Source organism: Sphingomonas sp. SL1004, from assembly GCF_057815015.1.
On sequence record NZ_JBYMUX010000001.1, the window covers coordinates 489,024 to 546,411 of the forward strand.

Below are 57,388 nucleotides of genomic sequence, written 5' to 3' on the forward strand. Positions count from 1 at the left end.
CATCGCCGACGCTCATAACCACATCGACGTCGCCTACTTCGATCGGCGTCACCCCGTGCAGCGCCACCGCAGCGCTGGAAATGACCCACCATGGAGCCTGCGCATCCCGCATCGCCTCTGCCACCATGACCAGCGTTTCGCGAAGATCGGGAGTCAGCATCACCGCAACCTAGCCGATCCTCACCCTGCCGCAATCGCGCCGACTCGGACCCTTATCGGCCCTCACGCATTCGTTATCCAAGTGGAACGAGGGAGCATGCATGACGATCGAAGTGGCCGACCGACCGACCGAACACGTGGTAGAAACAATGCCGGACCGCATGGCCCTTCCGATCTGGACGCTGATCGCCCCGGTTCTCGGCCTCGTCGCGGTCCTCGTCGGGCTCGCCAAGATGGGCACGCTCGGTACCGCAACCGCGGTGATCGTGCTGATCGGCAGCGTGCTCGCCGCCGTGCATCATGCCGAAGTGATCGCGCACAAGGTCGGTGAGCCGTTTGGCACGCTCGTCCTCGCGATCGCGGTCACCGTGATCGAGGTGTCGCTGATCGTCTCGCTGATGCTCTCCAACGCGGGCGACGCGACCACGCTCGCGCGCGACACGGTGTTCGCGGCGATCATGATCATCCTCAATTTCATCATCGGCATTTGCCTGCTCGCGGGCGCGGTGCGGCATCACGAGCAGCGGTTTACGCTCAAGGGCATGACCGCGGCGCTCGGCGTGCTCGCGGCGATGGCGGTGCTGTCGCTGATCCTGCCGAACTATACCTCGTCGACATCGGGTCCGACCTATGCGGCGTCGCAGTTGATGTTCGTCGCGGTGGTGTCGCTGATCCTCTACGGGACGTTCGTACTGGTGCAGACGGTGCGGCACCGCGATTATTTCCTGCCCTCGACCGACGACAAGGACGATCATGCCGCGCCGCCATCTGGTCGCGCGACTGGGATCGCGTTTGCCGCGCTGTTGGTCGCGCTGGTGTCGGTGGTGTTGCTCGCCAAGACGCTGTCGCCGATGATCGAGGCGGCGGTGATCGGCGCCGGCCTGCCGCTGACCGTGGTCGGCGTCGTGATCGCCGCGCTCGTGCTCGCGCCCGAAAGTCTGGCTGCCTATAAGTCGGCACGACGCAATCGGTTGCAGACCAGCCTCAATCTTGCGCTTGGCTCGGCGTTGGCGACGATCGGACTGACGATCCCGAGCGTGGCGATCGTGTCGCTGGTGCTCGACCTGCCGCTTGCGCTCGGCATCGATGCGAAGAGCATGACGCTGTTGGCTCTATCGCTGTTCGTGGCGACGCTGTCGCTTGGCACCGGGCGGACGACGGTGTTGCAGGGTGTCGTCCACCTCGTGATCTTCGCCGCCTATCTGTTCACGACTGTGGTGCCGTAAGTTCAGGGGCCCTGCGTCGACAAATAGGCGATGACGTCGGCGCGGTCCTTCGGATCGGGGAGGCCCGCAAACGCCATCGTCGTGCCGGGCACCATCTTGCGCGGGTTGGTGAGCCAGGCGTCCATGCGCTTGGCATCCCAGTTGCCGCCGAGTGCTTTCAGCCCGGCGGTGTAGGAGAAGCGTGGGCGTCGCTCGCCGATCGGGTTGCCCATGACCGCGTAGAGGTTCGGCCCATCGGTATCGCCCGCATATTGCCCGATCGTGTGGCACGCGGTGCAGCGACGGAAGACGCGTTCGCCGCTGGCGATCTGGCTGGTGGTGCCGGCGTCGGGGCTCGAACCGCAGCCGGCTAGCGCCAGTGCAAGCAAGGGCCACCGCGGCAGGGTCATTGCTTCTGGCGCGCGGCCAAGGCGAGACCGGCGGCGATCTGCACGACGGCGTAGAGGCGACGGCGGCCGGGCCGGTCGACGAAGGGCTTCACGAGTTTCTCGGTCCCGAGCGCTTCGTCTTTCCAGAGGTCGACGTGGCGGCGGGGTTGGAGGAGGCCGATCAACCCGTCCCCAACCATGAAGATCGCTGCCATCTCAGCCGCGCGAGAGGCCCAGATGTTCTCCTGCGCACGCAGGAGTCCAGGAGCCACGGGCGTCGTCTCTTGGGACCCTGGGCCCCCGTTTCCGCGGGGGAACGGTGGAGAGGTCATTGGGGCTTGGCCTTCGCAGCTTGCGCGGCTTTCCAGGCGGCGACGTCTTCCAGCGCGATACTCCGACGCAGGACCAGCGCATCCGGATCGATCACGACATGCGCGCCCGCCGGGACCGACAAGCTCGCCTTCCCCCCAGTCATCGGCAAAGTCCGCGTCTTGCCGTCGATCTGCACCTGCACCGGAAGCGGGAAGGGGCCGTTGCCCGGCACTTTCCAAGCCAAACCCAGCGTATTTCCCGTCCGCGTCTCGACCAGTTCGGGCAAAGCCGCCTGACGAAGATACACGTCGAAGAACCAGGCATAGTCCTTCCCCGTCACCTTCCGGACGAGCCCCTCATATTCCTTCGTCGACCCGAACCGCGGCGCGAAATTGCCCGGCTTCGGATCCGCGCGGCCATACACCGCGAGCCGGGTGACATCGAAGAACGCCTTGTCGCCGATCAGGCTCCGCAGCGTGTGAAGCATCCACGAGCCCTTGTAGTAGATGTCCTGCCCCGCACCGCCCTTGTCGAGTTCGTACACCTCCTCCTCGGTGGTGATGCGCTGCTGCGTGATCGGCTTGAGGTTCATGATCGAGGTGCGTTCGCCCTGCATCATAGCCGCATACCGAGCACGCCCCTCGCGCCACTGGCCATAAAGCGGCTGCATGTACGTGCCATAGCCCTCGTGCAGCCAGTAATCGTCCCAATTGGCGGCGGTCAGCTGGTTGCCGAACCACTCATGCGCGAACTCGTGCTGGAACAGCCAGTCGAACCCCTCCGGCGCCTTCGCGTACTCGTTGCCGTAGGCGTTGATCGTCTGGTGCTCCATGCCCTTGTGCGGCGTCTCGACCACGCCGAGCTTCTCGTCGCCGAACGGGTAGGGGCCGATCATGCTCTCGAAGAAATCGAGCGTCGGCGCGAACTCTGCGAACAGCTTTTCCGCCTGCGGCTTCTCGCCCGGCAGATACCAGTAATACATCGGGATGCTGTTGCCGAAGCGGCTCTTGTACGTGCCGCTGATCTCCTCATACGGCCCGACGTTCAGCGCGATCCCGTAGGTGTTGGGATGCTTGGCGCGCCAGTTCCAGGTCGTCCGGCCGTCCGCGAGCGTATCGACGCCGAGCAGGACGCCGTTCGAGGGCGCCTTCAATCCCTTCGGCACGGTGATGTGCAGCGTCACCAGCGCGGGCTCGCCGGTCGGGAAGTCGAGGCACGGCCAGAACAGGTCGCAGCCATAGCCTTCCGCGGTGGTCGCGAACCAGGTGCGGCCGTCAGGCGTCTTCGACCAGACCATCCCGTCGTCCCACGGCGCCTTCACCGCGACGTGCGGGGTGCCGCCATAGGTGATCTTTGCGGTAACCTTCCCGCCGGCTGGGACGGGCTTTGGAAGCGTGATCGTCAACCGCCCTTCGGGATTGCTCCAGGCGGAGGGTGCGAGCGGAACCCCGTCGATCGCGATCGCGCTGACTGGTAGATTGCGGTCCAGGTCGATCGGCAGTCGGGTGAAGGCGGCCTTCGCGGTGAAGACTAAGGTCGCGATCCCGTTCAGGCTCTCGGTCTCGGGCAAGACCTCGAACGCGAGGTCCGCGCTGTCGAATCGCAGCGCGGTCTGCTCCGGGCTCAGCACGCCCCCGGAGCGCTGCGTCTGCGCGGTGATCGCCGGCTCGCCTTTCTTCGGCAACGGGGCGGCGGCCAGAAGCGCGGTGGCGCTGGCGGCGAGCATGAGACGTAAAACCATGGCCCGCGTTCTTGCTTGCCCGCTCTTATGATACAAGTCCGATCAGGCGGTTGTGCCGCAACCGATTGATGGACGCGGCATCCTCACCATATAAGACCCGATAGATGCCCCCCATGCAGGCACCCACCGGAGCGTTCATGACCCAGTACCCCGTCCTTCCCCTTCGCGACATCGTCGTCTTCCCGCACATGATCGTGCCGCTGTTCGTCGGCCGCGATAAGTCCGTTGCCGCGCTCGAAGCGGCGATGGCGGCGGACAAGGAGATCTATCTCGTCGCGCAGGTCGATCCCGCAGAGGACGATCCCGCGCGCGACGACCTGTATTCGATGGGCGTGACGGCGACCGTCTTGCAGTTGTTGAAGCTCCCGGACGGCACCGTCCGCGTGCTCGTCGAGGGCAAGCAGCGCGCGACGCTGGAGACGCTAGACGAGAGCGGCGAGTTCCTGACCGCAACGGTCGAGACGGTCGCCGATGCCGAGGTCGAGGGCGCCGAAGTCACCGCGCTGATGCGCTCGGTCGTCGACCAGTTCGAGAATTACGCCAAGCTCAACCGCAAGCTCGCCTCCGAGACCGCGGTCCAGATGTCGGAGATCGAGGACGCGTCGAAGTTGTCCGACGCGGTCGTCGCCAACATCGCGATCAAGGTCGCCGAGAAGCAGGCGATGCTGATCGAGACCAACCCGTCGAAGCGTCTCGAAATGGCGATGGTCGCGATGGAGGGCGAGCTGGGCGTCCTGCAGGTCGAGAAGAAGATCAAGAGCCGCGTCAAGCGCCAGATGGAGAAGACGCAGCGCGAATATTACCTCAACGAGCAGTTGAAGGCGATCCAGCGCGAGCTCGGCAACGAGGGCGATGAAGGCGAAGGCGACGAGATCGCCGAGCTGACGCAGAAGATCGCGACGCTCAAGATGAGCAAGGAAGCGCGCTCCAAGGCGACCGGCGAGCTCAAGAAGCTCAAGACGATGGCGCCGATGAGCGCCGAGGCGACCGTCGTGCGCAATTATCTCGACGTCCTGCTCGGGCTCCCCTGGGGCAAGAAGTCGAAGATCAAGAAGGACATCGCCGCCGCACAGGTGACGCTGGACGAGGATCATTATGCGCTCGAGAAGGTCAAGGACCGGATCGTCGAGTATCTCGCCGTGCAGGCGCGCACCAACAAGCTGAAGGGGCCGATCCTGTGCCTCGTCGGGCCCCCGGGGGTCGGCAAGACCTCGCTCGGCAAGTCGATCGCCAAGGCGACCGGACGCGAGTTCATCCGCCAGTCGCTCGGCGGCGTGCGTGACGAAGCCGAGATCCGGGGGCATCGCCGGACGTATATCGGCTCGCTGCCGGGCAAGATCGTGACGAACCTCAAAAAGGCCGGCACGTCGAACCCGCTGTTCCTGCTGGACGAGATCGACAAGCTCGGACAGGATTTCCGCGGTGACCCTGCGTCGGCGCTGCTCGAGGTGCTCGACCCGGAACAGAACGGCAAGTTCCAGGATCATTATCTGGAGGTCGACATCGACCTGTCGGACGTGATGTTCGTCTGCACGGCGAATACGCTGAACCTGCCGCAGGCTTTGCTCGATCGCATGGAGATCATCCGTCTGGAGGGGTACACCGAGGACGAGAAGGTCGAGATCGCCGAGCGGCATCTCGTCGAGAAGCAGATCGAGGCACACGGCCTGAAGCCAGGCGAATTTACGCTGACGCAGGAGGGGCTTCGTACGCTCATCCAGCAGTACACGCGTGAGGCCGGCGTGCGTACGCTCGAGCGCGAGATCGCGAAGCTGTGCCGCAAGGCGTTGCGTCAGATTCTCGAGAACAAGACGACCAGCGTCACGATTACGCCCGAGAACATCGGCGAATATGCCGGCGTGCAGAAATATCGTCATGGCCTGGGTGAGACCGAAAACCAGATCGGTGCGGTTACGGGGCTCGCGTGGACCGAGGTCGGCGGCGAATTGCTGACGATCGAGAGCGTCACTGTGTCCGGCAAGGGCGCTGCCAAGCTCACGGGTACGCTCGGCGACGTGATGAAGGAGTCGATCGAAACCGCGTTCAGCTATGTGAAGGCGCGCGCGCCCAGCTACGGGATCAAGCCGTCGCTGTTCAACCGCAAGGACATCCACATCCATCTGCCCGAGGGGGCGACTCCGAAGGATGGCCCGTCGGCCGGCGTTGGGATCGTGACGTCGATCGTGTCGACGATGACTGGGGTGCCGGTGCGGCGCGAGGTGGCGATGACCGGCGAAGTGACGCTGCGTGGTCGCGTGCTGCCGATCGGCGGGCTCAAGGAAAAGCTGCTGGCAGCGCTGCGTGGCGGGATCGAGACGGTGCTGATCCCGGCGGAGAACGAGAAGGACCTCGCGGAGATCCCGGCGAACATCAAGGCGGGGCTGAAGATCATCCCCGTTTCGCATGTCGACGAAGTGCTACGTCTGGCGCTGACCGAGCCGCTGGTGGCCATCGAGTGGACCGACGCGGACGAGCTGGCCGCGCTGCCTCCGGCACCGATCGCGCCGGTCGGGGGTGGCCTTCACCACTGATCCATGTTTGCATTACAGGCAATGATGCGGCGGTTTCGTTTGACACCAGACGGGGCCGCCGCATTATTGTCGGCTGACTGCGGCCGTGATTCTATCGCGGCCGAATTGAGACTTTCCCGGGGGACTATATGAACAAGCAGGAACTGATCGCGACGGTTGCCGACACGTCCGGGCTCGTAAAGGCCGACGCGACCAAGGCCGTCGAGGCAGTATTCGACGCGATCGAAGCGTCGCTGAAGAAAGGCGACGAGGTTCGCCTGGTCGGTTTCGGCACGTTTTCGATCTCCAAGCGCAAGGCATCGACTGGCCGCAACCCGCGCACCGGCGAGCCGATGACGATCAAGGCGTCGACCCAGCCGAAGTTCAAGGCCGGCAAGGGCCTGAAGGACGCGGTGAACTAACAAGCCCTCGATCCTCCCCCGCCAGGGGGAGGTGGCTGGCGCTTGCCAGACGGAGGGGGAGGTTAGAGACGACCTCTACTCCGTGTCCTCCCCCTCCGTCGCCTTCGGCGCCACCTCCCCCTTGCGGGGCAGGATCGATGGGATCGTCGTCAAAAGGGCTGGACAGGCAGGCGCGGCCTGCCTAAAGGCCCGCTTCCGAACGAGTTTCGGGCGCGTAGCTCAGCGGTAGAGCACACCCTTCACACGGGTGGGGTCACAGGTTCAATCCCTGTCGCGCCCACCAGATTTACGCCGGTCTTCTCCTTGAGAAGGCTGGCGTTTCTGTGTCTGGCGTGCTGCCTTCTTCTCCTCCCTTCCCACGAAGGGCGGGGAGGAACGTCCGATCGAGCCCAGCCAACCCTGTCCCAAATGACGGATTGTTCATTAGGATCATTCGTTCGATCGAATTATCCGCACAGCGAATGGTTCAGTCCCGACTCTTGGACATCGCGATCAGCGAATTCGGCACCAAGGGGCTGGAGGGGGCGAGCACGCGCGGGATCGCGGCGGCGGCGGGCACGGCGATGTCCTCGATCACCTATCACTACGGTGGCAAGGAAGGCCTCTACCTCGCGGCGGCCGACCGGATCGCCGAGCGCATGTCCACCGTGATGGGCGGTCCGACCGAACTGGCGGCATATCTCTCGACGTCCGACGTCGACGAAGCGCGGTTCCAGATCCACCGCATCCTTGGCCGGCTCGCCGACAAGATGGCGAGTAGCGAGAGCGCCGACTGGACGCTGTTCGTGCTGCGCGAGCAGATGAACCCGGGCGAGGCGTTCGACCGTATCTATGGCGGCGTGATGGGGCAGATGGTTCGCAGACTCAGCGACCTCGTCTGCATCGCCACCGGGTGTCGCGAGATACGCACCGGGCGGATCGCGACGATCACCTTGATGGGGCAGGTGATCGCGTTGCGCGCGAGCCGCGCCACCTGTCTCAAGTTGCTCGAGCGCGAGACGCTGGAGCCTGCCGATATCGTCGAGATCAAGGCGCGGATCGACGCCAATATCGACGCCATCCTCGATTCGATGCGTGCTGCAGAACAGGGCCAGGCATGACCGACCAGAACACTCATTCCGACACCGACCACGACGACGAGGATCGCAAGCCCGATCCGCACAGCGAGGACCAGCAGTCGGACACGGAACAGCAGGACGAGTCTCAAGAGGACGAATCTGAAGAGGACGAGGCTGACAAGAAGCCGTCGGTGTTCAAGAAGCCGCTGTTCTGGATCATCCTCGTCATCGTCGTCGGCGGGCTGATCATCGGCGGGGTGCTCTACTGGCTGCACGCACGGCAGTTCGAATCGACCGACGATGCGTTCGTCGACACGCACATCGTCCGCCTTGCGCCACAAGTCGCGGGGACGCTGGTGCAGGTCGCCGACATCGACAACCGCCACGTTGAGGCAGGGCGCCTGCTCGCGGTGATCAAGGCGTCGGGTCGCGATGCGCAGGTCGCCGAGGCGCAGGCAAACGAATCGCAGGCCCGCGCACAGTTCGCGCAGGCGCAGGCGCAGGTCACCGCCGCCGAGGCGCAACGCCAGCAGGCCGCCGCCCAGGCGCGCGTGCCGATGGCGGCTGCGATCAAGGCGCAGCAAGATCTGGCACGGTACGAGGCGTTGCTCCGGCTCGACCCCAACGCGGTCGCAGGGCAGCAGCTCGATCAGGCCCGCTCGACCGCCCGCCAGACCGCCGCCGATGCCGCCGCCGCGCGCGAGCAGATCGACACCGCCGCGGCGCAGATCGCGGTCGCACGGAAGCAGGTCGGTGCCGCCAGGTCGGTGATCGACGCCAAGCGTGCACTGGTCGATCAGGCCAATGTCAGCATCAGCGATCTCCGCCTGACCGCGCCGGTCGCGGGGCAGGTGGTCAACCGCTCGGTCAATATCGGCTCGTACGTCGCGCCCGGCACGCAGCTCATGGCGATCGTCCCCGACCAGATGTGGGTCACGGCGAACTTCAAGGAAACGCAGCTCACGCTGATGAAGATCGGCCAGCCCGTCGACATCCATGTCGACGCGTATCCCGGCGTCGACTTCAAGGGTCATGTCGACTCGATCCAGCGCGGCGCCGGCCAGGCGTTCGCCTTGCTGCCGCCGCAGAACGCGACCGGCAATTACGTGAAGGTCGTCCAGCGCGTTCCCGTGCGGATCGTGTTCGATGCGAAGAACGGCCCCGATCCTAAACGCTATCCGATCGGCCCCGGCATGTCGGTGGTGCCGACCGTCAAGGTCCGCTGAGGTGGCGAAAGCTCCTGCGAAAGTCGATGCGGGAGGCGGTCACACATGGTCGCCGAGCCGGTCGGCGGCGGGCAAGTACAGCCCGTGGCTGATCGTCGCGATCATCTCGATCCCGACTTTCATGGAGGTGCTCGACACCTCGATCGCCAACGTCGCGCTCGATCATATCTCGGGCGGGCTGTCGATCACCACCGATCAGGCGACGTGGGTGCTCACCAGCTACCTGGTCGCCAATGCGATCGTCATCCCGATCTCAGGCTGGCTGTCTGACGCGATCGGGCGGAAGCGCTATTTCCTGCTCTCGATCGCGCTGTTCACGCTCGCATCGCTGCTCTGCGGCCTCGCGCCGAACATCGGTACGCTGGTTGTCGCGCGCGTGCTGCAAGGTATTGGCGGCGGCGGATTGGCGCCGGTCGAGCAGTCGATCCTCGCCGACACCTTCCCGCCGAAACAACGCGGGATGGCGTTCGCCGCCTTCGCGATCGTCGTCGTCGTCGGCCCCGTGCTCGGGCCGACGCTCGGCGGCTACATCGTCGAATATTCGAGTTGGCACTGGGTGTTCCTGATCAACGTCCCGGTCGGCATCGCCGCGTGGTTCCTGGTAGAGACGTTCGTCGATGAACCGGACCAGGTGAAGAAGGACCGCGACGAGCGGTTCAAGAACGGCCTGACGATCGATTACGTCGGCGTCGCACTGGTGGCGCTCGGGCTCGGCTTCCTCGAACTCACCTTCGATCGCGGCGAGCGCGAGGACTGGTTCGCGAGCGGCTTCATCGTCATGTCGGCGATCATCGCCGCGGTGTCGCTGGTGACCCTCGTCATCTGGGAGCTGAATCACAAGGACCCGGTGATCGACCTCAAGCTGATGAAGAACCGCAACTTCGCGCTGACGATCGGCGTGATGGGCGTCACCGGCATGATCCTGTTCGGCACCACGCAGCTTATTCCGCAGATGCTGCAACAGGTGCTCGGCTACAGCTCGCTCGACGCCGGGCTCGCGCTGACCGCCGGCGGTCTGGCGACGCTTGTCATGGTGCCGTTCGCGGGCCGGCTGAGCGGGCTGGTCGACGTCCGCTTCCTGCTGTTCCCGGCGTTGCTGGTGCAGGCGTTCGCGCTGTGGAACATGAGCCACCTGACCGCCGACATCGCGTTCTCCGATGCGGCGTTCGCGCGGCTGTTCCAGGCGATGGCGCTGCCGTTCCTGTTCGTGCCGATCAACGCAATCGCCTATGTCGGTCTCAAGCAGACGCAGACCGCGCAGGCGTCGAGCCTGCTCAACGTCTCGCGCAACCTGGGCGGCACGATCGGCATCTGTTTCGCGCAGACCCAGCTCGCAGGTGGCTTGCAGCGGCATCAGTTGGAACTGACGCAGACGCTCAACCCGCTCGATCCGAACTATAACGACTGGATTCAGAAGGCGGCGAGCGTGTTCGGCGGGCAGGGCGATGCGACGACGCCTCTGGCCGTTCTCTACAGCCAGATGCAGCGGCAGGCGACGATGCTCGCGTTCCTCGACGTGTTCCGCGCGATGATGGTGGTCGTGCTGTGCGTCGCGCCACTGGTTCTATTCATGCGCTCCGGCAAGACCGGCGGCGCGCCCTCGGGAGGGATGCATTGATGCGTGCGCGGTTCATGGTGGTTGCGGTTGCAGCCCTGCTCGCGGGGTGCACCGTCGGCCCGAACTACACCCCGCCGGAGATGGCGGTGCCGCCGGCATTCGTGGGTCCGCAGGCCACAGTTGGGACGACGGTCGATCCGGCCCGCTGGTGGTCGGCATTCGGCGATCCGCAGCTGGACGGCCTCGTCGAGCGCGCGCTGAAGGGCAACCCCGACATCGCCATCGCAGCCTCGCGCGTGCGACAGGCACGGTTGCAGGAAATCGTCGCACGCTCGCAAGGGTTGCCGAGCGTCAACGCCAGCGCCAGCCCGAGCCATATCGAGTTCAGCAAGAACGCCGGCCTCTCGTCGATCGCGCGCGCGTTCAGCGGCGGTACGGGGGCGGGCGGCACCGGCTCGACCGGCGGCATCGCTCTCCCCGGCAGCGGGATCACGACCTACTCGGTCGGCTTCGACGCAAGCTGGGAGCTCGATCTGTTCGGTGGCGTCCGCCGCAGCACCGAAGGCGCTCGGGCGCGGACCGAAGCGGCGGTCTGGTCGAAGCGCGACGCGGCTGTGACGCTCGCCGCCGAAGTCGCGCAGGCGTATTTCGCGCTCCGGCTCGACCAGGCACAGCTCGCGACGATCGAGGGCGAGATCGCCAACCAGCAACGCGCGCTGACGATCGCGGGTAACATCGCCAAGGTCGGCCTCGTCCCGCCGATCGACGTGACCCGTCAGCGTGCCTCGATCACCGCGACGCAGGCGCGCGCCGAGCCGGTCCGTGCCGATATTGACGTCCGCATGCACGCGCTGGCGATCCTGCTTGGCGAGCCGCCCGCGACGTTGATGACCGAACTGGCGGCGCCGTCGGTCGCGCCGCTCGGTGTGCCGTCGATCCCGGCCGGGTTGCCTTCGGAGCTGCTGCGGCGTCGTCCCGACATCCGCGCGGCCGAGCGCGATCTCGCGGCGTCGACCGCGGATATCGGTGTCGCGGTCGCGGATATGTATCCGAAGTTCAGCCTTACCGGCATGAGCCAGTTGATATCGACCGCGCTCGGCAACCTGTTCTCGGGCGACAGCCTCCAGCTGACGGCGAGCGGTGCCGCACAGTTCCCGCTGCTCGACTGGGGCCGACGCAAGTCGACCGTGAAGTCTCGCGAGGAAGATCGTGAGCAGGCGTATCTCCGCTATCGCTCGACCGTGTTGCAGGCGTTGCGCGACGTCGAGGATCCGCTCGCACAGATCGCTGCCGAGCGGCGCCGGAACACCGCGTTGCAACGCGCCGTGGTGGATGCGCAGAGCAGCGCCAAGGCGGCGGAGTCGCAGTACCGCACCGGCTTCGTTGCGCAAGATACGCTGCTGAATGCGGAAACCGACGTGCTGTCGGCGCGCGAGCAGCTGGTGACGAGCGACGCGCAGTTGCGGCAGCTGACGGTGGCGCTGTTCAAGGCGCTGGGGGGCGGTTGGGAGCAGGCGGAATAGGCGATGCCGCCCTCCCGGCGCTCGGACCCCTGGCGGCGTTCTCCTGCGATCGATACCGTGGCATCCCATGATGTCGGAGGCAGGCGACTTAAGAGCGTTTCACCCGTTGAGCGGTGCAGAGGAGAGCGTTTCATGTCCCGCCATATCCTGATTACCGGCGCCAGCGTTGCCGGAAATACCGCGGCGTGGTGGCTGGGTCGTGCCGGCTTCGATGTGACCGTGGTCGAAAGCGCGCCCGCATTCCGCGAAGGCGGCCAGAATGTCGACGTTCGTGGACCGGGGCGGGAGGTGTTGCGGCGCATGGGGCTCGATCAGGCTGCGCTCGACTATGGCACCGGGGAAGAGGGTACCGCGTGGGTGGACGCGGATAACCGGATCGCCGCGCAGTTCCTGGTCGCCGATTCCGACACCGATGGCATGACCGCCGAAATGGAAATTCTTCGGGGCGATCTGGCGCGGTTGCTCTACGAACCCGCGGCGGAGCACGCTACATACCGTTTCGGCGATAGCGTGACGGCGATCGAGCAGACCGAACACGCGGCATCGGTCACCTTCGCCAGCGGCCGCACGGAGCGCTACGACGCGGTGATCGTGGCCGAGGGCGTGGGTTCGGCAACGCGGAACCTCGTCTTTGCGAACGAGAACGAACCGCGATGGATGGATCTGACGATCGCCTATTTCACGATCCCGCGTATTTCGAAGGATGATCGGTTGTGGCGGTGGTACAATGCGACCGGGGGCCGCAGCGTATCGCTGCGACCCGATCGTCACGGCACGACCCGCGCGATGCTGTCGGTCCGGCAGCCACCGAAGGGCGAGCAGGACTGGAGCACCGATCGGCAAAAGGCATGGCTCCGCGATCGGTTCGCCGACGCCGGGTGGCAATCCCGGCGCGTGCTCGAGGGTATGGACGAGACTGACGACTTCTATTTCGACGTGTTGCGACAGGTGCGGATGAAGCGCTGGTCGAAGGGCAGGGTGGTGCTGACGGGCGACGCGGCCTGGTGCGCGACGCCGATCGCCGGCATCGGGACCACGCTAGCTATCACCGGTGCCTATGTGCTGGCCGCGGAGATGGCGCGGACCGGAGACGTCGTCGGCGCATTCGCTGCTTATGAGCGGGCGATGCGGCCCATGGTGCAGGACGCGCAGGGTGTACCCAAGATCGCGCCGAAGATGATGAATCCGCACAGTCGGATTGGCATCCGCCTTCTGCACACGGCGTTGAGCGCCGCAAGCCGGCCGGCCGTTCGCGGCGTGGTAGGCAAGATGTTCGGTGGTGGCGCGAAGACGCCCGATCTCTCCCGGTATCCGGAAGGCGCTTTGGCTGAGCAGACCGATGTCGCGTGCGCGGACACTCCGCTTTCAGCCAAGACGCCGCCGTCGATCGGGCTGTCACCGCTGACGGCGCTGGGTGCAGTCGGTATCGTGCTTGGCGCGAGTGCGCTGATTGGCCGGCGCAATGCACCCGACCCGTCGCATCCACGCATCCGGCGCTGGTATCGCAGGCTCGAAAAACCGGGGTTCACACCGCCTGACGCAGCGTTCGGGGCCGTGTGGCCAGTGCTGGAGGCGGGGCTTGCGGTTGGTGGCTATCGGCTGTTGCGGCAGCCATCGGGCCCGGCGCGCAATGCAGCCGTCGGACTATGGTTGCTGAATACCGCAATGGTCGGCGGTTGGACCCAGCTGTTCTTCCGCGAAAAGAAACTGGGCGCGAGCGCGGTGGCATCGGCGGCTATGGTCGCGTCCAGCGCCGCCTATGTCGCGACTGCCGCCGAGGTGGACAAGCCGGCTGCCGCGACCGGTGTGCCGTTCGTGGCGTGGCTCGGCTTCGCGACCTTTCTCGCCGAACGCATCTGGCGCGATAATCCTGCCGCCGAAGCCGAGACGTGAGCCGCGTGATCGTCTGGCATGACGGCAACTGTCCCCTGTGCCGACGCGAGATCGCGGTCATGCGTCGACTGGACCGACGGGGCAGGATCGATTTCGTCGACGCGACTGGCGCGGAAGCTTGTCCGATCGATCGCGCCGAGCTGCTGGCTCGCTTTCACGCGATGGAAGACGGGCGTCTCCTGTCCGGCGCCGCGGCGTTTGCGGCGATGTGGCGCGCGATCCCGGTCTTGCGCCCAGTGGGATTGCTCGCGCGAAACCCAACCGTGCTCGGACTGATGGAACGCGCGTATCTGCGTTTCCTGAAAGTGCGTCCACGCCTGCAGCGCTGGCTCGGCAGGCGGGAGGCGCGAGCATGACGCCGCGGCCGAATACTGTGGCGCCCGGGCAGGAGAGCGTCTGGCAATATCCACGGCCCGCCGTCGCTCAGCAGAGCGATCGGCACATTCGCATCGAGCATGCCGCCATCGTCGTTGCCGACACGCGCGCTGCCGTACGGACGATCGAGACGAGCCATCCGCCGAGCTGGTACATCCCCCCCGACGCGATCGCGCCCGGCCTGCTTCGCCCTTCGCAACGACGTTCGTTCTGCGAATGGAAGGGGGAAGCGCGCTATTGGGATATCGAGATTGGTGGACAGATGTTCCGCGACGTCGGGTGGAGCTATCCCGATCCCGCGCCGGCGTTCGCAATGCTGCGCGATCACGTCGCATTTTATGCAGGTCCGTTCGAGCTGTGCGCCGTCGACGGCGAGCGCGTCCGGCCGCAACCGGGCGGCTTTTACGGCGGGTGGATCACGTCGGATCTCGCCGGTCCGTTCAAGGGCATACCGGGCAGCATGGGATGGTGACCGCCCAGCTGCCGTCGCAGCCACTTCCGCGAGGTCTTGTCGATTGGCGCGAGGCACCCCGCGTTCGTGCGATGAACGCACGCCCCGACGTCTCGCATGGACGGTACGTTCTGTGCTGGCTCCAGCAGGCATTGCGCGCGCAGGACAATCCGGTGATCGACGCCGCCGTCCGGCTCGGCAAAGCGCTTGGCGTGCCGGTGCTCGTGTATCACGGCGTACGGGAGGATTACCCCTACGCGTCGGACAGGCTGCACCATTTCATATTGGGCGCTAGTCGTGATCTTGCCGCCGGCTGTCGTACGCGCGGGCTCGCCTGCGTCCAGCATGTCGATCGCGCGGACCACCGCGAGAAGGGCCTCGTCTACCGGCTCGGTGCCGACGCAGCCGCACTGGTGGTGGAGGATCAACCAACCTTCGTCGCACGCTGGCAGACCGACCGCGTCGCGTCGCGGATCGCAGTGCCCGTCTATGCGGTCAATGCGGCGTGCCTGGTCCCGCCTGCCGTGCTGGGCTCCGACGTCGGTAGCCGGTCGACGTTCCTCCGGCGCCATGAACCGGAGCGAACGAACTGGCTCGACTCGATCGACGAGACAGCCGAGATCGCGCCGTTCGACGGTCCGCTGCCATTCACGCCGGACCGACTAGACGACCTCGATCTCGCCGCACTGGTAGCCAGGTTGGACATCGATCACAGCCTTCCGATCAGCCCGGCTTTTCCTGCCGGTCGTATCGCCGCCGAGGAACGGTTGCGGCGCCTGACGCGAGACGTGCTGCCCGGCTATGCCACCGCGCGCAACGACGCTACGCAGCCAGAGGGCGCGAGCGGCTTGTCGGCCTATCTGCATTTTGGCGTGCTCGGCCCCCGTGAGGTTATGCGGACGGTAGCGAGCGCTTCCGCCGGCACGAGGCACAAGGCCAAGTTTGCGGACGAATTGCTCGGCTGGCGTGAGTGGTTCCACTACCAGGCGCATGGGCTGAAGACCCCCGAGACCTATGATCGTATCGCAGTATGGGCGCGCAGCACTTTGGCGGAGCACGCGAATGATCCGAGACCGGACGTGGAGAGCCTGACCGCGTTGCTTCGCGGCGAGACGCGTGACGAAACCTGGAATGCGTGTCAGCGGCAGTTCGTTCGGTTCGGCTGGATGCACAATAATTTGCGGATGTACTGGGCGAAGCGGCTGATCGCCATGACACCCGATCCCGAGACGGCATGGGCGACGGCCTGCTATCTCAACGATCGGCTGAGTCTCGACGGTCGTGATCCCTCGACCTACGGCAATATCGCCGCGATGTTTGGCGGCGCGCCGGGCGATCGGGAGCGTCCCGTATATGGTCGTGTCGCTACTCGTGGTGACGGATCCACGCGAGGCCGCGACGGCGGTTCCGCCTGGCTCGCCAAGGCGGCGTCACGACCGACTCCGGACGTCACCGTCCCGGACGATCTGCCTCGCGACCGGTATTTGAACAACGCGAGCTAACGCGGCTGTCGGCGAACCTCGTTCCGCGGTCGTCGCGATACCCGAGTGCTTCCATAAGCAAACCGCGCGCGCAGCGTTTCTCCTCTGCCACCCCGACGACCATCGTAAGGGTATCGGGGTACTGACGCGCCAGTGGCGAGGCCTGGATCGAACAGGTTTCGCGCCGTCCAGTCATAGGCTCATCCCGTTTTCACCGGCTAATCGGAACGCCGCGCCGTTATCCCAGCTCTCGCAGGGATGACGGATCCTACCGAAAGCTCAGCCCGCGATCTTCGCGTAATGCTCGCAAACGCATACTGGGACGGAGTGGCGTCGAAGTATCGGCTGTGGGGCTCGGCTGCATGGGGCTCAGCGTCGGCTATGGCCCGGCAACCGACCGCAACGACGCGATCTCGCTGATCCGCGACGAGGTGGTGATCGTGACCAAGCTCGGATTCAAGAACAGCGTTCCAAGCGAAGGACTGGACAGCCGTCCCGGCTACCGCCTGCTCGATACCGCTGCGCCCTATGGAACGAAGCGGCAGGCGGCGCCGCGATCAGGAGCCACGGAGTCGACCGCAGCGCCCTGCTCGTGACGACCAAGCTCTGGATCGAAGATGCGAGTTACGAAGAGTGGCACCGAAGAGGTGCACGCATCGTCGTTGAACGGCACCGGCAATGGGTCGCTTGGTCAGCATAGCCTTGCACAGGCACAGGCAGGAAAGAGCGCGGCATCCTCTTTTCCGGGAGCATCAGGCCGGCGGTAGGGTCCTCACCAGTTCCAGAACGCGCGGGGCGAGTTCGAGTCGACAGATCAGCAGGTCGGGCAAATACGGATCGGCGCAGTTGTAGACGAGCGGGGAGCCGTCCACGCGGCTGACGTGCAGCCCGGCCGCCTGCGCCACCGCGATCGGCGCGCAATTGTCCCACTCATATTGCCCGCCGGTATGCAGGTAGATCTCGGCCTGGCCGCGGACCACCGCCATCGCCTTCGCGCCCGCCGAGCCCATCGGCACCAGGGTCGCCCCCATCGCTTCGGCGACGGCGATCGCCTCGCGCGCCGGACGGCTGCGGCTGACCAGCATGCGCAACGGATCGCTCGCTGGCTCCAGCGGCTTCGGCGCGCCGGAGGTCAGCGTCAGTCCCAGTCCCGGCAACGCCACCGCACCGACGGTTGCGACGCCGTCGATGGCGAGCGCGACGTGCACTGCCCAGTCGGTCCGCCCCTCGCCATATTCGCGCGTGCCGTCGAGCGGGTCGATGATCCACGCGCGCCGCACCGAACAGCGATCGCCGGTGTCCTTTTCCTCTTCGGACAGGATCGCGTCGTCGGGCCGCGCCGCGCGCAGCTTGCGCATCAGATAGGTGTTGGCCTGCTCGTCGCCAGCCTTGCCGAGCTCCTTGCCGGTCAGCCCGCCGTTTGCCTGCAACCCGAGCAGGATCGCGCCTGCTTCGGTGGCGAGGCGTTCGGCGAGACGGACGTCGCTTTCGATGACCGTCATTTAAGCGGCATGATCTGGCGGACGATGAATTCGGCGGCCTCGACCGGCGTCATCGCCACCGTGTTGACGCGAATCTCGGCGTTCAGCGGCGCCTCGTACGGGCTATCGATCCCGGTAAAGTTCTTCAAATCCCCCGCACGCGCCTTTTTATAAAGCCCCTTCACGTCGCGACCTTCCGCCACATCGAGTGGCGTGTCGACGAAGATCTCGATGAACTCGCCTTCGGGAAGCATCGACCGGACCATATCGCGTTCGGCACGGAACGGCGAGATGAACGCGGTGAGGACGATCAGCCCGGCGTCCGCCATCAGCTTCGCCACCTCGCCGACCCGCCGGATATTCTCGATCCGGTCGGCCTCGGTGAAGCCCAGGTCCTTGTTCAGCCCGTGGCGGATATTGTCGCCGTCCAGCAGGAAGGTGTGGCGATTCATCAGGTTGAGCTGCTTCTCGACCTCGTTGGCGATCGTCGACTTGCCCGCACCCGACAGCCCGGTGAACCAGAGCACGGCGGGCTTCTGGTTCTTGAGCCCGGCATGCGCGTCGCGGCCGATGTCGGTCGCCTGCCAGTGGACGTTCTGCGACCGGCGCAGGCTGAAATGAACCATTCCCGCTGCGACCGTCGCATTGGTGATCTTGTCGATCAGGATGAACCCGCCGAGCACCTTGTTCGGGGCGGCACCCTCTTGAGCATAGGCTTCGAACACGATCGCGCGGTCCGTCGTGATCTCCGCGACGCCGATCGCGTTCAATTCGAGCGTCTTGGTTGCGAGCCGCTCCATCGTGTTGACGTTGACCTGGTATTTCGGTTCGCGGACCGTCGCCGACACCATCTGCGTGCCGAGCTTCAGCCAGTAGGAGCGGCCGACGATCAGCGGTTCGTCGTCCATCCAGACGATCGTCGTCTCGAACTGGTCGGCGGTCTCGGGCGGCGAGTCCGAGGCAGCGATGACGTTACCGCGCGAGCAATCGATCTCGTCGGCGAACGACAGCGTGACCGACTGGCCGGCAACCGCCTCGTCGAGATCGCCGTCCAGCGTCGTGATCCGGCTGATCGTCGAGGTCTTGCCGCCGGGCAGGACGCGGATCGCGTCGCCGGGCTTGACCGTGCCCGCAGCGATCTGGCCGGAGAAGCCGCGGAAATCGAGGTTGGGGCGGTTGACCCACTGCACGCTCATCCGGAACGGCTTGGCCTGGTCGTCGTCAAGGTCGACGTCGACCGCTTCGAGATGCTCCATCAGCGTCGGGCCGGTGTACCAGGGCATGGTTTCGGAGGCGATCGAGATGTTGTCGCCTTTGAAGCCCGAGATCGGCATCGGCGTGAACGCAGTGATGCCTATGCTCTTGGCGAACACCGAATACTCCGCGACGATCTCGTCGTACCGCGCTTGATCGTAGCCGATCAGGTCCATCTTGTTGACCGCCAGCACCAGGTTCCGGATGCCGATCAGGTGCGCGAGATAGCTGTGGCGCTTGGTCTGCGTCAGCACGCCCTTGCGCGCGTCGATCAGGATCACGGCCAGGTCGGCGGTCGACGCGCCGGTCACCATGTTGCGAGTATATTGCTCGTGACCCGGCGTATCCGCGACGATGAACTTGCGCTTTTCGGTCGAGAAGAAGCGATAGGCGACGTCGATCGTGATGCCCTGTTCGCGCTCGGCGGCGAGCCCGTCGACCAGCAGCGCGAAGTCGATTTCCTGCCCCTGCGTACCGACCCGCTTGCTGTCCGCTTCGAGGGCTGTGAGCTGATCCTCGAAGATCATCTTCGAATCGTACAGCAAGCGGCCGATCAGCGTCGACTTGCCGTCATCCACCGACCCACAGGTGATGAAACGCAGCATCGTCTTGTTGCGGTGCTGGTCGAGATACGCGTCGATATCCTCGGCGATCAGCGCTTCGGTCTGGTAGGCCGAGGTTTGCGGGATTGTAACGGCGTCGGACATCAGAGAACTCCGTCATTCCAGCGAAAGCTGGAATCTCTTGCGGTCGTGAGCGTGCCCTCGCGGCACGAGATTCCAGCGTTCGCTGGGATGACGGGTGGGGGACTGATGGCTGAGGGCGTATGCGGCTCCATCAGAAATACCCCTCCTGTTTCTTCTTCTCCATGCCCGCGCCGCCGGCATCCTTGTCGATCGCGCGGCCTTGGCGTTCGCTCGTCGTGGTCAGCAGCGTTTCCTGGATGATCTCTGACAGCGTCGACGCCGTGCTCTCGACCGCGCCGGTCAGCGGGTAGCAGCCAAGCGTGCGGAAGCGGATCGAGCGATCGACCGGGACTTCGCCGGGCCGCAACGGGAAACGGTCGTCGTCGACCATCAGCAGCATGCCGTCGCGCTCGACCGTGGGACGTACGCCGGCGAAGTAGAGCGGGACGATCGGCACGTCGTTCAGCTGGATATATTGCCAGACGTCGAGTTCGGTCCAGTTCGAGATCGGGAACACGCGGATGCTCTCGCCCTTCGCCTTCCGCGCATTGTAGAGGTTCCACAGCTCGGGCCGCTGGTTCTTCGGATCCCAGCCATGCGTCGCGGTGCGGAACGAGATGATGCGTTCCTTGGCGCGCGACTTCTCCTCGTCGCGCCGCGCGCCGCCGAACGCAGCGTCGAAGCCGTGCAGGTTCAGCGCCTGTTTCAGCCCCTCGGTCTTCCACATGTCGGTGTGCAGCGCGCCATGATCGAACGGGTTGATCCCGCGCGCGATCGCCTCCGGGTTCTTGTAGACGAGCAACTCCATGCCGCTCTCGGCCGCCATCCGATCGCGCAGCTTATACATCTCCTGGAATTTCCAGGTCGTGTCGACGTGCAGCAGCGGAAAGGGCGGGGGCGACGGGTAGAAAGCCTTGCGCGCAAGATGCAGCATCACGGCCGAATCCTTGCCGACCGAATACAGCATCACCGGCTTGTCGGCCTCGGCGACGACTTCGCGCAGGATGTGGATCGCCTCGGCTTCGAGCCGTTCCAGATGGGTGAGTGAATGCGCCATGATGTGTCTCCGCTGCGCCGTTTGCCCGGCAGCGGGCGGTTCGGGCAATCAATGCATTCTTCGGCAGGGGAACGCTTCGCTATCGCATGGTGCCTGCCTATCACGCGCGTAGGCATCGCCCAAATGCCCGCGGAGTTGCCCGGCGATGGCCAAGGCCGTACGCAGTTGCCCTGTTTCGAGCCTGTAGGAACGCCGAGAATGTCCGATCCATCGTCGTTGAAAATGCGGTCCTGGCTGTTCGCGCCGGGCGACAGCGACAGGAAGATGACCAAGGCGATCGAGGGCGGTGCCGACATCGTCCTCCTCGACCTCGAAGATGCAGTCGCGACCGAGAACAAGCCACTCGCTCGCCGGCTGGTGCATGACGCCTTGAACGCGAACGCGCCGCAGCGGTCGCGCCTGTGGGTGCGGATCAATCCGCTCGATGGGCCGCATACGCTGGCAGACCTTGCCGCGATCATGCCCGCGCAGCCCGGCGGGATCATGCTTCCCAAGGTCTATGGCCGGCAGGACGTCGATCGGCTCGACCATTATCTGTCCGCGTTCGAGGCTGCGCACGGCATCGTGATCGGCGCGACGCCGGTCATCGTGCTGGTCACCGAGACCGCGGAATCAATGTTCCATACCGGCGATTACAAGGGCGCGCCTCGCGTCGTTGCGCTCACCTGGGGTGCGGAGGACCTTGCCGATTCGATCGGGGCGAGCGCGAACCGCAATACCGACGGCAGTTACGGCTTTACCTACGAACTGGCGCGCTCGATGTGCCTGCTGGGTGCGGCGACCGCGGGCGTGACGGCGATCGAGACGATCCAGGGCGACTTCCGTGACCTTGAGGGGTTGCGGACGCGTGCCGAAAAGGCCCGTCGTGACGGTTATCGTGGGATGCTGGCGATCCACCCGGCACAGGTCGACGTGATCAACGCCGCTTTCACGCCAACGGAGGCGGAAATCGCCGAGGCGCAGGCGATCGTCGATCTGTTCGCGGCCAATCCCGGCGTCGGCACGATCGGCCACAAGGGCGGCATGCTCGACCGGCCGCATCTGTCGCGCGCACAGCATCTGCTGCGGCAGGTCATGCGCGACTAGGCGACGCCCCAGTCCGCTAGTCGCGCCGCGCCGTCCGTCGTCGGTGCGATCCGGCCCGGCGTGCGCGACAGGCGCGGGGCGGGGGCGGCTTGCCATATGCCGTCGACCACCGCGCCGCGAGCCGCCATGTGGCCGTGCGCCGATACCTCGTCGAGTTCGAGCACAGGCGCAAAACAGGTGTCGGTGCCTTCCAGCACCGCGCACCATTGATCGCGCGATTTCGTTACGAACACCGCCGCGAACCGCCGCGCGGTCTCGGGCCAGCGCTCCACGACCATCTGTTCCGCCGCCAGTTCGGGGGGCAGCCCGAGCCGATCGAGCAGTTCGGCGTAGAATTTCGGCTCGATCGCACCGACCGAGACGAAGCGGCCGTCGGCGCAGGTGTAGCAGCGATAAAAGGGCGCCGCGCCGCCGAGCATGTTGCGGTCCCGGTCCATCGACATGTGTCCGGCCGCGGTCAGCCCCGCGAACATCGTCATCATCGACGCGACGCCGTCGACGATCGCCGCATCGACGATCTGGCCACGCCCCGAGCGTCCACGTTCGAGCAACGCCGCAAGGATCCCGGCGACTAGGTACAGCGATCCGCCGCCGAAATCCCCGATCAGGTTCAGCGGGGGCGGGGGCGGATCGCCGGGCGTGCCGATCGCCGCCAGCGCGCCGGTCAGCGCGATGTAGTTGAGATCGTGCCCCGCGACCTGCGCGAGCGGACCGGTCTGTCCCCAGCCGGTCATCCGCCCGTAGACGAGCCGCGGATTGCGTTCGAGCATCAGGTCCGGCCCGAGCCCGAGCCGCTCCATCACGCCCGGCCGCAACCCTTCGATCACGACGTCGGCACGATCGACGATCGCCAGCGCCCGGTCGCGCCCTTCCGGCGTCCGTATGTCGAGCGGAAGCACCGCGCGGCCGCGATCCATGACCGGGTTGCGCCAGCCGCCACTACCGACCCGCTCGATCCTCAGCACCTCGGCTCCCAGGTCGGAGAGCAGCATCGCGGCGTGCGGACCCGGCCCGATACTGGCGAACTCGACGACGCGGAGGCCCGCGAGCGCGGTCACCGGTTCAGCATTTCGACGATCGTGACGTTCGCCATGCCGCCGCCCTCGCACATCGTCTGCAGACCATAGCGGCCGCCGCGCGCCTTCAGCGCATGGAGCAAGGTCGCCATCAGCTTCGTGCCGCTCGCGCCGAGCGGATGGCCGAGCGCGATCGCGCCGCCATTGACGTTGAGCCGCGCAGAATCGACTCCGGTCGCTTTGAGCCACGCCAGCGGGATCGCGGCGAACGCTTCGTTGACTTCGAACAGGTCGATGTCGTCGATCGACAGTCCGGAGCGCTTCAGGGCCTTGAAGGTCGCCGGGATCGGCTCCTCCAGCATGATGACCGGATCGCCCGCCGACACCGTCAGCGTATGGACACGGGCGAGCGGCGTCAGCCCGTATGTCTTCAGCGCAGCCTCGCTGACGATCAACGTCGCGGAGGCACCATCGGTGATCTGGCTGGCGTTGGCAGCGGTGATCGTGCCGCCCTCGGCGATCGGCTTGACCCCGGCAATGCCCTCCATCGACGCGTCGGCGCGGATGCCTTCGTCATGCGACAGCGCGTCGACCGGGACGATCTCATCGTCGAAAGCGCCGCTGGCGGTCGCGGCTGCGGCGCGCTGGTGGCTTTGCAGGGCGTAGGCGTCCATCGCCTCGCGGGTCAGGCCGTATTTGTCGGCGACCATCTGCGCGCCCTTGAACTGGCTGAATTCGGCGACCTCGAACCGGTCGAGGATCGCCTGGCTCCACGGACCTTTGCCCAGGCCCGCCTCGGCATAGAGGCGGACGTTCGAGCCCATCGGCACCCGCGTCATGCTCTCGGCACCCGCCGCGATCACGACGTCCTGGGTACCCGACATGATCGCCTGCGCGGCGAAGTGCAGCGCCTGTTGCGACGATCCGCACTGGCGGTCGATCGTGACCGCGGGGACGCTGTCGGGCAGCGACGAGGCGAGCACCATGTTGCGCCCGAACGCGAAAGCCTGCTCGCCCACCTGGCTGACGCAGCCGACGATCACGTCCTCGATCACCGCCGGATCAAGCCCCGTCCGGGTCACCAGCGCATCGAGCACGATCGCCCCCAGATCCGCCGCATGAATCCCTGCGAGCGCCCCCTTGCGACGACCGCCCGGCGTGCGCAACGCGTCGACGATATAAGCATGGGCCATCGGACTGCTCCTGGGAAACGGGGCTTGGGATATCGGGTCTTGCGTCGACGGCCTCGAATTTCAGCAGATCGTGGATGCGGCATGTCCGGCGCCGTCACGCCCAACTTGCCGCACCGGTCGTCAGTCGATCAGTTCGACCGCGACGGCGGTTGCCTCGCCGCCGCCGATGCAGAGCGCAGCGACACCCTTCTTCAGCCCGCGCAGTTTCAGCGCAGCGACCAACGTCGCGATGATCCGCGCGCCGCTCGCGCCGATCGGGTGGCCGAGTGCGGTCGCACCGCCGTTGACGTTCAGCTTGTCGCGCGGGATGCCGAGTTCGCGCATCGCGATCATCGCGACCGTTGCAAAGGCCTCGTTGACCTCGAACAGGTCGACGTCCTCTACACTCCAGCCGGCACGGTCGAGAACCTTCCGGATCGCCGAAACGGGCGCGGTCGTGAACAGCGCCGGGGCATGCGCATGTGCAGCGGTGGCGACGATCCGTGCTTCCTGGCTCAGCCCAAGCTTCTCGGCGACGCTCGCGCGGGTCAGCACGAGCGCGGCGGCGCCGTCCGAGATCGAGGCCGAGGTGGCGGCGGTGATCGTGCCGGCCTTGGCGAACGCAGGGCGCAGGCCGGGGATCTTCTCGGGCTTGGCCTTGCCAGGCTGTTCGTCCTCACTGACGATCACGTCGCCGCCGCGCGTCTTGACCGTGACCGGCACGACCTCGTCCGCGAAGCCGCCGCTGGTGATCGCGGCGCTGGCGCGCGTCAGGCTCTCGATCGCGAACGCGTCCTGATCCTCGCGCGTGAACTGGTATTCGCCCGCGGTATCCTCGGCGAAGGCGCCCATCGGCTTGCCCTTCTCATACGCGTCCTCGAGCCCGTCCATCATCATCGAATCCGAGACGACGTCGTGACCGATCCGCGCCCCCGAACGGTGCTTGGCGAGCAGGAACGGCGCGTTGGTCATGCTCTCCATGCCGCCTGCGATCACGACGTCGACGGTCCCCGCCATCAGCGCCTCGGTCGCCATGATCGTCGCCTGCATGCCCGATCCGCACATCTTGTTGACCGTTGTCGCCTCGACCGAATTGGGCAGGCCGGCGCCCAGTGCTGCCTGCCGCGCAGGTGCCTGGCCGAGCCCGGCTGGCAGCACGCAGCCCATGTAGATGCGGTCGATGATCGCCGGGTCGACTTTCGACCGCTCGACGGCGGCACGGACCGCAGTGGCGCCGAGTTCGACCGCGGTGACGCCGGATAGCGCACCCTGGAAGCCGCCCATCGGTGTACGGGCATAGCTGGCGATGATGATGGGATCGGTCGTCATGAATCTTCTTTCGTAGAGGCTGGTATGCGCCGGCGTCGTGCCTGCGCTGAAATTGTCAGGGGGCGGCGCAATTCAGCCGAACGCTGTCGTCACAATGGATCTCGGCATGTCCGCAGCCCTCACAATATGTGTCGGTGAGCCTGTCGCGATACGGCTCGGTAGACAGTCTACTGGCGAGTAGTTGCGCCGTGCGGTGGCCCTGTGTCAAGAAGGGCGATGTCCGTTCAACCTGCTGCCCGATCTTCCTCCGCCTCTCCGTTCCAGACTGGGGCGGCGCGCGAGGCGTTGCGCCTGGAGAAGCGTGACGCGCTGCTGCGTGCGGCCGTGAGCATGTTCAACGCCCGCGGTTTCCATGCGACTTCGCTCGACGATGTCGCGGCAAGCCTCGGCGTGACCAAACCGGTGATCTATCACCATCTCGGCAACAAGGATCAGGTGCTGTTCGAATGCGTCCGGATCGGGCTGGTACAATTGCGCGAGGCTGCCGAACGGTCGCGACACATCGACGGGGATGGACTGGATCGGTTGAAGGCGTTCCTGCGACTGTATGCACAGGTGACGATGGATGATTTCGGCCGCTGCGTGATCCGGACACCCGACGAAGTGCTGTCACCCGGCGCGAGGGCCGAATTTCGCGCGCTGAAGACCGAGATCGATGCGACGATGCGGGGGATGATCGAGGACGCCGTCGCGGATGGCTCGGCGGCGGTGAAGGATGTGCGGCTGGCCGCATTTACGCTGGCAGGGGCGTTGAACTGGCCGGCGCGCTGGTTCCGGGCGGATGGGCCGATGTCCGCGGAGCAGATCGCGCACGACATCGTCGAGCTCCTGTGTTCCGGGTTGCGGCCGGATCCTCGCGCTGCGTCTTAGGGCCGTTGATAGAAGATGTGCGCGTTCACCTGCCCGATCTTCTCGAGCGACGACCGCCAATAGGGGACCATCCAGTCGGTATGGTAATGCGTCGCGCGACCGACCGCGGCGTAGACATGGCCGTCGAGCGCGCGGCGGGCGGCGCGTCTCGCCTGGTCCCATCCGGCATGTTCCGGGCGGCGCAGGAGCGATCCGTCGCAGGTGAACGAGAACTGGCACCCGGTGGTCCGGCCCGAGCCCTGGTAGACCACGCCGCACACCGTCTTGGGAAAGCCGCGCGCGCGGACCCGGTTGAGCACGACCTGGATCACCGCGCGCTGGCCATCGCGGTCGGTGCCCGCTTCGTAGAGCGCGACGGTGGCGAGGCATTCGACCGCCTGTTCACGGGCCGCTTCACCGCCGCGGAAGACGAAGCGGTCGGCAGCTTTGCGATCGCGGCTGATGATCGGCACCAGCGCATTCGACGCGCGCGCCTCGGCCATCGTCAGTATGCGCGGCGAAGATCTGGGCTGCGATCTGGACGGCCACGGGAGGCGCGTGATCGAGCCGCAAGTTACCGCCACCACGACCGCGGTTCCCAGGATCAGCAGCCAATGTTCGTGCGACAGCCCGCCCCGCGATCGGCGGCCGCGACGTCGGCGTGCAGGGGAGGGACGGGCGGTCGCCATGGGCCCAGCATTTAGCGCAAATCGCGTACCGGGCCAGTCGGCAAAGCGGTCCCCGCCGACGCAGCCGGAACGGCACGTCCGGCGTTGGGCGGTCATGAGCCGTATGAAACCTGCCGGGGAAACCCATCCCGTGACTCCCGACGGTCGTTATTTCGTGGTGCGCGGACGATTGTGGCGGACGTCCGATCCCGCTTTGCCGCCGGAACGCCGCGCGACGCTCGTGCATGACCTGATGCAGGCCCGCCGCGACGTCGGTACCGCCGGGCGCAGTGCGGACTCCGCGGCGGAAGCCGATGCGCGTGCGCGGGTCGACGCGGCGAAACGCGGGCTCGGCGAGCGCGGGCCGGTCTGGTGGTCCGACGGCGCGCCCGACCTCAATCGCCACATGGTCGCCAATACCGATTATGCCGCGTGGTATGCGACGGTGGACGCGTCGCGCACAACTGATCGGTCAGTCGAGACCGGCGTTACGACGCACCGCTAGCCCAACGCCCGCCCAGTCGATGTCTTCGCCACCCTGCGCGATCGCCCCGCGCAGATGGTCGCGAACGATTCCGAGCAGCGGCATCGGCGTCCGCGACGCCCCGGCGGCGGCATCGACCAGGTTCATGTCCTTGAGCCCCAGCGGCGCGGCGAACCCGGCCGGCTTGAACCGGTCCTCGACCAGCATCGCGCCGTAATTCTTGTAGACGGGCGCATCGAACAGCGTGCCGGTCAGCACCTCAAGCAGCAGGCCGCGATCGACGCCGCCTTTCTCCGCGAGCGTCATCGCCTCGGCCATCGCCTCGACCGCGGCCATGATCATGAAGTTGCCGCTGAGCTTGACGAGGTTGGCCGCCGACGGCGTCTCGCCGATCCGGAACAGCTTCTGGCCGATCGCGTCGAACAGCGGTTCGCAGCGATCGATCAACGCCGATGCGCCCGCCGCGACCACGAAGAGCGCACCGGCTTCGGCGGCGGGTGGCCGACCGAACACCGGGGCGGCAATGTAGTTGCCCTCGGCAGCGAGACGGTCCGACAGAGTCAGGCTGATCGTCGAATGCGAGACGTGCAGCGCCGGACAGCCGCTGATGCCGCCCGCGCCGTACACGACCGCTTCGAGCGCGCTATCGTCGGCGAGCATCGACATCACGACCTCGCCGCGGGCGACGTCCGCCGGTGTTCTCGCGAGCGTGGCACCGGCTGCGACCAGCGCGTCTGCCTTATCCGGCGACCGGTTCCAGACGGTGACGTCGTGCCCCGCCTTGACCAGGTTCGCCGCCATGGCACTGCCCATCTGGCCGAGCCCGATAAATCCGATCTTCATGCGACGTCTCCTTTCATATGGGCGGCGAATGCCTGGGCATAGTCGGGGTGCCAGCGCGACAGGGCGGGTCGGTTCTCGATGATGTCGCCTGCGGACCATGCGATCCGTCGCTCGTCGACCGCGCGACTGACGTCGTTGTCCGGGCACAGGATGTAGAAATCGCCAGCGGCCATGCGGGCGATCAGGAAGTCGGCGACCTGGTCCGCGGTCCAGGCGGCGTCGGGTTTCTCGACGATGCCGCGGCGCTCGCTGAAGCCGGTATAGGTGAAGCCAGGGATCAGCAGGTGTGCTGTGATCCGCCCCTCGGTCGCGATCAGGTCGTGCGCCAGCGATTCGGTCAGCGCCTTCAGCCCCGCCTTGCTGACGTTGTACGCGGTATCGCCGGGGGGCAGCGTGATGCCCTGCTTCGAACCGGTGTTGACGATCGCACACGGCCAGTCGGCAGCGAGCATGTCGGGCAGAAACCGCTGGATCCCGTACAGCGGCCCCATCAGGTTCGTGGCCAGCGTCCTCTCCCAGATGCCGTCGCCGGCAAGGATCCCGCCGCCGCCCTCGCGCCCGGCATTGTTCAGGAGCAGCGCGACCGATCCTGCCGCCGATGCGACTTGGTGGAGGGTCGCGATCCGGGCGGGGTCGCCGACATCGACCGGGACGGTTCGGACGTCGATCCCATCGTCGCGCAGGCGCTCGGCGGCGGCGTCGAGCGCGACACCGGGAAGGTCGGCGAGGACGACGATCATCCCCGCTTGGCCAAGCCGGCGGCCGACCGCGAGGCCGATCCCGCTAGCCCCGCCGGTGACGACCGCGACCTTGCCCGCCGTGATGGCGGGATGATGGAGTGGTTCGGATAGGGGCACGCATTTCTCCTGGCCGCCCTGACCGCACGCGGCGTGGTCAGGGGGACAGGCTCAACCGGTCGCGTAGGCCTTGCGTTCCCCGGCATACGACATTGGCGCGGATGATCGCGTCATCGTCGGGTCCTGCGACTGGGGCGGGGGGCTGGCGGAAGAGGTGGGATTCGAACCCACGGATGAGTTACCCCATCGCTGGTTTTCAAGACCAGTTCCTTAAACCACTCGGACACTCTCCCTCGCCGGCGCTCGGAAGCGTCGGAGGACGGCGTCTAAGCGGAGAGCGTGCCGATCGCAACCGTTGCGATACGCGGATCGCAGGCATGCGCGCGATTGCGCGGGAGGCGGGCGCTCGGCTAGGCGCCGTGCATGGACCTCGACGCGATCTCGCAGCATTTCTTCGGTACGACCGACATCGATACGCTTAGCCCCGAGGCTTTGGAAGCGGGACGCGAGCGCGTGTCGATCACGTTCGGGACCGAGCGTGAACCGGGGCGGCGGTTTGCGCTGTGGGCGGTACTTCGCGCGACCGGGCAGGCGCCGGCACCGCACGTCGCTTTCAAGGACGCGCGGGAAATCCGGGCGGCCGAGGCCTATGCGGCGGCGATAGGCTTCGCCGAACGGTCCGACGAGCACGACTAGCCGTCAGGCGGCGCGGCGCTCGGTCAGCGCGCGGTCGATCCGGCGGATCAGATCGGCGATCTGCGGTCGGTCATAGCTCGCGGTCAGATCCTGGTGCCTTGGCGACGCGCACATCCGCTTGCCGACCAGCGCGAAGATATCCTGTTTGTGTGCCATCGATCCGTTCCTTCCGTTCGGGCCACTATGCCGGCCAAGCGTTAACCAAAGGTTCGGGGCGGATTCGGATCCGGTTAACCGTTGTCGGGGACGATCGACGCAACGCTCTCGACGGTTTGGCGTTCTAGTCGCAGAGCGGCCGTATCGAATGGTTCGCCGGGCGCGGGGATTGATCCACTGACCAGACTATCGCCGGCACAATCGCCCATTCATCCAAAGGGTTGGACGACCTTGGAATCGGTCCGCGCGCTAGCGGCGGACTGGGATCGCAGCAACGGGGACGAGGTTTTTCCTGCCGACCGCGTCAGGGCGCTACACGCGGCGGGTGCACTCGCGGAGTTCGTCGATGTCTCGGCTCCGGAGCAGACCGACGCACTCGTCGATGTCCTGCGCGCGATCGGGGGCGCCGACCTCAGTCTCGGCCGCGTATTCGAGGGTCACGTCAACGCCGCCCAGCTCGTCTCGGCCTATGGCGACGATGTGCAGCGACGGGCGTTGGCCAGCGATCTGGAAGCCGGGCGGGTGTTCGGGGTCTGGAACACCGAGCCGACACCCGGCCTGTCGATCCGGCAGGACGGGACCGATCGCTGGGTACTCGATGGCCGCAAGAGCTTCGCGACCGGGGCAGGGCATCTCGACGGTATCCTGGTCACCGCGCGCGATGCCGATGGTGGCAAGCAGCTCGTCCTCGTTCCGATCGCCGGCGAAACCGCTCGTGCCGACAACAGCGGCTGGCAGGTGCGCGGCATGCGGGGCACCTGCAGCGGGCTGTTCGATTTCTCCGGCATGGCGATCGGTCCCGAGGGAATCATCGGCGCGCCCGACGTGTACGAGACCGAACCGCGGTTCAGCGCCGGCGCGTGGCGGTTCACCGCGGTACAGCTCGGCGCGATCGAAGCGCTGGTGCGGCATCTGCGCGATCACCTCGTCCAGACCGGCAAGGGCGCCGACCCGATCCAGCGCGCCCGGTTCGCGACCTGCCTCACCGAGACGCGCAGCGCCGGGCTATGGGTGCGCCGCGCCGCGCACCTCGCCGAGACGCAGGCGGCGGAGGCGATCCCGTTCGTGCTGATGACCCGCGGCGTCGTCGAGGAGGCAGGCCTGAAGACGATGGAGGCGGCGGCACGATCGGTCGGCACCGCGTCGTTCTTCGCGGGCAGCCGGATCGACCGGATCACCCGCGATCTCGGCCTGTATCTGCGTCAGCCAGTGCCCGATCAGGCACGCGACCGGGCGGCGGCGGCGTGGCTCGAGGATGATTGCTGGGGCGATGATCGGTGGTGGTAGCGCCGGGCCACCGCGCCTGGAGCGACCTTTTCCGTCGATCGCGCCCGATGTCGGCAGGCAGGGCGGCGGCGCAAGGGCCGTGGTTGATCCTGGCGCCGCATCCCGATGACGAGACGCTCGGCTGCGGCGCGCTGATCGCGGCGATCTCTGCTGCGGGGGGACGCGCCTATACCGCGTTCGTCACCGATGGCGCAGGTTCGCATCCGGATGCACCGGGCTGGAGCGGCAAGCGCATTGCGGCTTTGCGTCGGACCGAAGCCGCCGCAGCCTTGCACATCCTGCGCGGCGCGCCTGCGCTCCATCTCGACTGGCCCGACGCAGCCCCTCCCAAGCCCGGCGACCCCGCCTTCGACCGTACCGCAGACCGGCTGGCAGCATGGTGTCGGGCACGCGGTATCCGCCAGATCGCGGTGACGTGGGTCGGCGAACCGCACTGCGATCACGAAGCCGCCGCCGCGCTCGCGCAAGCCGTCGCGGCGCGGACCGCGGTTCGCCTCTACCATTATCTTGTCTGGGGGTGGACCGTAGCGGACGTCGTGCAGCGCGTCCGCAATCGCCGCGTCGTCTCGATCGACACGAGCGCGAGGCGCCCGCAGCAACGCCGTGCGATGGCCTGCCACCGAAGCCAACGCGGCGGCCGTATCGTCGGCGCCGCCGAGAACTTCCGCCTGCCGGGCGCGATGCTCCGACTGCTCGACCGGCCCACAACCCTGCTCCTGGAGATTCCCCGTGCGGCGTGAACACTCGATCGAACCGGCGTATTTCGAGGCGCTCTACAAGGACAAGGGTGATCCCTGGGACTTCGAGACCAGCGCCTACGAAGCCGCCAAATACGCCGATACGCTCGCCGCACTGCCACAGCCGCGCTTTGGCAACGCCCTCGAAGTCGGGTGCGCGAATGGTGTGCTGACCGCGCAACTGGGCCCGCGTTGCGACGCCTTGCTCTCGGTCGACGTCTCGCAAACGGCGTTGGCCTCGGCGCGTGCGCGGTGCGCGGATCAGCAGAACGTGACGATCGAACAGCGCCGCCTGCCGGACGACGCGCCCGAGGGACCGTTCGATCTCGTGATGTTGTCGGAAGTCGTCTATTACTGGGACAGCGCCGACATCGTCCGGCTCGCCGCCTATCTGCGCAGCGCGGTAGCGTCAGGCGGGTACGTGATGCTGGTCCACTGGATCGGCGAGACCGACTATCCCAAAAGTGGGGATGACGCCGTTGCCGAACTCCATGCCGCGCTCGGTGATCGCGTATTGATCGTTCGCAGCGACCGGCACGAGGCTTATCGGCTCGATCTGTGGCGGCTGGAAGGTCCGGCTTAGGCGGATCAGCGACTGGGCTTCCCGGATCGCCGCGGGCAGCGTGGCGAAGGTCAACTGGTCGTCCGGTTTGGCGACGGTGGGGTCGAGCGCCGCCACCACGGCATAGGTTTCGTGCAACGGTGCGTCGATCGGCTGATCGATCCACCGCGCCACTGCATCGGCCATGCCGCCCGGCGCGCGACCCGAGATCCGGCAGGACGTGAACACGCGCACGTTCAACGGGTGACGCACCTGGCCGCCATGCGCGCGGATGCGATCGAACAGGGCACGGTCCTCGGCTACCGACGGCGTGGGCGCCCCGCCGATCCGACGGTACATCGCGTGCGTGAGGGCTATGCTCGCGCCGCCTTCGTAGAAATGGCGAGGCCACGTGTCGTGCGCCTCTGTAACAGCGCGAGCGCGAAGGTAATCGAGTGCAGTGTAATACCGTCCGAGCTGATCCAGCCGTCGCCGCGCCGTGACACCCAGCGACGCTCGATCCGCCTTGAGCGTTAGCGCGCGACCGGCCACGGCATCATTGCCCGCATCGATATGCGCGACGATCCGCACGATCCAGTCGGCGGCAACGTTAGTGTCCGCATCGGTCGACAGCAGCAAATCCGTATGATGGGTAAGCAGGTCCGCGCCCGCGTCCAACGCCAGACGCCGCGCCCAACCAGCATGCCTCGCACCCGGCAAAAGCGAAACGGCCGACCATGCAAGTGTTGCATGGGTCGGCCGCCAGTTATTCAAAATCTCGACCGTGCCATCGGTACAATCGTTCGCCATTGCGACGATGACGACCTTGCCGCCGAAGCGGCCCGCCGCACGATCCAGTGCGTCCAGGCACTCGCCTAGATACTGGTCTTCGTTCTTGACCGGAATGGCCACCGCCACCGCACGCTGAGCGCACGGTGGCGATGAGCCGGGTCTGATCGAAGCGATCAAGCCGCCTCGGGGTCTTCGAACGCGGGGGCATCGAGATCGACGTTCAGTTCGCGATCCCAGATGCGCAGCTTGCCGAGCATCTTGAGGAACGTGTCGACGTCGCCCTTGCCGCCCAGCGCGATCACGCCGTCGTCCATGTCCTCGTCCTCGATGCCGGCCTTTTCCAGGAACGGCTTCGCCTCGGCGTTGAAGCCGATGAACTTGGCATGCCCGAACGCGTCGCTGACGAAGTCCTTGGCAGTCTTGTCCTTGCCGAGCTTCTTCGCCCCGTCCGCCGACACGACGATCGCGACGGCATCGTAGAGCACCGACGGCGCGCCATCGATCTTCTGCTTGCCTTCCGCGAGCGTCCCGTCGTCGAGCGTCGCGCCGGCAACCTTCGGTGCGATGATCTCGTACGTGGCCTTCGCCGCGACGACCCCGTCGACCAGGGCCTGCACGATCGCAGCCGGTGCCCCGTCGGTGACGAGGATGCCGAGCTTGCGCCCCTCGAAGCTGCCGCTGGTGTTCTTCAGGATGCTGAGGGCATCCGAAGCGGGCAGGTCGGTACGCGTCTCGACCGCAGCCTTGGCCTTGGGCGGCATCGTTTTGAGGCCGAGACCGGTCGCGACCGTCTTCGCGAGCTTCTCGTCGATGTTGAGCAGATGCCCGACCATCAGTTCGCGGATGTCGACGCGTTCGACCTTCGACAGCTCGAACGTCAACGCATCACCGATGTGCTTCTGCTCGATCTCGGTCTGGCTGATGAAGAACTGCCGCGCCTGGCTGTAGTGATCGGCGAACGTCGCCGAGCGCACCTGCGCCTTGCGCCCCGTCTCCTGCGACGGGAAGTGCTTGTAGCCCTTGGTCGGGCTCTCGCGCGGCGTGCCGGCCCAGCTGTTCGGCTCATAGTTCACGCGACCCTTGGGGTTGCGCATCGCCATGTGGCCGTCCTGCTGGTAATTGTTCACCGGGATCTTCGGCGCATTGATCGGGATATGCGTGAAGTTGGTGCTGCCGAGGCGCTTCAGCTGCGTATCGAGATACGAGAAGTTGCGGCCCTGCAGCAGCGGATCGTTGGTGAAGCCGATCCCCGGCACGACGTTCTGCGTGCAGAACGCGACCTGCTCGGTCTCGGCGAAGAAATTGTCGACGAGACGATCGAGCTTGAAGCTGCCGATGATGCGGACCGGGATCTGTTCCTCGGGGATGATCTTGGTCGCATCGAGCACGTCGAATTCGAAATTGTCGGCGAACTCGTCGTCGAACAACTGCACGCCCATGTCCCACTCGGGGAAATTGCCCTGGTCGATCGAATCCCACAGGTCGCGGCGGTGGAAGTCGGGATCGGCGCCGTTGATCTTGACCGCTTCGTTCCACGCAACCGACTGGAGGCCCAGCTTCGGCTTGAAGTGGAACTTGACGTAAGTACCCTTGCCCTCGGCATTGACCAACCGGAACGTGTGCACGCCAAAGCCCTCGACGAAGCGGAAGCCGCGCGGGATGGTGCGGTCGGACATGATCCACATGACCATGTGCATCGATTCCGGGGTCAGGCTGATGAAGTCCCAGAAATTGTCATGCGCCGTCTGCGCCTGCGGGAAGCCACGGTCGGGCTCCTGCTTGGCGGCATGGATCAGGTCGGGGAACTTGATCGCGTCCTGGATGAAGAACACCGGGATGTTGTTCCCGACGACGTCCCAATTGCCTTCCTTGGTGTAGAACTTCACCGCGAAGCCGCGCACGTCGCGCGCCAGATCGGCCGAGCCCTTGTTGCCCGCGACCGTCGAGAAACGCAGGAACATCGGCGTCTGCTCGCCGACTTCGGTGAGAATGCCGGCGCTGGTGAACTCCTCGAGGCTCTCGGTCAGCGTGAACGTGCCATGCGCACCATAACCGCGCGCGTGCACGACGCGCTCGGGAATACGCTCGTGATCGAAGTGGAAGATCTTCTCGCGGAAGTGGAAATCCTCGAGCAACGTCGGCCCGCGGTCGCCGACCTTGAGCGAATTCTGGTCGTCGAATACCGGGATGCCCTGCTGCGTCGTCAGCACGTCGCCGTCGCCGCTGGCGACCTGGTGGAGTTCGCCGCCTTCGCCGATCTGCGTCTCGAACTTGGCGCCCTGCGGGGGCGTGCCGGTATCCTTGGCGATGGTCTTGGTCATGTGCCGTCCTCGTAGCTTCTCAGGACCCACAGCGCGCGGGGCGGGCTAAGAGTTGCACTGAAAATGGCGAGTTAACCCAGATCAGCGAGATTGCCCGCCGAGAGCGTGGGTGAGGGCATGGGCAGGGAGAAATGCCGGAGGGCGCGCGTTAACCCGCGATAATCCTCAGCGAAAGATCAGCCATGCATATCGACCTGACAGGCCAGGCCGCGATCGTTACCGGCGCGAGTTCCGGCCTCGGCCGCGCCTCCGCCATCGCCTTTGCCAAGGCCGGCGCGAAGGTCGCGGTCAACTACAACAGCAGCGCGGACAAGGCGCGCGAAGTGGTCGAGGTGATCGAGCAGGCGGGTGGCGAAGCATTCGCATGCGAGGCGGATACGTCCGACGAGGCAGCGGTGCTGAAGCTGTTCGACGAGACGGTCGAGCGCTTCGGCGGCGTCGACATCGTCTTCGCCAACGCGGGCATGCAGAAGGACGCGGCCTATGCCGACCTGACGCTGGAGGACTGGAAGCGCGTCATCGACGTCAACTTGACCGGGCAATTCTTGGTCTCACGCGAGGCCGTGCGCCGGTTCCGCAAACAGGGCGACCGCGGCTTCAGCCGGTCGATCGGGAAGATCCTGTTCATGAGTTCGGTGCACGAGGTCATCCCCTGGGCGGGCCACGCCAATTACGCCGCGTCGAAGGGCGGCAGCGGGATGCTGATGCGCACACTCGCGCAGGAGATCGCGGGCGACCGCATCCGCGTGAACGGCATCGCTCCCGGCGCGATCGCGACCGAAATCAACGAGGATGCGACCGCCGACCAGGACAAGCTGCTCGAACTGATCCCCTACGGCCGGATCGGCGATCCCGAGGACGTCGCCCGCGCGGCGCTGTTCCTGGTGTCGGATGCGGCGGACTATATCGTCGGCTCGACGCTGACGATCGACGGCGGCATGAGCCTGTATCCCGGCTTCCGCGATAATGGGTGAGCTTGGGGACAAGCCCGCCATATCGATCGCGGATCACGGCGCGATCGGTAACCTGGAGACGATCGCGCTGGTCGATACGGCGGGCACGATCGACTATCTCTGCTGGCCGTGCCTCGACAGTGCCTCGGTATTCGCGCGGTTGCTCGACAGCGAGAAGGGCGGGCATTTCGCGGTCGCGCCTGATCTTCCCGATGCGCGGATCATCCAGATGTACCTGCCCGAGACCAACATCCTGCTCACCCGCTGGATGGGGACGAAGGCCAGCGTCGACCTGGTCGACCTGATGCCGGTCGGCAACGACGTTGACGATGCACCGCCGCGGCTGGTCCGACGGCTGACCTGCACGCGCGGCGCGGCGACGATCCGCGTGCGGTGTGCGCCGCGATTCGATTACGGCGCGGCGGGGCGCAAGGCATCGGTGACCGTCAACGGCGCCGCCGTCTCGCGCGGGCGGTTTGATCACGAGACCGGCTTGGCGCTCGCGTTGCACGGTGCGGCTTCGCTGGTCGTAGACGGTTGCGACCTCACCGCCGAAATCCACCTGAGCGAAGGCGACACCGTCTCGCTGATCCTCAGCAACCCCGACGACGTCTCGCTCGATACCGAAGCGCTCGATGCGATCGTCGATAAGGACATCGCTTATTGGCGGACATGGAGCCGCCAGTCGCGCTATCGCGGCCGCTGGCGCGAGACCGTCGAGCGCTCGGCGATGGTGTTGAAACTCCTCACCTCGCGCAAGCATGGCTCGATCGCGGCCGCCGCCACCTTCGGCCTGCCCGAGGCACCCGGCGGCGTCCGCAACTGGGATTACCGCGCGACGTGGATCCGCGACTCCTCGTTCACCGTCTACGCGCTGCTACGGCTGGGCTTCCAAAGCGAGGCGGTCGGCTTCCTCCACTGGACGATGGACCGCGCACAGGCGTGTTCGAAGGGCCACCTCGGCGTGATGTACGCACTCGACGGCGGCCCGATCGCCGACGAACGCGACCTCGACCTTGCCGGATTCGAGGGCGCTTCGCCGATCGTCGTCGGCAACGAGGCGAAGGACCAGACGCAGCACGACATCTACGGCGCGCTGCTCGATGCGACCTATCTCGGCACCAAATACGGCGAGCCGATCGCGCATGATTCCTGGATGGCGATCTGCCGGATCGTCGATCAGGTCTGCGAGACTTGGGCGACGCCGGACTCTGGGATCTGGGAGGTCCGAGGACCCAAGAAGCATTACCTCCACTCCCGGCTGATGAGCTGGGTCGCGGTCGACCGCGCAGTGAGGCTCGCGCAGAAGCGCTCGCTCCCCGCACCGCTCGTGCGCTGGTCCGAGGTCCGGACGGCGATCAACCAGGATATCTGGGCGAATTTCTGGAACGACGATCTCGGCCGTTTCGTCCGCGCGATCGGCGATGCGCCCGAGGACAAGGCGGTCGACGGCGCGTTGCTGATGATGCCGCTGGTGCGCTTCATCGGCCCGACCGATCCCAAATGGCTCGCGACGCTGGAGGCGATCGGCGACGACCTGTCCGACGACGGGCAGGTGTATCGCTACAGGATCGACGACGGCCTGCCGGGCACCGAGGGGACGTTCGTCGCCTGCTCGTTCTGGTACGTCGAATGCCTCGCGCGGGCAGGGCGGCTGAACGAAGCGCGCTGGAATTTCGAAAAGCTGCTCGCGCACGGCAACCATCTCGGGCTGTTCGCCGAGGAAATCGCGCAGGACGGCAGCTTCCTCGGCAATTTTCCCCAAGGTTTCAGCCACCTCGCGCTGATCAGCGCCGCCTTCTACCTCGACCGCGCGCTCGACGATGGCGGCCCCAAGGCCTGGGCATGACCTTCACTCCGACAAGGATACGACCATGAACCTCGATATCGCAGGCAAGATCGCGCTCGTCACCGGCGCCGACAGCGGCATGGGCAAGGAAACCGCCCGGATGCTGCTCCAGGAAGGCGTGCGCGTCGCGATCACCGACCAGCCCGGCGGCGACCTCGACGCGAGCGCCACAGAGTTGAAGGCACACGGCGAGGTGATCGCGGTGCAAGCGGACCTGACCAAGCTCGACGATGTGAAGGCGCTGTTCGCCAAGGTCCGCGAGCAGCTCGGCGAGCCCGACATCCTGGTCAACTGCGCAGGCGTGACCGGCGCGACCGGCGACTTCCTCGACGTTGACGATGAAGGCTGGCAGTCGACGCTCGACATCAATCTGATGGGCGCCGTCCGCGTCTGCCGCGAGGCGATCCCGGCGATGCGCGCCGCGAAATGGGGTCGGATCGTGCTGATGAGTTCGGAGGACGCGGTGCAGCCCTATGTCGACGAACTGGCCTATTGCGCGTCGAAGGCAGGCATCTCCAGCCTCTCGAAGGGGCTGTCCAAGGCTTACGGCTGCGACAATGTCCTGGTGAACACCGTGTCGCCCGCCTTCATCGCCACGCCGATGACCGACAAGATGATGAAGAAGCGTGCCGACGAAAAGGGCACCAGCTTCGACGAGGCGATCGAGACGTTTCTCGAGGAAGAGCGCCCGGGAATGACCCTGAAGCGCCGCGGCACCGCGGAAGAGGTCGCGTCGGCGATCGTGTTCCTCTGCTCCGAGCGCGCAAGCTTCATCAACGGCGCGGATATCCGCGTGGACTCGGGGTCGGTGATGACCGTGGCGGGTTAAGCCGCCAACCATCTACCACTCCTATTGGAGCGGAACCGAGCAACCCTCCCCCGCCAGGGGGAGGTGGCAGGCACTTGCCTGACGGAGGGGGAGGCAGGTGCAACCGATGTTGCGTGTTCCTCCCCCTCCGTCGCTCCGCGCCACCTCCCCCTGGCGGGGGAGGATTGCAGGAGCGGGGCTTATCCCTCGAACAGATCCTTATACTGCCGCGGCTGCGAACGCAGATACTGGTTAGGCGCCTTAACCTTCCCCCCAAGATGCGCCGCCGCATGCCAAGGCCAGCGCGGATCGTACAAAATCGTCCGAGCCAGCGCGATCATGTCCGCATCGCCCGTCCCCACAATCGCCTCAGCCTGCTCGAAATCGGTGATCAGCCCGACCGCGACGACCGGGATCGACACCGCCTGCTTGACCGCACGTGCCAAGGGCACCTGGTAGCTCGGGCCAACCGGGATCTGCTGCGCCGGCGTATTGCCGCCGCTCGACACATGGATCGCACCACATCCGCGCGCTTCCAGGGCCTTTGCAAACGCCACCGTCTGCTCCGAATCCCAGCCACCCTCGGCCCAGTCGGTCCCAGACACGCGCATTGTCACCGCCCGTTCGGCCGGAAACGCAGCGCGAACGGCATCGAACACTTCGAGCGGGAACCGCATCCGGTTTTCTAAGCTGCCGCCATATTCATCCTCACGGCGGTTCGACAGCGGCGACAAGAACTCGTGCAGCAGATAGCCGTGTGCGCCATGCAACTGGATCACGTCGATCCCAAGCCGCGCGGCGCGCACCGTCGCTGCCACGAACGCATCGCGGACCTTTGCCAGACCTTCGCGGTCGAGGGCGACCGGTGCGTTTTCCTCCGGCAGGAACGATACGGCAGAGGGCGCCTCGGTCTGCCAGCCGTTCGGCTCGCTCGGCGCGATCTGCAGCCCGCCCTTCCATGGCAGGTCGCAGGACGCCTTGCGCCCGGCATGCGCCAGCTGGATCGCAATCGGCATGTCGGACCACCGCCGCACGCTCTCGATCACGCCAGCCATCGCGGCTTCGGTGGCGTCGTCGTAGAGCCCGACGTCGCCATACGTGATCCGCCCCTCGGGCAGCACCGCGCTCGCCTCGATCGTCAGCAACGCCGCGCCCGACAGCGCGAGCTGCCCCAGATGGATCTGGTGCCAGTCGTTCATGCAGCCGTTTTCGGCCGAATACTGACACATCGGCGCGATCACGATGCGGTTTGCGAGCGTCAGGTTGCCGACCGTAAGTGGCTCGAACAGTTTTGGCCCGCTCATGCCAGGATCGACCGGGGAGTGGAAGGAATGCGCATGATGGCCCCTTGATACGTGGAATGATACGGCGAAACTCACCGCGTTGAGCGGAACATAGGAAGCCGCGAGCGGGTTTCACGGCAAGGAATGCTGCACCGCGATAAAGCCGCGCCCGCAGCAAGACGATTACGACACGAAAAGGGTCTTCGCATTGCATCTACTGCCCGACACGCTCGACGCCGGCTCGGCCTATCCGCTAGGCGCGACCTTCGACGGCCTCGGCGTCAATTTCGCAGTCTACTCTGCCAACGCCGAGAAGATCGAACTCTGCGTCTATGACGAGACCGGGCGCCGTGAGCTCAAGCGGTACGTGCTTCCCGAATGGACCGACGAAGTCTGGCACGGCTACCTCCCCGACGCACAGCCGGGCCTCGTCTATGGCTACCGAGCGCATGGTCGCTATGCCCCCGAGGAAGGCCACCGCTTCAATCCGAACAAGCTGCTGCTCGATCCGTACGCCAAGCAGATGATCGGCGAACTCCGCTGGACCGACGCTATGTACGGCTATCAAGTCAAGTCGCCGCGCGCGGACCTGAGCTTCGACAAGCGCGACAGCGCGCTGACGATGCCCAAGGGCGTCGTGACCGACAGCCATTTCGACTGGTCGCGCGACGTGCGCCCTAACACGCCGTGGTCCGATACGGTGATTTACGAGGCGCATACCAAGGGCCTGACCAAGCTGTTCGAGGAGGTCCAGCCCTCCGAACGCGGCACCTTCGCGGCGCTCGGCAACCCCAAGGTCATCGATCACCTCAAGCGCCTCGGCGTCACCGCGATCGAGCTGCTGCCGATCCACACCTATATCCAGGACCGCTTCCTCCAGGAGAAGGGACTGCGCAATTACTGGGGCTACAACACTCTCAATTTCTTCACGCCAGAGCGCTCGTTCTTCGCCACCGACAGCCATAACGAACTCCGCCGCTCGATCCGCCGCCTCCACGCGGCCGGGATCGAGGTGATCCTCGATGTCGTCTACAACCACACCTGCGAAGGCTCCGAACAGGGCCCGACGCTCTCGTGGCGCGGTCTCGACAACGCGAGCTACTACCGCCTCGTCAAGGACGACCCCCGCTATTCGATCAACGACACCGGCACCGGCAACACCCTGAACCTGACCAAAGCCCGCGTAATCCAGATGGTAGCGGATTCGCTCCGCTACTGGGCGACCAGCTTCGGCATCGACGGCTTCCGCTTCGATCTCGGCCTGACGCTTGGCCGCACCGACACCGGCTTCGATCCCGGCGCAGGCTTTTTCGACGTGCTCCGTCAGGACCCGGTGCTCGGCAAACTGAAGCTCATTACCGAGCCCTGGGACATCGGCCCCGGTGGCTACCAGCTCGGCAACTTTCCCCCCGGGTTCGCGGAGTGGAACGACAAGTACCGCGACACCGTACGGAAGTTCTGGCGCGGAGATCATGCGCAGCGCGCCGATCTTGCCGCACGCCTGACCGGTTCCGCCGACCTGTTCGACCGCCGCGCACGCCGCCCCTGGGCGAGTGTCAACCTGCTCGGCGCGCACGACGGCTACACGCTCGCCGACACCGTCGCCTACGAGGAGCGCCACAACGAAGCGAACGGTGAAGACAACAACGACGGCCACTCGAACAACTGCTCCCGCAACTGGGGCGTCGAAGGCCCGACCGAGGACCCCGCGATTCTCGAGACCCGCCAGCGCGTGATGCGCTCGATGCTAACGACGCTGTTCGCCTCGCTAGGCACGCCGATGCTGGTCGCGGGCGACGAGTTCGGCCGCACGCAGAACGGCAATAACAACGCGTACTGCCAGGACAACGAAATCAGCTGGCTTGACTGGAACAAGGCCAAGTCCCCCGAGGGCGACGCGCTGATCGACTTCACCGCTCGCCTGATCGCACTCCGCCGCGAATACGGCATGCTCCGCGCCGGCAATTTCCTCTACGGCGAGGATACGCCGGCCGAGGGTCTCAAGGACATCGAATGGTGGGACGAGCGCGGCCTGCAACTGACGTCTGAAGATTGGGAGAACACCAACGGCCGCGCGCTGGTGATGCGACGCGCGTGCGAGCTGGAGTCGGGGGAGGTGCAGGTGGTTTCTCTCCTGCTCAACGCCTCGGAAGGCCCTCTGACCTTCCATATGCCACCCCCGGCAGAAGTCGAACGAACCGTGCTGATCGACAGCAGTAAGCCGGAACAGGGCGCGACCACGATCAAGGACAGCTATGAGCTGCCCCAACAGGGCGCGGCACTACTCTCGTGGAAGATCGCAGCGGCATGACGTGGGGACCGACGCTTGCCGCGGACGGGACGATCTTTCGCCTCTGGGCCCCCGATCGCGACACGGTGACACTCGAAATCGCCGATGGCGACGCGGTTCAGATGACCCCCGAACCAAAGGGCTGGTTCAGCGCGAAAGCACCAGTCGACGCGGGTGCTCGGTATCGGTTTCGACTCGCGGACGACCTGACCGTACCAGACCCCGCCGCACGGGCACAAGACGGCGGCGTCCACGGCTGGAGCGTGGTCGTCGATCGCGAGGCCTATCAATGGCGCACCTCGGACTGGCGCGGCCGACCGTGGGAAGAGATGGTCATCCAGGAAGTCCATGTCGGCACGCTCGGCGGCTTCGAAGGCGTCGCGGACCACCTCCCGTCAATCGCTGCGCTCGGCATTACGGCAATCGAACTCATGCCCGTCAACGCGTTCGGCGGCACCCGCAACTGGGGCTATGACGGCGTGCTCTCCTACGCCCCTGCCGAAAGCTACGGCTCGCCCGACGACCTGAAGGCGCTGGTCGACCGCGCCCACGAGCTCGGCCTCGCCGTGTTCCTCGACGTGGTCTACAATCACTTCGGCCCCGACGGAAACTACCTCGGCGCCTATGCGAAGGGCTTCTTCCACCCCGAAGTCGACACTCCCTGGGGCGGCGCGGTCGCGGTCGATCAGCCGCCGGTCCACCGTTATTTCGTCGACAACGCGCTGATGTGGCTCAACGAATACCGCTTCGACGGCCTCCGCTTCGATGCGGTCCACGCGATCGAGAACGACGCCTTCCTCGACGCGATGGCCGCCGAACTGCGCGAGAAGACCGCCGGCCGCCACGTCCACCTCGTCCTCGAGAACGAACGCAACGACGCCGACCGCCTCCACCCCGCTGCGTTCGACGCGCAGTGGAACGACGACTTCCACAACGTCCTCCACGTCCTGCTCACCGGCGAGACCAGCGCCTATTACGCCGACTTCGCCGACCGCCCCGCCGAACGCTTGGCGCGCTGCCTCGGTGAAGGCTTCATCTATCAGGGCGAAGGCTCCCCCAACCACGACGGCAAGCCGCGCGGCAAGCGCAGCGCGCACCTCTCTCCGACCGCGTTCGTCGCGTTCCTCCAGAATCACGACCAGATCGGCAACCGCGCGATGGGCGAACGCCTGACGCTGCTCGCCGACCGCCAGAAGCTGCGCGCCGCCACCGCGCTGCTGTTGCTGGGCCCGCAGATCCCGCTGCTCTTCATCGGCGACGAGCACGGCAGTGAAAGCCCGTTCCTCTTCTTCACCGACTTCCACGACGACCTCGCCGATGCAGTGCGCGAAGGCCGCCGCAAGGAATTCGCCAAGTTCGCCGCCTTCGCCGCCCCGGAAGCACGGCAAGCGATCCCCGATCCCAACGCGCACGAAACCTTCCACCAATCGCGCGCGCAGCCCGGACCAGATGCGATGGCGTGGCAAGACCTGTACCGTAACCTGTTGAAAATCCGCCACGAGCAGATCATCCCCCGCCTGCGCAATGCGGCCGCGATCGGCGCCGAAGCAATCGGGGAGGGGGCGGTCGTCGCACGGTGGAAGATGGGCGACGGCGCGGTCCTCACGATCGCGCTGAACCTCGGCGACGAGGCGGTTGCGTTCCCCGAGATTGAAGCCGTACCTACCTACGCCGATGGCGAGGCCGGCCAGTCCGGCAGCATCGCAGTCTGGCTAAAACCATGAGCAATATGCAAAAGCTCGCCATCGCCGCCGGCCTGCAGCCCGAATGGCAGGACGCGGGCGGCCGCCGTCAGACGCTATCAGACGACGCGTTGCGGAAGATCCTCGATTGCCTGGGCCACCCATCCGCGAGCGCCACGCAGATCGCTGAAAGCCTCGCCGCTATCGCAGTCAGGACTGCCCGGGCGCCCCGCTTCCTGTCCGTCGACGTCGGCGATCCGATCCAGCTTGCGACCACGCTATCCGGCAAGGCCGAACTCACCCTCGAAAACGGCACGCGGACGTCGGTTGCGATCGACCGGGGCGCGCTCAAGCCGATCGAGCATACCGGTTATCATCGTCTCGAAATCGGTGACGACGTGATCGACCTGCTCGTCGCCCCGCAACGCTGCTACACGATCACCGACGCCGTACCGAGGCGCAAAATCTGGGCGCCCGCGGTCCAGATCCCGAGCCTGCGCGGCGCGACCGCAAAGGCATTCGGCGACTTCGGCACGCTCGCCAACGCTGCCCGAGCGTTCGGGCAGTGCGGTGCCGATGCACTCGCGATCAGCCCCACGCACGCACTCTTCCCCGCCGATGCCAGCCGGTACAGCCCCTATGCGCCATCCAGCCGGCAGTTTCTCAACGGCCTCTACGCCGATCCGTCTGCGTTCGCCGGTACGTCGGACGCCCCCGCGCCAGACCTTATCGACTGGCACAGCGCCATACCCGAAAAGCTCGCACGCCTTCGCAACACCTTCGATCAATATGCTCAAGATCTTGGTAAAACTCTCGACGCGTTCAGGCGCATAGGCGGAGTTGATCTCGAACGTCACGTCGAGTTCGATGCCCTCCATGCTTATTTCTTCGCCATCTCCGGCGCACGAGGCTGGCAGCAATGGCCGACCGAGTATCAAGATCCCGCCAGCCCCGCCGTCCGCCGCTTCGTCGCCGAGCATGCGGACGACGTCACGTTCTACATCTTTCTCCAATGGTTAGCCCGGCGCGACCTCGACGCCGCGCAGACGGCCGCAAAGGACGCCGGCATGGCGATCGGGCTCATCGCCGACCTCGCCGTCGGCATGGACCCTCGCGGCAGCCATGGCTGGAGCCGTCGCGGCGACCTGCTCACCAGCCTGTCGATCGGCGCACCCCCCGATCCGCTCGGTCCGGACGGTCAAAGCTGGGGCATTACCGGCTTCGACCCGCAAGCGCTCCGCGACAATGCCTTCGCGCCCTTCATCGCGACGATCCGCGCAGCCCTGGCGCATGCGGGCGGCATCCGCATCGACCACGCGTTCGGCCTTCGCCGTCTCTGGGTCGTCCCCGAAGGCGTATCGGCTGCGGAGGGCGCCTATCTCGATATGCCGTTCGACGACATGACGCGGATCGTCGCGATGGAGTCGCAGCGTGCGCGAGCGATCGTTATCGGCGAAGACCTCGGCACCGTCCCGGACGGCTTTCGCGCGGCGATGGACGCCCGCGCTATGCTCGGGATGCGCGTGCTCTGGTTCGAGCGGGACGCGGACGGCTTCGTGCCCCCTGCGCAATGGTCTCCCGACGCAGTCGCGATGACCGGCACGCACGACCTTGCAACGATCGCTGGGTGGTGGAGTGGCCGCGATATCGACTGGACCTGGGACCTTGGCCGCAAGTCCGACGCGCCAGACGAACCCGCGGACCGCGCCGCTCGTGCCGAAGACCGCGCCGCGCTATGGTCTGCGTTCGGCACTGACACCGAGCAACCCGCGCCCGACGACACCGCCCCCGTGGTCGACGCAGCAATTGCGCATGTCGCCGGAACCCCGTGTGCGCTTGCGATCGTCCCCATCGAGGACCTCGCCGGACTGATCGAGCAACCCAATCTTCCTGGTACGATCGACGAACATCCAAACTGGCGCCGCCGCATGCCCGACACGACTGAAGCTATCCTGGAACGTCCTGACATCGCCGCCCGCATCGCCACGCTCAACGCCGCGAGACTCGCATGACTGCTCCTTCCACCCCCCGCGCAACCTACCGCTTTCAGTTCCACAAGGACTTCACCTTCGCCAATGCCGAAGCACTGGTGCCGTATCTCGACTCCCTCGGCATCAGCCACCTCTACGCTTCGCCGATCACAACCGCCCGAAGCGGCTCGACCCACGGGTACGACGTCGTCGATTCGACCCGGATCAATCCAGAACTTGGCGGCGAGGAGGCGTTCCGCAGCCTCGTCGCGGCGCTACGAGCGCGCAAGATGGGTGTAATCATCGACATCGTCCCCAACCACATGGGCGTTGCCGGTGGTGAGAACGCGTGGTGGAATGACGTCCTAACACACGGTGAAGCCAGCGAATTCGCGCGCTATTTCGATATCGACTGGCGCGAGAAACTCGTCCTCCCGATCCTGGGCGATCCGCTCACCGAAACGCTGGCCAGCGGCGCGCTGAAGGTCGAGCAGGTCGACGGGCGTGACATCCTCGAAGCTTACGGCGAACACCGCCTCCCGATCCGCGACGAAGACCAGGCGACGGCAGCGACCGACGACATCGCGGCACTGATCAACCGCCAGCACTACCGCCTCGCGTCGTGGCGCGTCGCCAACGACGAACTTAACTGGCGCCGCTTCTTCACGATCAACGACCTCGCCGGCCTCCGCGTGGAGGACCCGGTGGTGTTCGACGCCACGCACGCCCTCTATTTCCGCCTTTACGCAGAGGGACTGATCGACGGCGTCCGCGTGGATCACGTCGATGGCCTGACCGACCCCGCGGGCTATTGCCGCCAACTCCGCGCGCGGCTCGATGCGATCGAACGTCCCGCCGATACGCCCTCCGGCCCAGCCTATATCGTCATCGAGAAGATCCTGGCCGACGGCGAACCGCTGGCAACGGATTGGGGCATCGATGGCACCAGCGGCTACGACTTCATGGAGCAGGTGACCGCGTTGCTCCACGCACCCGCCGGAGCCGAACCGCTCGCCAAGCTATGGGCGGACATAAGCGGACGATCCGCCGACTTCGCGCCCGAAGAACTGCGCGCGCGGCAGGAACTGCTCGCATGGCAGTTCGACGCACAGCACCGCCGCTGCGTCGAGGCGTTCGTCACGCTGGCCCGCTCGACCCCAGACTGCGACGGCCTCACCACCGGCATGCTCCACCGCGCGATCGAGCGACTGCTCTGGGTCTTCCCGGTGTATCGAACATATGGAACGGGCAATGCAGCACCGGCCGCGGACGCAGCGATACGCGAGACCGTCCGCCAACGCGTCGCGCAGTTCGTGCCGCCGGGCGAGGGCGCGGTGGTCGACCGAGTCCTGTCATGGCTGGCAGGTGAAGGCTCTGGCGACGCTGCGCTTGCGGCCGAGGCGGTGCGCAAGTTCCAGCAACTCTCCGCGCCGATCGCCGCCAAGGCAGTCGAGGATACCGCCTTCTACCGCTACGCTCGCCTGCTCTCGCGCAACGACGTCGGCTTCGACGCGGCACGGATGTCGCTGGACATCGACGCGTTCCATCAGGCCATGACCGAACGAGCGCGCGACTGGCCCTCGGCGATGCTCGCAACCGCGACGCATGATCACAAGCGTGGCGAAGAGGTGCGCGCAAGGCTTGCGGTGCTCAGCGAGATTCCGGATATCTGGCGCGTCCGGGTCGAGCATTGGCTCACATTGGCCGCACCGCACGCAGACAAAGTCGACCCCGCAGACGTCTACATGCTCCTCCAGACTCTATTTGGTGCGTGGCCCGTAAAGCTGTCCGCGTGGGATACGAAGGGCCTGTCCGCCTATGCCGAACGGATCGTTGCGTGGCAGGAGAAGGCGTTGCGCGAAGCCAAGCTCCGGTCCTCCTGGGAAGCGCCGGACGCCACCTACGAGACCCGGTGCCATGATCTCGCCAAAGCGCTTCTCGATCCCGATCGATCCAGTGACTTCATCGACGATCTGGCGACTTTCGTCGACCGGGTCGCATCGGCCGCAGATGCCAATAGTCTAGCGCAGGTTGCGCTGCGCTATACTGTTCCGGGCGTCCCCGATTTGTACCAGGGTACCGAGATCGCAGACCTGAGTCTGGTAGATCCCGACAATCGGCGCCCGGTAGACTATGCATCGGTGCAGACCTTGGCACATCCAAAGATGAGGCTCATTGCAAAGCTGCTGACCCTCCGGCGCCAGTATCCCGCGCTGTTCGCGACCGGCAGCTACGAATCGATCGCGATCACAGGTGCTCGTCCCGGCCACGTCATCGCCTTCCATCGCATGCATGAGGGCATAACGCTGCGATGCGTCATGTCATTGCGTTGCGCCGAGCGTTATATCGGTAGCGTCGAGGATTGGTGGGGCGATACCGCGCTATCGTCCGGCGAAGGGATCGGCGATCTGCTCGGCGAGGATGCCGTGTCGATCGTGCTGCTGGAGCCAGTAGCGGGCTGAGCACGTCGTTGCTAAGCGGTGGCTTTATTGACTGGAGCTAAATCATGAAGATCAGCGCGCGCAATCAGATTTCCGGTACCATCGTTTCGATCACGCCGGGTGCGGTCAACGGTTCGGTCAAGGTCGATATCGGCGGTGGCAACGTCGTCACGGCGAACATCACCGAGGAGGCGATCGCTGATCTCGCGCTGGCGACCGGTGACACGGTGACGGTGCTGATCAAGGCGAGCGATGTCCTGATCGGCAAGTGATCCCGCGCCGCCCCGGCTGATCCGGGGCAGCGTTCCCTCAGCGGCCCGCGAGATAGCGCGCGAGCGGATCGATCATGTCCTCGGGAATGCGGCGGGCGATGACCGGCATCGTCGATTGCGACTTCCGCGCGTCGACCACCGTCTCGTCACCGCGCCAGTTGCGCAGGCGTTGCGCGATGTAGCTCGCGCGCTGGCCGGCGAGCACGGGGTAGGGCTTGCCGGGCGCGTGGCAACTCGCGCAGGCGGGTAGCTGCACCTTCGGCAGCCCTTCGCGGTCGATCCGGGCAGCCGCGTTCGAGTCCGACGGCGTGGCGCCGCCGATCCCCGGCATCGCCGCGAAGTGATCCGCGAGCCGCGTCATTTCCGCGGGCGTCAGCGTCGCGGCGGCGTTCGCCATCACCGCGCTCTGCCGCTTGCCGGTCGCATAGGCCTCCAGTGCGGCGCGAAGATACGCGGGACTCTGCCCACCCAGCACGGGCATGTCGGGCTGGCCTCGGCCACGTCCGTCGGCACCGTGACAGCCGGCGCAGGTGGCGATCCTGGCATCGGTGACGCCCGGCACTTCGGTCAGCGAGCGATAGGTTGCGGGTGACATCTCGGGCAGCAGGCGGACGAAGGCGACCATGCGGCGGACTTCGTCGTCCCGGTCCCTGGCTGCCCAGCCGGGCATGCCGGTATATTTGACGCCGTGCTTGAGGATCCAGAAGATTTGCTTGTCGGTCCATTTGCGCGCGTTGATCGACAGGTCCGGGGCAGGGGGCGTCGCGGCCTGCATCACCGGCAGCGGACGCACGCCGGGCGCGCCGTGGCACGACGCGCAGCTTGCCTTGAACAAGCCGGCGGCGCTGACCAGACCCTCGTTCGCCTTGGAATCGTCGGGCGCGGTGACGGCGGCGTAGGTGCGTACCGAGTTGCGCATCGTCCAGTGGAGGAACCAGTCGGTGATCTTCCAATGGCCTGACGATGCGGCGATGTTGAACACGCCCGACCAGGCGAACAGAAGCCCCGCCAGCGCGAGTGCGACGATGGCGGCCGCGGCGCGCGCCCAGGTAATCCGGATCGTCATGCGGTCGCGCTCCGTGTCTTCAAAAGTCCGCCGAGCATCGCGAGCCCGCCGATGAAATAGCTCGCCGCGCCGACCATCAGCATGACGACGCCGCCAAGCTGCTGGTCCTCCAGTACGCCTAGCCCGTGAACCGCCGGATGCATCGCCATCATCAGGTAGAGCGGACGCGGGGCGAGGCCGATCAGCGCGCCCAGCAGCGTCATGTGCATCGAGGTCAGCAACATCGCCGCGACACCCGACGCGCGTCGATCGCTCGCGCCGCCCATGCGCGTGCCGAGCACCGCGCTCCACAGGAGGACTCCCGCGGCGAGAAAGCTTGCCTGCTCGATCAGCAACGCCGTCGGCTGCATGTCAACGCGCAGCCGCAGCGCGGGGAGATGCCAGAGCCACACCACGATCAGTTCGACCAGCGACATCGCCAGCGGGGTCACGATCAAGGGCCAGCGTTCGGCCGGATCGAAGCGCGAACCGGCGATCCCATAGGCCAGGAACGGAGCGGCGACCGCGACTGCGATCATGTGCCCTGTCATATGCCCGACCATCCCGAGCGGCGCTGCGGCGAACGCCCAGCCGAGCGGGACCATGACGGCGCCGAGTGCGAGGCTTCCGCGTCTCATCGGCAATCGCCGAACATGATGACCGGCAGCGCGGTGAAGATTACGGCGACGAAGCTCAACCCTGCGAGCAACCGCGTCGACAGTGCGAGAAAGCGCAGCCGATCGATCGCGGTGCCCTGTTCGTGCGGGGCTGGATCGCCCGGCGTCTCAGACTGGACGCGCGCGATATAGCCTGCGGCGACGATCCCCAGCAGCGCTACGATCGTCGCGATCAGCGTCGCCAGCGGAAACCCGGTCAAGGCGGTCCCCGGGGTCGGCGATTTCGCGCAGGTCACCGCCACCCACAAATAGCAGAACAGGAAATGCACGGCCCAGATCGTTGGTGGGACAATCAGTGTCCACAGCGTCACCTGCAGGTCGCGCGCCCAGTGCTTCCGCTCAGCGTTAGGCTTCTGCTTGGGTTTCGTCATGCGACCCCCGGGAACAAGCCGATCGTGCAGAACGTCACGATGCCCGTCAGCGCGAGGAAATGGTGGTACACGGTGATGTTGCGGAGGTCGGCGTCATAGACCGGCGTCATCTTGCCTGCGAGGCTGCGCGCGAGCGTGTAGGCCTGCATGATGACCCCGATTGCGGCGTGCACCGCAGTCCAGATCGCCAGCGTCCAGACGATCGCGGGATACACGTGGAGTTCGGGATCGAGCCCCGAATACCACGGCCCGGCGAGCCCGGCGAACAGGCTTGCCAGCGTCGCGACGATGCCGACGACCAGCAGCGCGCGACCTACACCGACGTTACCACGGCGATGCACTTCGCGCGCGCCGACCGTTGCTGCCCAGCCAGTCAAGGTGAGGCCCAACGCGACCATCGGCCAGAACACGCCCGGCCCGTTCAGCCCGACCCCGCTCGGCGGGAAATCATTGTGGATCGTCCAGAAGAAGAAATAGCCGAACACGAGCCCGGAGAACGCGGTCGCGTCCGCCATCATCGTGATGAACATCGCCCACCAGCCCGGCGCCGATGACCCCGAGGTATAGAGCGGCACCTCGATGCCGTGGCCGATATGCTTGGTCGGCTTTTCGGGGATCTCCGCGGTGCCGGTCCATAGCCACCACAGCACGCACGCAAGCGTCGCGACGCCGCTGACCGCCGACCAGATATAGAGGTGATAGGTCGTCAGGATGAACACGCCCGCGAGCGCGACCGCGGTCATCATCGGCTTCACGCTCGGCGTACCCAGGCGGATCACCTGCACCGGGCGCGCGTCGAGCACGGAGGTGACGATCGACTCGCGCCGCATCTCCTCCGCGTCGGGCAGGAAGAAGCGACCTTCGTCGACCTTCTGGACGAAGTTCTTCTGGTCCCAGATCGGATAGCGGCTCTCGATCAGCGGCACCGAGCGGATGCCCCAATCCTCGTCGTCCGGGTGCGCGAGCCACTCCAGCGTCCCGGCGTTCCAGGGGTTGCGCGGCGCCTTTGGGCGACGCGGCGACAGTGCGAGGTCGATGCAGACGATCAGCACGCCCGTCGCGAACATGTACGACCCGATCGTCGAGGCGAGGTTGAGGCCGCCGATCCCGAGTTCCTCCGGATAGGTGAACACGCGCCGCGGCATGCCGAGTAGACCCGAAAGATGCATCGGGAAGAACGTCACGTTCATCCCCACGAACATGATCCAGAACGCGATCCGCCCGAGCCGATCGCTGAGCTTCTTCCCCGTCACCAGCGGCCAGTAATAATACAGCCCGGCGAACAGCGGCAGCAGCGTGCCGCCGATCAACACGTAGTGCAGATGCGCGACGATGAAATAGGTGTCGTGCGCCTGCCAGTCGAACGGGGCGACCGCGACCATCACACCGGTCAGTCCACCGATCACGAACACCGCCAGGCTCCCGCTCGCGTACAGAAGCGGTGTCGATTTCTTGACATTGCCCGCCCAGAGCGTCGCGATGAACACGAAGATCTGCACGCCGGTTGGAATCGCCACCGCTTCCGATGCCGCCGCGAAGAAGGCGAGGCTGATCTTGGGCAGCCCGGTCGTGAACATGTGGTGGACCCACAGCCCGAAGCTCAGGAACGCCGTGCCGACCGCGGCCAGCACGATCCACGGATAGCCGAGCAGGTGCCGCTGTGCGAACGTCGGGATCAGCATCGCGAACAGCGCGATCGACGGCAGGAAGACGATGTAGACTTCCGGGTGGCCGAAGATCCAGAACAGATGCTGCCACAGCAGCGGATCGCCGCCCTTCTCCGCGTTGAAGAACGGCCAGTTCAGCAGCCGCTCCATCTCGAACAGCACGTCGCCCGCGATCAGTGGCGGGAACGCGAACAGGATCATCACCGCGACGACCAGGATGTACCAGGCGTAGAGCGGCATCAGGTTCAGCCGCATGCCCGGCGGGCGGCATTTCAATACGCCGACGATCAGCTCGACCGCGGCAGCCACCGACGACACCTCGATGAAGCTCAAGCCCAGCATCCAGATGTCCGCGCCAAGCCCGCTGAGGTCGGTCCGCGTCGTTAGCGGCGGATACATGAACCAGCCGCCATCGGGCGCCGCGTCGAAGAAGATCGAGCCCGACACAAATACGCCGCCGATCAGGAAGCTCCAATATCCGAACCCCGACAGCCGCGGAAACGGCAGGTCGCGCGCGCCGAGCAGCTGCGGCAGGAGGATGATCGACACCGCCTCGAACATCGGCACCGCGAACAGGAACATCATCATCGAGCCGTGCAGCGTGAACAGCTGGTTGAACGTGTTCGCCGTGACGAGGTCGTTGTTCGGTACCGCCAGCTGCGTCCGCATGATCAGCGCGAGCACGCCCGCGAACAGCATGAACCCGAACGCGGTCAGCGTGTACCACACGCCGATCCGGTTGTTGTTGACGTCGGTCCAGCGGAAGAACCAGCCCGAGGGCGGCTTCCACACTTCGCGCAGGCGATCCTCCTGGCCCTTGCGGACTGCGGGATCATTCTGGTCGGGGGCGACGTACTGGGCGCTCTCGGTGGTCATTTGAGCCCCTGAAGATAGCTGGCGATCTGATCGGCTTCGGCGGCCGACATCTGCGGGAAGGCGGGCATCCGCACGCCGGGCTTGGTCTTGGCCGGATCGCGGACGAAGCCAGCGATGTTGGCATGCGTCATCGGCAACACGCCGGCGGCGAGCGTCGGGCGCGAACCGAAGTGCGTCAGGTCGGGGCCGATCTTCGCGACCGGTCCGACCCCGCGAACGCTGTGGCAACCGCTACAGCCATAGCTAGCGAACAGGCGAGCGCCGGGCGATGCCGTGACGGTGGCTGGGCGGCTCTGCTCGGCGAGCCAGCGCTCGAACGCGGCGGGCTCCATCGCGATCACGTCGAACGCCATCAGCGCATGGCCGAGCCCACAGAACTCCGCGCAGACGCCGCGGTACGTCCCCGCCTTGGTCGCACGGACGACGAGCCGGTTGGTGCGCCCGGGGATCATGTCCATTTTCCCCGCGAGTCCGGGCACCCAGAAGCTGTGGATGACATCGGGGCTACGGAGCGACAGTTCGACGGTGCGGCCAACGGGCAGGCGGAGCTCGTTCGCCACCTCGACCACCGATCCACCGGGCGGCGCATAGCGGACGCGCCACCAGAACTGCTCGCCCTCGACGCCGATCCGCAGATCGCTGTTCGCCACCTCGCGTGGGCGCATCGCGGGGAGGGCGTAGAGCAGCAGGCCCAGCAGCAGGATCGAAGGCCCGATGCCGCCCAGCCAGAGCACCAGCTTCATGCCGCCCTTGTGCGTCAGCCGCCCCTCGGGCGCGCGCATGGCGTGGCGCATGAGCAGCGCGAGGCCGCCCGCGAGGATGACGGCGCCAATGACCAGAACGATCGTAATCGAGAGGACCTTGTCCGCTTCCTCACCGAACGGCGCGAGCGTCGACTGATGCTGATTGCACGCCGCCAACAGCGGCAGGCACGCGCCCACGGAAAGAAAAATAGCCTTCCGCATCATCACCTTGCCACCCGTTTGAAGCGGTCCCCCTAGCGGCGGCGGCAGGTCGGCGTAAACCCGAAAATGACAATTATTTCATGTTGGGAATGAAGCGCTGTCATATCTTCGTCCCCCGTCATCCCAGCGAACGCTGGGATCTCATTGTGGGGCGGGTGTCGCGTGCCATGAGGGAGACTCCAGCTTTCGCTGGGGTGACGGGTGACGGCGTGGAGGCGGCGGACTCATACGATCCTCCCCCGCCAGGGGGGGCGCCGAAGGTGACGGAGGGGGAGGGCACGCAACTTGCGTTATCGCTTGCCGCCCCCTCCGTCTGGCAAGCGCCAGCCACCTCCGCCTGGCGGGGGAGGATCGGGAGGGAGTTACAGCCCGAAGCGGAGCGTCGCGCGGAAATCTCGGCCAGCCAAGGGCGCGAAGTCCTTCAGGAAGCTCGTGGCGCGCCGCGCATTCACGTCGAACAGATTGTTCGCGCTCAGCAGCAACGTCGTCTTCGAATCTTTCCCGAACGGGCTGAGGCCGATCGAAGCATTGACCATCGTGTAATCGTTGGTCTTCGTCTCGAACGCGGCGATGCGGTTCTGGTCGAATACGTGCTCGACCTCGACGCGGCCGTTGATCCGGTCGCCCTGTGCCTCGATCCCGCCGAGCACGCGCATCGGCGGAATGCGCGGGACCGGTCCCTGGTCGACGATGTTGGCATGGACGTAATCGCCCAGCGCATCGGCGTTGACCACATAGCCACCAATTCGTGCGAGCCGCACAGATGCATTGGCCTCGAATCCGTAATAGCGCGCGTCGGCCTGCTGATACTGGAAGCAGGGCAGGTCGACGACGCGGTTCGAAGGATCGGCCGCAATCTGGCACACCGACGGCGCAACCTGGTTCTCCGAGATGTAGTTCGAGAACCAGTTGTAATAGGCCGATGCGTCGAAGCTGAAACCGTCGCCATGCGCGTGCAGCGTGCCTTCCAGCCCCCAAGACTTCTCCAGCTTGAATTCGGGGTTACCCAGTTCATACGCCTGCGTGCCGGCATGCGCGCCGTTCGCGAACAGTTCCTCGGCCGACGGCGCGCGCTCGGTCCGCGAACCGTTCAGCCCGACACGGATGCTGTCGGTAAGTGCGTAGGACGCACCGAGCGAGCCCGAGACCGAATGATAGCTCTGGCTGCCGCGGAAGAAGCGCAGATCGTCCTCGGGAGTCCGCGCGGCGAGATCGGTGATCTCATACCGCACGCCACCCTCGGCGTGGAACTTGCCCGATTCATACTGCTGGAGCGTGAAGAGGCCGGTCTGGTTGGTCTCGTTCTTCGGCAGGAAGGCTTCGTCGCCGACCACGTTGAAGATCCGGTTGTAGAACTGCACGCCCGACGCGCCCTGCCAGCCACCACGGTTCGCCTGGACGACTTCGAGGCGTCCTTCGAGGCCCTTGTTGTAGAAGGCGGTGCCGACCGAATTGTCCGGCTCCAACTCGAAATGACGATAGCTCGCCTGCCCGACGCGGACGCGGATCTTGCTGATGACGTCGCCACCCGTGTCGATCTCGCCGCGCAGGTCGACGCGGTTCTGGACGATGTCGAGCCGCGGCGCCTCCTGCTCCTGGCCGGCTTCGGTCGCATAGCGGATCGGCACGCCGTACAGGCTGTCGTAATGGCTGTACGAGATGCCGAGGCTGCCGGTGTCGGTGATGATCGACGCGCCTGCGCCCGCGGTCCAGGTTTCGGCCTGCGTGTTGGGCAGCTTGCCCTTGAGCGCGGCGGAGGCGGCATAGTCGATCGGATCGGTATCGGCGGGGTCGACCGGCAGCGCCGCGGTCGCGAGCGCCTTCGCGCGTTGCTCGCGCGACAGGATATAGCCGCCGGTGCGCAGGTCGCCCGATTTCAGGTACGAGCCATCGGCGTGCAGCACGAGGTGCGGGCCGACCGCGACGTCGCCGGCCATGCCGCCCGACCGCTCGTTGGCAGCCGAGCCATAGTTGGCGATGCCATTCACGCGGTAGCCATTCTCGGGCACCGACCGCGGGATGCGCGTGTCGATGACGTTGACGACACCGCCGACCGCCGACGTGCCATACAGCAGCGCGCTGGGCCCGCGGAGAATCTCGATGCGCTCGGCGAGCAGCGGATCGATGATGACGGCATGATCGACCGAGGTGTTCGACACATCGATCGAGCCGATCCCGTCGGTCAGCACGCGGATACGGTCGCCCTGAAAGCCGCGCAGGATCGGACGAGAGGCGCTCGGCCCGAACGAACTGGCCGACACGCCGGGCTGGCGTGCGAGCGTTTCGCCGAGCGACGGACGCAGCTGGCGCGTGAGTTCCTGGCCGGTGAGCACGGTGGTGCCCTGCAGCACGTCGCGCTCGCTGGTCTGGATTGGTGCGGTCACGATGATGTCACGCTGGTTGGTCGAGCCAACCGACGCCGGGGCAGGCGAGGCGGCTGCAGGATCGGTAGCAACGGTCTGTGCATGAGCCTGCGAGGAGATGAGCGCAGCCAGGGCGGTGGCGCCGAACAGCATCGTCTTCATGAAATTCCCTTGTGTCGTCCCTGTACGACAGGCCGGGTAGGTTTAATGATACATCATATCAAGTGACAATCCTGCCATGTTGACGATGCCAAGCTGGCTGTTGCCGCAATACAACATGGATTAGCTCGCGGGCCGGTATCGGAAGTGCGCATGACATCC

The 57,388-nt window shown here is 66.0% G+C and carries 49 protein-coding genes, 2 tRNA genes and 1 pseudogene (1 of these 52 running past the window's edge); 28 read left to right on the forward strand and 24 right to left on the reverse strand.

Features of this window, described 5'->3' with window-relative positions; translation table 11 throughout:
- A protein-coding gene (locus AC3D24_RS02265; protein ID WP_489027810.1) for a hypothetical protein crosses the window boundary here: on the reverse strand, positions 1-160 show its 5' end (the start). 299 nt of this gene lie to the left of the window's left edge; 160 of the gene's 459 nt are visible here — the first part of the coding sequence; its start codon is at positions 158-160; its stop codon lies off the left edge, out of view.
- A gap of 100 nt (positions 161-260) precedes the next feature.
- Here AC3D24_RS02265 and AC3D24_RS02270 point away from each other — a divergent pair, with 100 nt between their 5' ends.
- Positions 261-1,385 (forward strand): calcium:cation antiporter, encoded by a 1,125-nt coding sequence (locus AC3D24_RS02270; RefSeq protein ID WP_489027812.1) that lies wholly within the window; start codon positions 261-263, stop codon positions 1,383-1,385.
- A gap of 2 nt (positions 1,386-1,387) precedes the next feature.
- Here the strand turns inward: AC3D24_RS02270 and AC3D24_RS02275 are convergent, their stop codons facing one another.
- The 3 genes from AC3D24_RS02275 to AC3D24_RS02285 are packed head-to-tail and all read right to left on the reverse strand — an operon-like array spanning position 1,388 to position 3,806.
- Positions 1,388-1,774 (reverse strand): c-type cytochrome, encoded by a 387-nt coding sequence (locus AC3D24_RS02275; RefSeq protein ID WP_132741456.1) that lies wholly within the window; start codon positions 1,772-1,774, stop codon positions 1,388-1,390.
- A complete protein-coding gene (locus AC3D24_RS02280) occupies positions 1,771-2,025 on the reverse strand; it encodes a hypothetical protein (protein ID WP_489027814.1) in 255 nt (84 codons plus the stop codon). The genes AC3D24_RS02275 and AC3D24_RS02280 overlap by 4 nt, the downstream gene beginning before the upstream one ends.
- Positions 2,026-2,081: 56 nt before the next feature.
- The gene (locus tag AC3D24_RS02285) at positions 2,082-3,806 is read right to left on the reverse strand and encodes a M1 family metallopeptidase (RefSeq protein ID WP_489027815.1); all 1,725 of its coding nucleotides are present in this window, start codon (positions 3,804-3,806) and stop codon (positions 2,082-2,084) included.
- Positions 3,807-3,943: 137 nt separating this feature from the next.
- On the opposite strand from AC3D24_RS02285, the gene lon reads away from it, so the two are divergent.
- The 12 genes from lon to AC3D24_RS02345 all read left to right on the forward strand — a co-directional run bounded on the left by lon (position 3,944) and on the right by AC3D24_RS02345 (position 16,899).
- A complete protein-coding gene (lon, locus tag AC3D24_RS02290; protein ID WP_489027817.1) occupies positions 3,944-6,337 on the forward strand; it encodes an endopeptidase La in 2,394 nt (797 codons plus the stop codon).
- Between the two features lie 128 nt (positions 6,338-6,465).
- Positions 6,466-6,738 (forward strand): HU family DNA-binding protein, encoded by a 273-nt coding sequence (locus tag AC3D24_RS02295; RefSeq protein WP_131585619.1) that lies wholly within the window; start codon positions 6,466-6,468, stop codon positions 6,736-6,738.
- 208 nt (positions 6,739-6,946) lie between these two features.
- Positions 6,947-7,021, forward strand: a tRNA-Val gene (locus AC3D24_RS02300).
- Positions 7,022-7,217: 196 nt separating this feature from the next.
- A complete protein-coding gene (locus AC3D24_RS02305) occupies positions 7,218-7,838 on the forward strand; it encodes a CerR family C-terminal domain-containing protein (protein WP_489027819.1) in 621 nt (206 codons plus the stop codon).
- A complete protein-coding gene (locus AC3D24_RS02310; RefSeq protein WP_489027820.1) occupies positions 7,835-9,022 on the forward strand; it encodes an HlyD family secretion protein in 1,188 nt (395 codons plus the stop codon). The genes AC3D24_RS02305 and AC3D24_RS02310 overlap by 4 nt, the downstream gene beginning before the upstream one ends.
- A gap of 1 nt (position 9,023) precedes the next feature.
- The gene (locus AC3D24_RS02315) at positions 9,024-10,640 is read left to right on the forward strand and encodes a DHA2 family efflux MFS transporter permease subunit (RefSeq protein ID WP_489027822.1); all 1,617 of its coding nucleotides are present in this window, start codon (positions 9,024-9,026) and stop codon (positions 10,638-10,640) included.
- Positions 10,640-12,103: an efflux transporter outer membrane subunit gene (locus AC3D24_RS02320; protein WP_489027823.1), complete on the forward strand. Its 1,464-nt coding sequence runs from the start codon at positions 10,640-10,642 to the stop codon at positions 12,101-12,103. The genes AC3D24_RS02315 and AC3D24_RS02320 overlap by 1 nt, the downstream gene beginning before the upstream one ends.
- 132 nt (positions 12,104-12,235) lie before the next feature.
- Positions 12,236-13,996 (forward strand): tryptophan-rich sensory protein, encoded by a 1,761-nt coding sequence (locus AC3D24_RS02325; protein WP_489027825.1) that lies wholly within the window; start codon positions 12,236-12,238, stop codon positions 13,994-13,996.
- Complete coding sequence (locus tag AC3D24_RS02330; RefSeq protein WP_489027826.1) at positions 13,993-14,352, forward strand: thiol-disulfide oxidoreductase DCC family protein; 360 nt, start codon at positions 13,993-13,995, stop codon at positions 14,350-14,352. Before AC3D24_RS02325 ends, AC3D24_RS02330 begins: the two co-directional genes overlap by 4 nt.
- Positions 14,349-14,843, forward strand: a complete 495-nt coding sequence (locus tag AC3D24_RS02335; protein ID WP_489027828.1) for a DUF427 domain-containing protein — start codon at positions 14,349-14,351, stop codon at positions 14,841-14,843. The genes AC3D24_RS02330 and AC3D24_RS02335 overlap by 4 nt, the downstream gene beginning before the upstream one ends.
- The gene (locus tag AC3D24_RS02340) at positions 14,840-16,324 is read left to right on the forward strand and encodes a deoxyribodipyrimidine photo-lyase (protein WP_489027830.1); all 1,485 of its coding nucleotides are present in this window, start codon (positions 14,840-14,842) and stop codon (positions 16,322-16,324) included. Before AC3D24_RS02335 ends, AC3D24_RS02340 begins: the two co-directional genes overlap by 4 nt.
- Positions 16,325-16,665: 341 nt before the next feature.
- Positions 16,666-16,899 (forward strand): hypothetical protein, encoded by a 234-nt coding sequence (locus tag AC3D24_RS02345; protein ID WP_489027832.1) that lies wholly within the window; start codon positions 16,666-16,668, stop codon positions 16,897-16,899.
- A gap of 156 nt (positions 16,900-17,055) precedes the next feature.
- On the opposite strand, the gene AC3D24_RS02350 is transcribed toward AC3D24_RS02345, so the two are convergent.
- The 3 genes from AC3D24_RS02350 to cysD form a co-directional block, all read right to left on the reverse strand.
- The gene (locus AC3D24_RS02350; RefSeq protein ID WP_489027834.1) at positions 17,056-17,805 is read right to left on the reverse strand and encodes a 3'(2'),5'-bisphosphate nucleotidase CysQ; all 750 of its coding nucleotides are present in this window, start codon (positions 17,803-17,805) and stop codon (positions 17,056-17,058) included.
- The gene (cysN, locus tag AC3D24_RS02355; RefSeq protein ID WP_489027836.1) at positions 17,802-19,745 is read right to left on the reverse strand and encodes a sulfate adenylyltransferase subunit CysN; all 1,944 of its coding nucleotides are present in this window, start codon (positions 19,743-19,745) and stop codon (positions 17,802-17,804) included. The genes AC3D24_RS02350 and cysN overlap by 4 nt, the downstream gene beginning before the upstream one ends.
- Positions 19,746-19,875: 130 nt before the next feature.
- Positions 19,876-20,781, reverse strand: a complete 906-nt coding sequence (gene cysD, locus AC3D24_RS02360; RefSeq protein WP_489027838.1) for a sulfate adenylyltransferase subunit CysD — start codon at positions 20,779-20,781, stop codon at positions 19,876-19,878.
- Positions 20,782-20,979: 198 nt separating this feature from the next.
- Between cysD and AC3D24_RS02365 the strand changes: the two genes are divergently transcribed.
- On the forward strand, positions 20,980-21,867 hold the full coding sequence (locus tag AC3D24_RS02365) for an HpcH/HpaI aldolase/citrate lyase family protein (protein ID WP_489027840.1): 888 nt from the start codon (positions 20,980-20,982) through the stop codon (positions 21,865-21,867).
- Here the strand turns inward: AC3D24_RS02365 and AC3D24_RS02370 are convergent.
- The 3 genes from AC3D24_RS02370 to AC3D24_RS02380 form a co-directional block, all read right to left on the reverse strand.
- Positions 21,864-22,925, reverse strand: a complete 1,062-nt coding sequence (locus AC3D24_RS02370) for a CaiB/BaiF CoA transferase family protein (protein ID WP_489027842.1) — start codon at positions 22,923-22,925, stop codon at positions 21,864-21,866. The two genes, AC3D24_RS02365 and AC3D24_RS02370, sit on opposite strands and share 4 nt — an antisense overlap.
- Positions 22,922-24,076, reverse strand: a complete 1,155-nt coding sequence (locus tag AC3D24_RS02375) for an acetyl-CoA C-acetyltransferase (RefSeq protein ID WP_489027843.1) — start codon at positions 24,074-24,076, stop codon at positions 22,922-22,924. Before AC3D24_RS02375 ends, AC3D24_RS02370 begins: the two co-directional genes overlap by 4 nt.
- A 120-nt stretch (positions 24,077-24,196) precedes the next feature.
- Positions 24,197-25,384 carry an acetyl-CoA C-acyltransferase gene (locus tag AC3D24_RS02380; RefSeq protein WP_489027845.1) on the reverse strand — a complete coding sequence of 396 codons (1,188 nt, stop codon included), beginning with the start codon at positions 25,382-25,384 and terminating at the stop codon, positions 24,197-24,199.
- A gap of 216 nt (positions 25,385-25,600) precedes the next feature.
- On the opposite strand from AC3D24_RS02380, the gene AC3D24_RS02385 reads away from it, so the two are divergent.
- Complete coding sequence (locus AC3D24_RS02385) at positions 25,601-26,254, forward strand: TetR/AcrR family transcriptional regulator (protein WP_489027846.1); 654 nt, start codon at positions 25,601-25,603, stop codon at positions 26,252-26,254.
- Here the strand turns inward: AC3D24_RS02385 and AC3D24_RS02390 are convergent.
- Positions 26,251-26,922, reverse strand: coding sequence for a cell wall hydrolase (locus tag AC3D24_RS02390; RefSeq protein ID WP_489027847.1), 672 nt, complete (start codon positions 26,920-26,922; stop codon positions 26,251-26,253). The two genes, AC3D24_RS02385 and AC3D24_RS02390, sit on opposite strands and share 4 nt — an antisense overlap.
- A 94-nt stretch (positions 26,923-27,016) precedes the next feature.
- On the opposite strand from AC3D24_RS02390, the gene AC3D24_RS02395 reads away from it, so the two are divergent.
- The gene (locus AC3D24_RS02395; RefSeq protein WP_489027848.1) at positions 27,017-27,406 is read left to right on the forward strand and encodes a hypothetical protein; all 390 of its coding nucleotides are present in this window, start codon (positions 27,017-27,019) and stop codon (positions 27,404-27,406) included.
- On the opposite strand, the gene AC3D24_RS02400 is transcribed toward AC3D24_RS02395, so the two are convergent.
- From AC3D24_RS02400 to AC3D24_RS02410, 3 genes are all read right to left on the reverse strand, one after another.
- Positions 27,374-28,228: an NAD(P)-dependent oxidoreductase gene (locus AC3D24_RS02400; protein ID WP_489027850.1), complete on the reverse strand. Its 855-nt coding sequence runs from the start codon at positions 28,226-28,228 to the stop codon at positions 27,374-27,376. The genes AC3D24_RS02395 and AC3D24_RS02400 overlap by 33 nt on opposite strands.
- A complete protein-coding gene (locus AC3D24_RS02405) occupies positions 28,225-29,085 on the reverse strand; it encodes an SDR family NAD(P)-dependent oxidoreductase (protein ID WP_489027851.1) in 861 nt (286 codons plus the stop codon). Before AC3D24_RS02405 ends, AC3D24_RS02400 begins: the two co-directional genes overlap by 4 nt.
- 143 nt (positions 29,086-29,228) lie before the next feature.
- Positions 29,229-29,318 (reverse strand) — tRNA-Ser (locus AC3D24_RS02410).
- A gap of 130 nt (positions 29,319-29,448) precedes the next feature.
- On the opposite strand from AC3D24_RS02410, the gene AC3D24_RS02415 reads away from it, so the two are divergent.
- On the forward strand, positions 29,449-29,721 hold the full coding sequence (locus AC3D24_RS02415; RefSeq protein WP_489027853.1) for a hypothetical protein: 273 nt from the start codon (positions 29,449-29,451) through the stop codon (positions 29,719-29,721).
- Positions 29,722-29,724: 3 nt separating this feature from the next.
- Here the strand turns inward: AC3D24_RS02415 and AC3D24_RS02420 are convergent, their stop codons facing one another.
- Entirely contained in the window at positions 29,725-29,877 is a 153-nt protein-coding gene (locus tag AC3D24_RS02420; protein WP_489027855.1) for a hypothetical protein, read from the reverse strand.
- Positions 29,878-30,108: 231 nt separating this feature from the next.
- Between AC3D24_RS02420 and AC3D24_RS02425 the strand changes: the two genes are divergently transcribed.
- From AC3D24_RS02425 to AC3D24_RS02435, 3 genes are read left to right on the forward strand one after another with little or no spacing between them, the layout of a single operon-like run.
- Positions 30,109-31,164 carry an acyl-CoA dehydrogenase family protein gene (locus tag AC3D24_RS02425; RefSeq protein WP_489027857.1) on the forward strand — a complete coding sequence of 352 codons (1,056 nt, stop codon included), beginning with the start codon at positions 30,109-30,111 and terminating at the stop codon, positions 31,162-31,164.
- A gap of 47 nt (positions 31,165-31,211) precedes the next feature.
- Positions 31,212-31,904: a PIG-L deacetylase family protein gene (locus tag AC3D24_RS02430; RefSeq protein WP_489027859.1), complete on the forward strand. Its 693-nt coding sequence runs from the start codon at positions 31,212-31,214 to the stop codon at positions 31,902-31,904.
- Complete coding sequence (locus tag AC3D24_RS02435) at positions 31,894-32,484, forward strand: class I SAM-dependent DNA methyltransferase (protein WP_489027861.1); 591 nt, start codon at positions 31,894-31,896, stop codon at positions 32,482-32,484. The genes AC3D24_RS02430 and AC3D24_RS02435 overlap by 11 nt, the downstream gene beginning before the upstream one ends.
- A gap of 510 nt (positions 32,485-32,994) precedes the next feature.
- Here AC3D24_RS02435 and AC3D24_RS02440 read toward each other — a convergent pair.
- Both AC3D24_RS02440 and AC3D24_RS02445 read right to left on the reverse strand, forming a co-directional pair.
- Positions 32,995-33,360: pseudogene (locus tag AC3D24_RS02440) on the reverse strand (glycosyltransferase); the annotation flags it as partial.
- A 47-nt stretch (positions 33,361-33,407) separates the two neighbouring features.
- On the reverse strand, positions 33,408-35,555 hold the full coding sequence (locus tag AC3D24_RS02445; protein WP_489027862.1) for a catalase: 2,148 nt from the start codon (positions 35,553-35,555) through the stop codon (positions 33,408-33,410).
- Positions 35,556-35,737: 182 nt separating this feature from the next.
- Here AC3D24_RS02445 and AC3D24_RS02450 point away from each other — a divergent pair, with 182 nt between their 5' ends.
- Genes AC3D24_RS02450 through AC3D24_RS02460 form a run of 3 tightly spaced genes read left to right on the forward strand, consistent with a single transcriptional unit; the run spans position 35,738 to position 39,186 of the window.
- The gene (locus AC3D24_RS02450) at positions 35,738-36,529 is read left to right on the forward strand and encodes a glucose 1-dehydrogenase (RefSeq protein ID WP_489027864.1); all 792 of its coding nucleotides are present in this window, start codon (positions 35,738-35,740) and stop codon (positions 36,527-36,529) included.
- Positions 36,522-38,357 (forward strand): glycoside hydrolase family 15 protein, encoded by a 1,836-nt coding sequence (locus AC3D24_RS02455; RefSeq protein ID WP_489027866.1) that lies wholly within the window; start codon positions 36,522-36,524, stop codon positions 38,355-38,357. The genes AC3D24_RS02450 and AC3D24_RS02455 overlap by 8 nt, the downstream gene beginning before the upstream one ends.
- Before the next feature lie 25 nt (positions 38,358-38,382).
- Complete coding sequence (locus AC3D24_RS02460; RefSeq protein ID WP_489027867.1) at positions 38,383-39,186, forward strand: SDR family NAD(P)-dependent oxidoreductase; 804 nt, start codon at positions 38,383-38,385, stop codon at positions 39,184-39,186.
- 179 nt (positions 39,187-39,365) lie between these two features.
- On the opposite strand, the gene AC3D24_RS02465 is transcribed toward AC3D24_RS02460, so the two are convergent.
- Positions 39,366-40,469 (reverse strand): NADH:flavin oxidoreductase/NADH oxidase, encoded by a 1,104-nt coding sequence (locus tag AC3D24_RS02465; RefSeq protein ID WP_489027869.1) that lies wholly within the window; start codon positions 40,467-40,469, stop codon positions 39,366-39,368.
- A gap of 187 nt (positions 40,470-40,656) precedes the next feature.
- Between AC3D24_RS02465 and glgX the strand changes: the two genes are divergently transcribed.
- The 5 genes from glgX to AC3D24_RS02490 are packed head-to-tail and all read left to right on the forward strand — an operon-like array spanning position 40,657 to position 49,103.
- Positions 40,657-42,759, forward strand: a complete 2,103-nt coding sequence (glgX, locus tag AC3D24_RS02470; RefSeq protein WP_489027870.1) for a glycogen debranching protein GlgX — start codon at positions 40,657-40,659, stop codon at positions 42,757-42,759.
- Entirely contained in the window at positions 42,756-44,462 is a 1,707-nt protein-coding gene (gene treZ, locus AC3D24_RS02475) for a malto-oligosyltrehalose trehalohydrolase (RefSeq protein WP_489027871.1), read from the forward strand. Before glgX ends, treZ begins: the two co-directional genes overlap by 4 nt.
- Positions 44,459-46,432: a 4-alpha-glucanotransferase gene (malQ, locus tag AC3D24_RS02480; RefSeq protein WP_489027873.1), complete on the forward strand. Its 1,974-nt coding sequence runs from the start codon at positions 44,459-44,461 to the stop codon at positions 46,430-46,432. The genes treZ and malQ overlap by 4 nt, the downstream gene beginning before the upstream one ends.
- Complete coding sequence (gene treY, locus AC3D24_RS02485) at positions 46,429-48,852, forward strand: malto-oligosyltrehalose synthase (protein WP_489027875.1); 2,424 nt, start codon at positions 46,429-46,431, stop codon at positions 48,850-48,852. Before malQ ends, treY begins: the two co-directional genes overlap by 4 nt.
- Before the next feature lie 44 nt (positions 48,853-48,896).
- Positions 48,897-49,103, forward strand: a complete 207-nt coding sequence (locus tag AC3D24_RS02490) for a TOBE domain-containing protein (RefSeq protein WP_489027877.1) — start codon at positions 48,897-48,899, stop codon at positions 49,101-49,103.
- Positions 49,104-49,140: 37 nt separating this feature from the next.
- On the opposite strand, the gene AC3D24_RS02495 is transcribed toward AC3D24_RS02490, so the two are convergent.
- From AC3D24_RS02495 to AC3D24_RS02520, 6 genes are all read right to left on the reverse strand, one after another.
- A complete protein-coding gene (locus AC3D24_RS02495; RefSeq protein WP_489027879.1) occupies positions 49,141-50,169 on the reverse strand; it encodes a c-type cytochrome in 1,029 nt (342 codons plus the stop codon).
- On the reverse strand, positions 50,166-50,786 hold the full coding sequence (locus AC3D24_RS02500; protein WP_489027881.1) for a cytochrome c oxidase assembly protein: 621 nt from the start codon (positions 50,784-50,786) through the stop codon (positions 50,166-50,168). The genes AC3D24_RS02495 and AC3D24_RS02500 overlap by 4 nt, the downstream gene beginning before the upstream one ends.
- Entirely contained in the window at positions 50,783-51,196 is a 414-nt protein-coding gene (locus AC3D24_RS02505) for a hypothetical protein (protein ID WP_489027882.1), read from the reverse strand. The genes AC3D24_RS02500 and AC3D24_RS02505 overlap by 4 nt, the downstream gene beginning before the upstream one ends.
- Positions 51,193-53,739, reverse strand: coding sequence for a cytochrome c oxidase subunit I (gene ctaD, locus AC3D24_RS02510; protein ID WP_489027884.1), 2,547 nt, complete (start codon positions 53,737-53,739; stop codon positions 51,193-51,195). The genes AC3D24_RS02505 and ctaD overlap by 4 nt, the downstream gene beginning before the upstream one ends.
- Positions 53,736-54,704, reverse strand: a complete 969-nt coding sequence (locus AC3D24_RS02515) for a cytochrome c oxidase subunit II (RefSeq protein WP_489027886.1) — start codon at positions 54,702-54,704, stop codon at positions 53,736-53,738. Before AC3D24_RS02515 ends, ctaD begins: the two co-directional genes overlap by 4 nt.
- 362 nt (positions 54,705-55,066) lie before the next feature.
- Entirely contained in the window at positions 55,067-57,229 is a 2,163-nt protein-coding gene (locus AC3D24_RS02520) for a TonB-dependent receptor (protein ID WP_489027888.1), read from the reverse strand.
- Between the last annotated feature and the right edge of the window lie 159 nt (positions 57,230-57,388).

What these genes read in the sequence shown, in the direction of transcription:
- AC3D24_RS02270 (WP_489027812.1), top strand. Translation starts at nt 261, where the DNA reads ATGACGATCGAAGTGGCCGACCGACCGACCGAACACGTGGTAGAAACA.
- AC3D24_RS02275 (WP_132741456.1), bottom strand. Translation starts at nt 1,774, where the DNA reads ATGACCCTGCCGCGGTGGCCCTTGCTTGCACTGGCGCTAGCCGGCTGC.
- AC3D24_RS02285 (WP_489027815.1), bottom strand. Translation starts at nt 3,806, where the DNA reads ATGGTTTTACGTCTCATGCTCGCCGCCAGCGCCACCGCGCTTCTGGCC.
- lon (WP_489027817.1), top strand. Translation starts at nt 3,944, where the DNA reads ATGACCCAGTACCCCGTCCTTCCCCTTCGCGACATCGTCGTCTTCCCG.
- AC3D24_RS02295 (WP_131585619.1), top strand. Translation starts at nt 6,466, where the DNA reads ATGAACAAGCAGGAACTGATCGCGACGGTTGCCGACACGTCCGGGCTC.
- AC3D24_RS02310 (WP_489027820.1), top strand. Translation starts at nt 7,835, where the DNA reads ATGACCGACCAGAACACTCATTCCGACACCGACCACGACGACGAGGAT.
- AC3D24_RS02320 (WP_489027823.1), top strand. Translation starts at nt 10,640, where the DNA reads ATGCGTGCGCGGTTCATGGTGGTTGCGGTTGCAGCCCTGCTCGCGGGG.
- AC3D24_RS02325 (WP_489027825.1), top strand. Translation starts at nt 12,236, where the DNA reads ATGTCCCGCCATATCCTGATTACCGGCGCCAGCGTTGCCGGAAATACC.
- AC3D24_RS02335 (WP_489027828.1), top strand. Translation starts at nt 14,349, where the DNA reads ATGACGCCGCGGCCGAATACTGTGGCGCCCGGGCAGGAGAGCGTCTGG.
- AC3D24_RS02345 (WP_489027832.1), top strand. Translation starts at nt 16,666, where the DNA reads ATGGGGCTCAGCGTCGGCTATGGCCCGGCAACCGACCGCAACGACGCG.
- AC3D24_RS02350 (WP_489027834.1), bottom strand. Translation starts at nt 17,805, where the DNA reads ATGACGGTCATCGAAAGCGACGTCCGTCTCGCCGAACGCCTCGCCACC.
- cysN (WP_489027836.1), bottom strand. Translation starts at nt 19,745, where the DNA reads ATGTCCGACGCCGTTACAATCCCGCAAACCTCGGCCTACCAGACCGAA.
- cysD (WP_489027838.1), bottom strand. Translation starts at nt 20,781, where the DNA reads ATGGCGCATTCACTCACCCATCTGGAACGGCTCGAAGCCGAGGCGATC.
- AC3D24_RS02365 (WP_489027840.1), top strand. Translation starts at nt 20,980, where the DNA reads ATGTCCGATCCATCGTCGTTGAAAATGCGGTCCTGGCTGTTCGCGCCG.
- AC3D24_RS02375 (WP_489027843.1), bottom strand. Translation starts at nt 24,076, where the DNA reads ATGGCCCATGCTTATATCGTCGACGCGTTGCGCACGCCGGGCGGTCGT.
- AC3D24_RS02380 (WP_489027845.1), bottom strand. Translation starts at nt 25,384, where the DNA reads ATGACGACCGATCCCATCATCATCGCCAGCTATGCCCGTACACCGATG.
- AC3D24_RS02385 (WP_489027846.1), top strand. Translation starts at nt 25,601, where the DNA reads ATGTCCGTTCAACCTGCTGCCCGATCTTCCTCCGCCTCTCCGTTCCAG.
- AC3D24_RS02390 (WP_489027847.1), bottom strand. Translation starts at nt 26,922, where the DNA reads ATGGCGACCGCCCGTCCCTCCCCTGCACGCCGACGTCGCGGCCGCCGA.
- AC3D24_RS02395 (WP_489027848.1), top strand. Translation starts at nt 27,017, where the DNA reads ATGAGCCGTATGAAACCTGCCGGGGAAACCCATCCCGTGACTCCCGAC.
- AC3D24_RS02400 (WP_489027850.1), bottom strand. Translation starts at nt 28,228, where the DNA reads ATGAAGATCGGATTTATCGGGCTCGGCCAGATGGGCAGTGCCATGGCG.
- AC3D24_RS02415 (WP_489027853.1), top strand. Translation starts at nt 29,449, where the DNA reads ATGGACCTCGACGCGATCTCGCAGCATTTCTTCGGTACGACCGACATC.
- AC3D24_RS02420 (WP_489027855.1), bottom strand. Translation starts at nt 29,877, where the DNA reads ATGGCACACAAACAGGATATCTTCGCGCTGGTCGGCAAGCGGATGTGC.
- AC3D24_RS02430 (WP_489027859.1), top strand. Translation starts at nt 31,212, where the DNA reads ATGTCGGCAGGCAGGGCGGCGGCGCAAGGGCCGTGGTTGATCCTGGCG.
- AC3D24_RS02445 (WP_489027862.1), bottom strand. Translation starts at nt 35,555, where the DNA reads ATGACCAAGACCATCGCCAAGGATACCGGCACGCCCCCGCAGGGCGCC.
- AC3D24_RS02450 (WP_489027864.1), top strand. Translation starts at nt 35,738, where the DNA reads ATGCATATCGACCTGACAGGCCAGGCCGCGATCGTTACCGGCGCGAGT.
- AC3D24_RS02455 (WP_489027866.1), top strand. Translation starts at nt 36,522, where the DNA reads ATGGGTGAGCTTGGGGACAAGCCCGCCATATCGATCGCGGATCACGGC.
- AC3D24_RS02460 (WP_489027867.1), top strand. Translation starts at nt 38,383, where the DNA reads ATGAACCTCGATATCGCAGGCAAGATCGCGCTCGTCACCGGCGCCGAC.
- AC3D24_RS02465 (WP_489027869.1), bottom strand. Translation starts at nt 40,469, where the DNA reads ATGAGCGGGCCAAAACTGTTCGAGCCACTTACGGTCGGCAACCTGACG.
- treZ (WP_489027871.1), top strand. Translation starts at nt 42,756, where the DNA reads ATGACGTGGGGACCGACGCTTGCCGCGGACGGGACGATCTTTCGCCTC.
- malQ (WP_489027873.1), top strand. Translation starts at nt 44,459, where the DNA reads ATGAGCAATATGCAAAAGCTCGCCATCGCCGCCGGCCTGCAGCCCGAA.
- treY (WP_489027875.1), top strand. Translation starts at nt 46,429, where the DNA reads ATGACTGCTCCTTCCACCCCCCGCGCAACCTACCGCTTTCAGTTCCAC.
- AC3D24_RS02490 (WP_489027877.1), top strand. Translation starts at nt 48,897, where the DNA reads ATGAAGATCAGCGCGCGCAATCAGATTTCCGGTACCATCGTTTCGATC.
- AC3D24_RS02495 (WP_489027879.1), bottom strand. Translation starts at nt 50,169, where the DNA reads ATGACGATCCGGATTACCTGGGCGCGCGCCGCGGCCGCCATCGTCGCA.
- AC3D24_RS02500 (WP_489027881.1), bottom strand. Translation starts at nt 50,786, where the DNA reads ATGAGACGCGGAAGCCTCGCACTCGGCGCCGTCATGGTCCCGCTCGGC.
- AC3D24_RS02505 (WP_489027882.1), bottom strand. Translation starts at nt 51,196, where the DNA reads ATGACGAAACCCAAGCAGAAGCCTAACGCTGAGCGGAAGCACTGGGCG.
- ctaD (WP_489027884.1), bottom strand. Translation starts at nt 53,739, where the DNA reads ATGACCACCGAGAGCGCCCAGTACGTCGCCCCCGACCAGAATGATCCC.
- AC3D24_RS02515 (WP_489027886.1), bottom strand. Translation starts at nt 54,704, where the DNA reads ATGCGGAAGGCTATTTTTCTTTCCGTGGGCGCGTGCCTGCCGCTGTTG.
- AC3D24_RS02520 (WP_489027888.1), bottom strand. Translation starts at nt 57,229, where the DNA reads ATGAAGACGATGCTGTTCGGCGCCACCGCCCTGGCTGCGCTCATCTCC.